This window comes from Neobacillus kokaensis, from assembly GCF_014656545.1.
Classification (GTDB): Bacteria; Bacillota; Bacilli; order Bacillales; family Cytobacillaceae; genus Neobacillus; species Neobacillus kokaensis.
In genome coordinates this window covers 1-57,671 of record NZ_BNDS01000022.1, presented here as the reverse complement: position 1 = coordinate 57,671, position 57,671 = coordinate 1, and the positions used below count along the sequence as shown (strand labels likewise).

The following is a 57,671-nucleotide window of genomic DNA, read 5'->3' as shown; positions in this document are numbered from 1 at the left end:
TAATCGCAAGACCTTTTGATATTAAACCGCCACCGCCCGCGCCAAGCGCTAATGGGATCAACGCCCCAATTGTAGCAATGGCGGTCATCAAGATTGGGCGCAGACGGGTCGCACCTGCTTCTAAAATCGCATCTCGCATCACTAACCCGTCGCGTTCCATATGAATGATCCGGTCGACCAACACAATTGCGTTCGTGACCACGATTCCGATCAACATTAACAGTCCCATCATAACCGAAACGGAAATCGTTTCGCCAGCAATTAATAAGCCAACAAATGAACCAATGACCGTGAACGGCAATGAGAATAGAATCGCAAATGGAGCGAGACCTTCACCAAATGTAACCACAAGGATAAAGTAGACGATGGCAATGGCCGCCAGCATCGCAACCCCAAGCTGAGTAAAGGTTTCTGTCATATCCGCCTGTACCCCGGCAACGCCGACTGTTACCCCTTTAGGCAAATCAAGCTTATCAATTTCCTTTTTCACCTTAGAGGTTACCTTTGAAACATCTTTATCGGTGATTTTCCCAGTAACACTAGCGAAGTACTCCCCTTTGCTTCGTGAAAGGGTATTTAATGTCGTTCCTTTTTTCACTGTGACTAGCTCTGAAAGCGGCATCGGCTTTCCTAGAGCAGTTGGGATCTTCGTTTTCAACATTTCATCAATCGATTTCGGTTTCTGCTTCGTTTGCTCTTGCTGCACAATGACATCTAAAGAAGTACCGTCTTTTTCAATGGTTGTTAAAACATTCTCTTGCTGAGAAGGATTTAACATCATCACAAGCTGCCCCGCCGTTAAACCGTACTTTATCAAGTCATCCTGCTGGACTCGGAGAGTATATTCAACATAAGCGTCCTCGGCACTGGTTGTTACGTCCTTAACGCCCTTCTGTTTCTTCATCACATCTTCTGCCATTTTGACAGATTTATTGAGTTTATTTATATCTTCACTGTAGAACGTGTAGCTGACTTCATTTTCAGCCCCTGACATCGATGAGAAGTTCTGGCTCCTCCACTTGCCGGACTGACCGATATTTTTCACATAGTCTTCAATTTCATCACGTACTTCCTGGAAGTTCTCCATGTCAGGGTCAAAGATCAGGTACATTAATGCACCGGCTCCGCCGCCGCCCATCATGACGGCCGTTTGGTCACCGGCTTCTGTGATGGAGATTTGAACGATATCAATATCTTTACGCTTCAGCATTTTATCTTCGACGACTTTCACATTTTCCATTGTCTCTTGCTTGAGCTCGCCCGCCTTTGGCGTATACGTTAAATACATCACTTTGTCTTCTTCACTGCCCATAAAACTAAAACCAATTAACGGTGTTAACGCTAAGCTTCCGGCTAGTAATAGAATCGAAAGAAGGGATGCAATCACTTTATGGTTCAATACTTTTTCTAAAAACCATTTATACCATTGGGCCAGTTCGCCAGCCTCTTTATGACGTTTTGTCGTCCTGTTACCGTATAATTTTTTTCTAAATAAGAAATGTGACAGTGCCGGCACAATTGTAATAGCGACAAGGAGTGATGCTCCGAGCGCAAAGGCCATTGTTAACGCAAACGGTGCGAACAGCTCGCCTACCATCCCGCCAACAAAGATCAGAGGTGCAAAGACGGCTACCGTTACTAATGTCGAAGAGGCAATCGGCTTGAACATTTCAATCGTCGCTTCCCGAATAAGGGAACGTCCGGTTAATTTTTCTTCTTTTAAATGCAGCCTTCGATATATATTTTCCACAACCACAATCGAGTCATCGATGACACGGCCGATGGCAACCGTAATCGCCCCGAGTGTCATGATGTTCAACGTAATATCCATCCAGTTCAAGATCATTAACGCCATGAAAATTGATACTGGAATCGAGATGATGGAAATGATCATCGATTTAAAATCCCGTAGGAATAAAAGGATGATTAATACCGCAATCAGCCCGCCAAACACAGCCTTTTCAATCATCGTTGCGACGGATTCTTCAATTGGTTTCCCTTGATCTAATGTAATATCAATCACCAGACCGTCAATTTTTGCTTTTTCATCCTTGACTAATTCTTTTACCTTGTTGACAACATCCACCGTGTTCGCTTGCTGCCCTTTTACTATTTGAATGGCAATCGCATCTTTCCCGTTGGTCCGGGAAATGGATTTTACTTTACCGACTAATTTAATGTCGGCTATGTCACTAAGCTTCACAAATGGTGAAGGATTCGCTGCTGTCGGCGTCACCGGGATCAGCATGTTTTTTAATTCCTTCAGCGTCATGAACTTGCCGTCAATTGCAACCGCCTGTTCGCCTTCTTTAAACTCGTACAGCCCTAAGGAAACGGACATGTTACTGGCCTTGATCATGTCCTTTATTTTATCTTCCGTTAAGCCGAGCTTTTCCATTTTTGCTTTGTTATAGGTTAAGTCTACTTCTTCAATATGCTGACCGGTAATTGTAGCAGAAGCAACTCCATCGATTTTTTCAATCTTTGGCAGGATGGTTTCCTCAACCGTTGAGGTTAATTCGACGATATCCTCTTTTGTGCTGCTGACACTTAAAGCGACAACGGGCATCATGTTCATGCTGATAGAGGATGTTGTCGGCTCCTTCGCCCCCTCCGGCAGTTTCACATTTTCTAGCGCCGATTTTAATTCGCGTTTCGCCTCATCCATGTCGATGCCATACTCATATTCCACCTGAATGCTCGACATGTTGGAATACGAATTGGAATAAATCGCCTTGACATGATCAAGCCCTTCAACTGCTTTTTCAATCGGCATCGAGACGTCTTCCATCACTTTTTCTGGAGTGGCGCCTGGATAGACGTCGGTAACCATTAAGTAAGGTATTGAGATATTTGGAATGGTTTCCATATTCATTCTTGTTCCTGAATAAATACCCGATACCGTGATAATGATGGTTAATAGCCAGACCGCTAATTTATTCTTTATAACAAAATTGACAAATCCTTTCACGATGACACCTGCCCTTAATTTGACGAATTCAACTCAACTATTTATACTAATGACCAGTTAGTCATTTGTCAACAAAAGACAATGGGAGCGGATAAAGAAATGTCTAAAAAGCAATTAATTATGGAGACGGCGCTGGAGCTTTTTGCAAAGCAGGGATTTGAAGCTACCTCCGTACAGCAAATTACAGACCATTGCGGGATCTCCAAAGGCGCCTTTTACCTATCGTTTAAATCAAAGGATGAATTGATTTTAGCCTTAATTGATCATTTTATGATGCAGATAACAGCAGATATTGACTACATAGTCAGGAATGCCAAAAACGAGGACCTTTTATTCCAATTTTACTATTCAATTTATCAGTCTTTTTATAAGCATTCTGATTTTGCCAAAGTGCTCATGAAGGAACAATCACATACGTTCAATGAAGAGTTGATTTTGAAAATGCAGCACTATGACAAATTGATTTCGGAAGCGATTCTTTCTATGATTGAACGCTTGTATGGCAATGCGGTCAAGGAAACAAAATATGATTTGATGTATGGCATTAAGGGCTTTATGAATACATACTCCCAGTTATTTGTGTTTTATAATGTTCCATTAGATTTGAAGCGCTTGGCGGAGTCGCTTGTAGAAAAAACAAATCTGCTGGCAAGACATACGACCGTACCATTTGTGACGGAAGACCTGGTGGAAATGATTAAATTCAACCAGCCTGGAGACCTGACGACCGCGAAAGAACAGATTTTACCTTTGATCGAAAGTAAAATGGAAGAAATGAAAGATTCGATTGAAAAAGAATCATTGATGCTGCTAAAGGGCGAACTGCTCGAACCAATGTTTCCGCCGGCGGTCGTTAAAGGTCTAATCGAGAACATCCGCAGACATCCCCATTGTAAATGGGTGTCCTATTTGCTGATAAGGTATTTTGAATTGCACAAAAAATCTTAGACGGCATGGCTATCACTCCTCTAGGCTGACCGTGTATAAACTGCCAAGAGGAGTATATGCCATGAAAAAGACTCCTATATACTAATTTGTATTTATTTTATTTATAGGAGAATTTTTAATCGTTCCAATCCGGCGAATCTTTACTTTAATATTTAACTCTACTGGCAAATCTTTAAAATGTTGTTGTTTCCAATTATTCTTTACTTTTTTCCAGTAATCAGGATTGGAGCGGTGGAGGGCTTCGCCAAAACCGAAGATGTCTGCTTGATAATCATCTTGAGCAACTTTTAGCGCAGCTTGAATCGCCCCTTTGATTTCATTTTCAGTTTTTGTTTCTAAGTCACGAATGGTTTTTGGGTTTGTTAAATCAAGCGTCTTACACTGAACATTTCCCACATTTGCTTCCGCCTCGAATTTAACGAATCCTTTTGGTTTACCTTTTGACAGCTCAGTTTTAATTTTCGACTTTGTCCTGACTATTTCAATGCCAGCCAACCCTTTTTCCGGACAGGGAACCTCAACGATTGTACTTTTCACATTTCCTAATGCATCATTAAGACCTTTGCTTTCTGCTTCATTTAACCAGCCAACCAGCCTGTCTCCTTTAAAAACAGCGATGTCTTGGTACTTTAATTTTGTGTGGGGTATCGTTCGTTGGACATTGTCCAGCACTTCCCCCTCCTCCTCATCGCCAATTAAGGTAATTCCGGTTAATTTGGCATTCATACCATCGCTTATTAACTCTGTAATTAGCTTATCTAATGTAACCGTAACAGTTGGCGCCCAGTTTCTGAGAGATGCCTCAAGGGAATCATAAAGCTGGTTAACGGGAATTTTTTCTAAAGCCGTTAGCACTTTTAAAATATCTCCCCCTTTTGCACCTTTTGCAACAGTTATATAAAAATCTGTTCGTAATTCCTGGTCTCTTGTTAAAGAGTCTAAAGTCTCACCAATTCCTTCTCGGGCTACTTCTTCCCCATATACTAAAAACCGCAGATGGGAAAAATAGAGTTTTCTTGGCGAAACGGTTGTAATCCTTCTAATCGCCTCAAATATGGTTTCCCCTTTCTCTTGAAAAACAACCACTGGAACTTTTCCGCCTCCCCCATCCTTAGCAGCAATCTCCCCTGGATTTACGACTTGAGCTGTTACTATATATTGCTCATCTGCTTTATCAATCCCCATTCCCACCACGATGGCAAGTTCATTGAGTTCTTTCCTGTTCCAGCAGCCCGTAAGAAGAATTACAAGGTATAAAGCAAGGAAGATCAGGAGGAATCGTTTCATTTACTACACCTGTTTCTTTAGATTTCTTTACGTTTTATACTCCCCAAAAACTGGATTCCTTACGCGGATAAAGCACTAAATAGTGAAGATTATTAAAAATGATTTATTCACTGAAAATCCATTCAAATATCACAAATCTACTAGGTTTATTCCCTATATGGAATGGTGAATAATATAGGAGATGATTCAGGATTTCCTTAAAGGAGTAATAAAAGTGCTGGGGATTGCAGGAGTCTTAGTGACAGCGTTAATCATAGTAATAAAGGAAGTACCTTATCTTAAAAGGAAAAAACTTAAAAGAGAAGCATGGGCCTTTTCATTTCTCCTTCTATTTGCGATAGGGCTGGGGATTGCTATAAGCTTACAATTAAATATTCCTAATCCGCGAAATGGACTTACCACTATTTATAAGCCGCTTAGTGAACTGCTAAAATATTGGATTAAGTAATCTAACCTGGCCCCTTTGGATTCTCACTAAACAAAAGGCCTGAGCCTTTGATGGGATGTTGAAATAAGTGAATACCGTTAAAATAAGCGCACGGCAATTTGCATTAATTGTAATCTTCTTTTCAGTGGGTTCAACTATATTGACCATTCCTGGGGGAATGACTCAGGCAGCCAAGCAAGATGCGTGGATCGGTGCTATCTTAGGCACGGGAATCAGTTTTATTTTAGTTTTTTTATACATCACTATCACCAAAATGTTTCCACAATTAACACTTGTCGAGTTGAATGAAAAAATTCTTGGCAAATGGATTGGCAGAATTGTCTCGCTTTGTTTTATCTTCTTTGCATTTTATTCATCTGCATTAATGCTCGCAGATGTTGGAGATTTTTTAACAATCCAAATTTTGCCTGAGACACCGAATGCAGCGCTCCAAATTCTTTTTGCCATCATTGTCATTATGGGAGTTCGTCTTGGACTTGAAACCTTAGCACGTTCAGCAGAGATTCTATTTATTTGTTTTATGGTTCTTTTTATAATACTTGTCATCACATTATTGCCTAAAGTTGAGCTGGAGAACATCCAGCCTATCTTTGAATCGGGCAAACCCATAATAAAGGCAGCCTTTCTGTATATATGTTATTTTTCTTTGCCATTAGTTGTATTATTAATGGTTTTCCCCGCATCGGTTAATCAACCAAAAAAGGCTGAAAAAAATTTTTATATCAGCATTCTTATTAGCGGCACTATTTTACTTTGTTTAATTATTTTAACCATATTAGTTGTAGGTTCTACTCTTAGCGCACACCAATTATATCCCAGCTATGCCTTAGCAAGGATGATTAATCTAGAGAATTTTTTGCAGCGAATAGAAGCAATCATGGCAGCAATGTGGTTTATCACTCTTTATTTTAAAATGGTATTTTATTTCTTTGCAGCAGTTATAGGTCTAGCGCAAACATTGAAATTAAATGATTACCTTCCCTTGACACTGCCCTTAGGAATGATTCTTGTTTTGCTGTCACTACTAGTTAACCCCAATACAGTCGCAGCAGAAACTTTTAATACTGATATATGGCCTTTACTCGTTTCAACATATGGACTAGGTCTTCCTATTCTCCTTCTTGCCGTTCAGTATTCAAAGAAGAACTTCCAACGAAATAAACAACAAAAATAGTGAAGATGCCACTAAAGATGAGGGCAGCTTCACTATTTTCTATTTTCCGGTTTCGGAGACGGAGTATCCTCACGGATCAGATTGTTTTTGCCAATAAGCCGCGGTCGCGAAAACAACGCCCAGCGCGGAAAACGAACAATCGCATCCTTTTGATCATCGAGAATAAATGGGGCAAATGGAGCCATATAGGGGACCCCAAATGAACGTAAGCTGCATAAATGAAGAATCATCGCAATTAATCCGACAATAATGCCAAATAAGCCGAATGAAGCGGCAAGGGCCATGAACGGAAATCGCAGCATTCGAATGGCAATCGCCAATTCATAATTGCTGACAATAAAACTTGAAATCGCTGTGATTGCCACCACAATCACCATGGCTGCAGAGGCAAAACCTGCATCGACTGCAGCTGTTCCAACAACTAATGTTCCCACAATCGATACTGCCTGCCCGATCGCGCGAGGCATTCGAAGACCAGCTTCTCGCAAAATTTCAAAGGTAACCTCCATCGCAAGCGCCTCGATAAAGGCCGGAAATGGTACGCCCTCTCGCTGGGCAGCAAGAGAAATAAGTAATTGCGTTGGCAGCATTTCCTGATGAAAAGTAGTAACTGCCACATATAATGACGGAGCAAGCAAAGCAATAAAAAAACCAAGATACCGTAAAAACCGAAGCAGTGTGGTGATATCTGTCCTATTATAATAATCCTCGGGTGACTGCAAAAATTGCGGAAATACGACGGGGACAGTCATCACAAATGGAGTCCCCTCTATAAGTATCGCTATTCGTCCCTCCAAAAGATCAGCAGTAATCGTATCCGGCCGTTCAGAATGATACATGGTCGGAAAAGGGGTCCACGTCTTATCCTGAATTAACTCTTCTATATAGCCAGATTCTAATATACTGTCAATTTTAATACCATCTAAACGCCGACGGACCTCTTCGACCACTTTATCATTGACGATTCCTTTTATATACATAATAGAAACATTTGTTTTTGTAACCTTGCCTATCTTCTTTGATTCAATCCACAGGTTAGGGTCTTTTATTTTTTTCCGTATTAATGAGGTATTGACACGTAAATTCTCTGTAAATCCCTCACGAGGACCCCTAATCGTAGTTTCCGTCGTAGGCTCCTCAACTGACCGTTCTTTAGCTCCTTTCATCTCAATGGCAAAGCCTTCTACATATCCATCAAATAAAAGAATAACTTTTGCTGTTAAAAGGGAGTCTATTAAAGCTGAAAAGTCCGTAATATCCTGAATATCCCCTACCGTTAAGACCATTTCTTTTAAATACTGTAAGAGAGACAGCCCGGTTGACTCCTGTGCTGCTTCCATATCTGTCGTTCGTAAATTAAGCATTAACGATTCCATAATAAAGTTATGGTTTGCTTGACTATCAATCAAACCATCAATATAAAGGAGACAGCCTTTGACTCTCCCTTCGTTTCCAATCCTGATTTCCCTAATGATAATATCGTCACTATTTCCTAGTGTTTCCCTTACCTTAAACAGGTTCTCATGTAAATTTACAAGAATGGCGTTAGAACCTACGATTGTTTTAGTTTGCTGCTCAGCTTGCCCTCTAGCTTTTCTCTGCAAATCTTCCAACTTGTCTTTGATCGTCTGTTTCTCTTTATTTTTAAAAAAGTTCAACCAGGATCCCTCTTATTCAAGTATGATTTGAGGTTATTATTTCCACTTTAACAGGCTATATCCCTAAAATAATGAATGAGGTTGATTACAAAATAAAAAACAACAAATATATCTTTGATGTATTGAAACAAAGATGACGTTTAAGGAAGAAGGTAAATGTTAAAAATGGGTATAAGGAAAGCATTGTATTAGCAGGAAGGATTTCCACTATATGAAAAAAACAAAGATCGATCAAAAACAAATGTTTTCTCTCATGTTTTTATTCATACTAAGTTCTATTGTAACTACCTTGACGCCAAAAGCTGGGCAAGATGCATGGATATCTATTTTTATTGGAATGTTAGGCAGTCTTATTCTCTATTTCTTTGTTTATACCAAAATTTATAATCACAATCCTACTCTTCCTTTAACAGGAATTTTAGCAAAAGTATTTAGTCCATATATTGGCGTGCCATTATCACTTATTTATGTCAGCTATTTTATTTATATAACCTCTATAGCCACACGTCATTTAGGGGATACCATTACCACCCATATTTTATCGGAAACCCCCATAGCAATAGTTTGTTTAATCATGCTTCTGCTTGTTTCTTATGGCTGCTATTTAGGCATTGAAGTCTTAGGAAGAACAGCAGAAATATTATTAATTTGGATGTTTATTTTTGGTTTAACCGGCAATTTGAGTGTCATAGCTTCGGGAATAATACAATTGAAAAACCTTCAGCCGGTTCTCGAAAATGGCTGGCTGCCGGTCTTAAAAGATGCATTCCCTTTGGCCTTCTCCTTCCCATTTGGAGAAATCTTTCTATTTCTTATGATTCTTCCTCACCTCAATAAACCTGAATTAGCCAGGTGGACAGGTTTGGCTGCTTTATTCCTCAGCGGTTTAAGTCTTAGTTGGACGTTTTTCTTGATTATTTCAGTCATTGGTCCTTTTGGAACAGATACAACAGATATTCCGCTCCTTAGTATGGTTGGAAAAATCAATGTCGCAAATTTTATTCAACGAATCGACTCGATTGTCGTTGGTACGTTTGTGGTAGGCTTCTTTATCAAAATTAGCCTTTATTTTTATGCAGTCGTAATCGGTCTCACCGATATTTTTAAGATAAAAAGCTATCGGCTGATGATTATCCCGGCGGCATCCATTGTCTTTATCTCCACCTTCTTCATGGGTGAATACAAACAAGAATATGGCCGGTTTAGACAGGAAATACTCCCATATATAGTGGAACTGCCGCTGCTGATAGGAATCCCGCTGCTTTTACTGCTTACAATTTGGGTACGAAAAAGTTTAGATAAAAAATGAGAGAGTTAAATATCGATTATCCTTTAAAATCTTTTGGGAAATGAAGGAGGATTTTTTCATGAATGTCTCGCAGCAGCCCTCTTCTATAACAAGTAAATGGATCATGAAGCAATCATGGAAAAACCTGTTATTTGCTCATTGGCCCCTCCCAGTTGAGTCCCTTCGCCCTTTTGTGCCAAAACCGCTGCAGATTGATACATTTGAGCGGTATGCATGGCTTGGCATCATTGTTTTTATGATGGATGGAATTTACCTTCGTGGAGTTCCGGGGCTGCCGTTGTTCGCAAAATTTCCGGAGATCAATGTCCGAACCTATGTCAGATATAATGGCCGTCCTGGCGTTTATTTTCTCTCATTAGATGCTCCGCACTGGGTTACTTATACGGTGGCAAAGAAATGGTACCGGCTGCCTTATTATTATTCACAAATTATGTGTCAGAAAGATCATCTTGGGGGGTATCATTACAACAGCTTACGAAATGACCGGAAAGGCGCTTTTTCTGTTCAGTTCAACGGAAATTTTATGGCTTCACCGGGGGTTTATTTTGCCGGCAAGGAAACTTTTGATTACTGGTTGACCGAGCGATACCGCCTTTTCAGCGTCGATGGCCGGCAGCAAATCTATAGTGCAGAGATTGGCCATCATCCATGGCCACTCCAAAAAGCCGAAGCAGAAATCCAGCAAAACACCATGGCCCTTCCGTTCAACATCCACCTCCCGCAAACACACCCCATCCTCCATTATTCTGAAGGAGTTGAATCTATTATTTCCAATATAAAAAGACTGTGTTGACTAAAAAGTTAATGAGGTTCTTCTGTTTCATTCATGGCTAACCGTCCTCTAATTGAAATTTGTGGAAAACCCTTGGATGTCACCGGGCTTCATTATATAATCTGCGTTCATTGGGAAAAATACCGCTAAATAATGTGAATGGTGATGATAAGTATGCGGCTTTTTTTCTTTCTAATGTGTATAATTATAGGTCCTTCTTCTGTAACGGCTGCCGGTGTGGGGAAATTTGTTATTATAGCACACCGTGGAGCCTCCGGTCAGGCCCCTGAGCATACCATGGCCGCCTATCAACTCGCCTTAGACCAAGGGGCAGACTATTTGGAATTGGATATACATATGACAAAAGACAAACAGCTGATTGCTATTCATGACGACACTGTTGATCGAACAACAAACGGGCAAGGGAAGGTTAATTCACTTACACTTTCAGAAATTAAGCAGCTTGATGCCGGTTCACGATTTAATCAGAATTTCCCTGATAAAGCAAAGCCGTATTACCGCGGACAAACCATTCTAACGTTAGAAGAAGTGATTGGGAAATTCGGTGGATCCGTCAATTATTATATTGAGCTAAAAAAGACACAGCAATATTCGGAAATGGCTGATAAATTACTGAGATTTTTGAATGCCCACCAGCTAATAGGTACTCTTGGAGTACACGGACAGGTAATTATTGAATCCTTTCATGAGGACACCTTAAAATACTTACGTAATAAATCCTCTGAACTTATATTGGTTCAGTTGACAGATAATCCTTGGAATATTGACCTTGCAAAAATTGCCTCCTATGCTGATGGAGTCGGCCCAAACTATACCAAAATAAATCAAAAATTCATTGAAACTGCTCACCAACACGGTCTCCTCGTCCATTGCTGGACTGTCAACAACGAAACCGATATGATAAAGCTAATTAACTGGAACGTAGACGGCATCTTCACAAATTATGTGGATAGAGCGAGAATCATAGGGACGGTTTTTCCGTTTCATTTTCAATGATAAAACACAGGGACTGTTCTTCTGGTTCCTAGCATGAAACATGAGAACCGTCCTCGTGTCTATTAACAAAGGTGAGTGAAACGAATTGGATATTAAGCATTTACAGTATTTTCTAGAGGTGGCGCGGCTGAATAGTTTTTCGCGGGCGGCAGAAGAGCTGTTTATTACGCAGCCGACGATTAGCAAGATGATTAAGAATTTAGAGGAGGAGCTTGGGGTGGTCCTTTTTGACCGTTCGCGGAAGCAGCTGGCCTTGACGGACGCCGGGCGGATTATTTTGGAGCATGCAAAGCTGGTCGACCATGCGATGAAAAATTTAAGTACGGATCTTGATAACCTATTTGGTCTAAAAAAAGGGCATATCCGTATTGGGCTGCCGCCTATCTTTGACGCCAATGATTTTCTTAAAATTGTCGGGAAGTTTCACGAAAAGTATCCCGGCATTACCTTTCAATTGGTCGAAGACGGATCAAAAAAAATCGAGGAGGCCGTGCAAAACAATCTGCTCGATGTAGGAATCGTTGTCCTCCCTACAAAGCTTGAACTGTTTGATTACTTTTCGATCCTGGAGGAAGACTTAAAGCTTATTCTTCCTGACTCACACCCATTAGCAGACCGTGAAGAGGTCAATTTAGTCGAATTGGCCCAAGAATCGTTTATTTTGTTTAATAAAGATTTCGCCTTGAACGATCGGATTATCCTATCCTGCAACACCCTCGGGTTTCAGCCTGTAATTATTTCCGAAAGCTCGCAGCAGAATTTTATTAAAGAAATGGTGTCTTATGAGCTGGGGATTGCACTGCTGCCAGAAAGTATTTCCCACGATCTGCCGGAAAACGTAAAATCAATAAAAGTGGTTAACCCTACGATTTCCTGGCACTTAGCGATCATTTGGAGCAAGGAACAATATCTATCGTATGCTGCCAAAGAGTGGCTTCATTTTATCAAACAAGAGCTTGTCGCAAAATAGAGGCGGCTTTTTCATACGTGAAAAAGCCGCCTTTTTTGTTTGCTCGTTCATTCACAATTCGCATCAATGATAGCATTTACATAGATTTTATCTATACTTTAGATAAAATATAACCATTTTACATTAGTTGTCATTGGGCTTACACTTGTTTCGTACCAAAAAATCCTTTTTTCAATGTGGATATAGGGTTTTTTACGACAATCCAAAACGGAAAGGGAGAGTAATAACATGAACGCAAAAAAAGCAAGTGAAAGTAGGATTGTAAATACAGCACAAGTGTTATCTTGTGATTTAAATAACTATAATACACTTTTTGGCGGCATTTTAATGAAAAAGCTGGATGATGCTGCTACATTATCTGCCCGCAGACATTCCCGGGTAAAGGAATGTGTAACCGCCTCAACGGACTCAATCGACTTTTTATATCCAATTCATCAAACAGATTCTGTTTGTGTTGAATCATTTGTTACCTATACAGGTAAAACCTCAATGGAGATTTTCTGTAAGGTGATTGCAGAAGATATTGGAACAGGTGAACGCCGGGTTGCTGCAACTGCCTTTTTAACATTTGTTGCTCTTGATGAAAATAAAAAGCCAGTTCCAGTGCCAGGTGTGATCCCGGAAACGGAAGAGGAAAAATTCCTCTATGAAACAGCTAAAGAAAGAGCCGAAATCCGCAAATTGAGAAGGAAGAAAAGTAAGGAACTTGCAGCGTATATTTCATTGGAAAAACCTTGGGATAAATAATAGGAGGGTTCATTTATGCTTACTTTATCAAATATTAACGAGCTTACTACTGTGAAGGCTGAACTGAATATCTTTCAACGAAACCATCCAGAGCTTTTTGAAAAATTTATAGATATTATCTATTTGACACGCGCTTTACATTTTAAATATCAATACATGGGATGCCTGTTAATGGATGAAGAACCTGGCGAAAATACACCGGACTTTGTCTATGGCTCTGTCCTTCGCTTATACAAAAAAGAAATCCAGCAGCTAAAAAACAACGCTGACATTCAATCCCTAACAGACATTCTGGCCCAATACAAGCGAAACGGCTACGCCAAACTCAGCCTTCTCGCTCTTGGCCAAAATCCCGAAACTTTAGTTGGACCGACCCTTGTACAATGAGGATGGGGGCGGTTCTTGATGGAATAACATTTAATATAAAGCGAGAGAATCGTCCTGTTACTTCCTTATTGTAAACAAATCTAGGAATATATGTCTAATTTTCTTTAGAATCTCTTAACTCTAGTAATACAGGAATCATAAACTAGCTTCATATTTCTTTTATACACTATCCTTGTTAAAACTATTTAAACAAGGGAGATGGAGAAATGAAGAAAACATTACTAGGAGCGGGTATTGCCTTTACACTATTGCTGAGTCCTTTTCAGCAGGCGTTTGCCGCAGAAACGACTGGGGAATTGAGAAAGTTTGATAATGTTGCCCATCGAGGAGCATCAGGGTATGCACCAGAAAACACCATTGCTGCCTTTGACAAAGCACGTGCTATGAAGGCTGACTACATCGAGATTGATGTCCAGCGCAGTAAAGACGGGAAATTAGTGGTTATTCACGATACTTCGGTCAACAGAACGACAGACGGAACAGGCTATGTAAAGGATTTAACCTATGAACAGCTGCAAAGTTTGGATGCTGGAAGCTTCAAAGGGGAGCAATTTTCTGGTGAAAAAATACCTTCATTTGAAGAAGTGCTCGACAGATACCGCGGCAAAATTGGTATTTTAATAGAATTGAAAGCCCCGGAGCTCTACCCGGGAATTGAAGAAGAGGTTGCTCAAGAATTGCGGGAGCGGAATATGGACAAACCACAAGATAATAAAATTATCATTCAATCATTCAACTTTGAAACGATGAAAAAAATGAATGCCCTGCTTCCGAAAATACCAATGGGCGTCCTAACCTCCTCCAAAGCCCATACAACGGATCAAGCATTGGAAGAATTCGCTACATACGCAGACTATTTTAATCCGAGCTACGGAATCGTCTCAAAAGAATTAGTAGATAAAGTCCATGCCCTTGGTATGAAAATTTCATCCTGGACAGTACGAAGCCACGAAGCTGCACAATTTCTCATTGACATGAAAGTAGACGCCATCATCACGGACTACCCGGATTATGTAGACCCACGAATGGGCGTAAAATAGTAAATTATAAAATGAGGAAAAGGGACAATCCCCCAACTGCTTATAACAATGGGTGACTGTCCCTTTTATATTTTGATAAAAAAGTCTCCCCATTTCTATCCACACAAAAAATATTCACAATTCTTTGTATATAATGCATAACCATATTTGTAAGATTTTAGCTTTCCTATACGATGACGTTGTAATAGTTCTCACCTAAACTTAGTGTGAAGCGGCCTCGTAAACGCTTCAACACTAAGTTTTAAAGGAGGAAATGTATGTCAACTAATAACGTTGATAAAAAGCTGCTTGATCCTGAGTTTGAAACCATTCCTGTTCCACAAGAGTACAGAAAATCATTGGCTTCTGTTGCTGCTGTTTGGTTTGGATTTCCTATGGTTTTAACAAGTGCGGTCATCGGCGGGGTCATAACAGCCATGCTCGGATTCAAAACAGGTGTCACGGCCATACTGGCTGGTAACCTGCTGTTATGTCTAATAGTGGGTGCACTGAGCTACCTGGCGGGGAAAACCGGAGAGAATTTTGCCATAACTGCCCAAAGAACATTTGGGCGAATCGGGTATCTTGCCGTATCAGGATTACTTTCTACCGTAGTGGTAGGCTGGTTTGCTCTAATGGTAGGCTTGACTGGTGATACAATGGCTCGTTCATTTGGGGCGAACTTATTATGGATGACGATATTAGGCGGTGTCCTTTACGTTGCTGCAACTTTTATCGGGATTAAAGCATTAACCTTTTTAGGCTGGATTGCGGCACCATTGTATCTGATATTAGGCATTATTTCTGTAGTTATTTCAATGAAAACGGGCAGCGCTGATTTCTTCAATTACGAACCGGCAGCTGGTGCAGGGATCATGTCATTTGGTGCAGCAGTTACATTGGTATTTGCTACCTTCGCTGATTCTGGTACCATGACGGCAGATTTTACAAGATGGTCGAAAAATGGCCGAGAAGGACTATTAGCAGCCGTCTCCGCTTTTCCATTTGGAAAGTTCATAGCAGAAGTAATTGGTGCCATCATTGTAGCAACTGGCGTCATCCAAAACCCGGCAACAAATGGCGGGGATTTCATGCCTATATTATCGGGGCAGGGTCCGCTGTTAACAACCTTAGCAATCGTGTTTGTGTTTATTAACCTAGGTGTTGGATGTACACATTGTTTATATAATGGTGCAGTTGGCTGGTCACATATGACAGGGAAAAAAATGAGGCCGTTAACAGTCCTGCTAGGGATCATTGGAATTATCGCAGCTGTTTCAGGAATTTGGAGTGCTTTTCAAAGCTGGCTTGAGCTTCTAGGATTAATTGTTCCGCCAATCGCTACCATTATCATTATCGATCAACTGATTCTTCGAAGTTCCAATAACCCGAATGCAAATAGAAATTGGCAACCTCTTGCTTTTATTGCTTGGGGAATGGCTTCAACTGTCGCTTTGCTTGTAAACTTTTATGCACCAGAATTTTCAGTGGCCTTTTCAGGAATTGTTTCTTCTGCTATTTTCTATTATGTTGGTTATCAGTATATTAAACAGGGGCCTGGAGCAAATTCAAAAATGAACCATGCAGGATAATCCTTTTGCTACATAAACAAATGAAAAGCCGACACCCTTATCAGGTAACGGGTTTACTTGTGAGGTGCAAAACGGTAAATCGCAGACCGAATCAAATAGCAAAATCACATAAACTTCACAGCTTAATTCACAGGATATTTCACAGTCAAAAAGGCTTCGAGATGCAAATATCTCTAAGCCTTTTTTAAATTTTTTCACGAAACCACCGGTAAGTTGCACAAGTTTATTAGATACTAAAGCGAGTTTGATAAATAAGCGGAGTAATTCCGCTTAATTAGTAAATATGATTAAAAATAGCTTAAATAGACGGAAAATTTCCGACTATTGACCCTAAAAACGTAAAAATGGGTAATTTTGCTGTGCTTAATCGGAAAATCTCCGCTTATTTGTCTCGAAACAAGCTTCATTCTTCATTTAACCGGAAAACTTCCGCTTATTTTAAATATCACTTGCAACTCAATTATTATCCACATACTAAATCACAAAATTTTTACACACCCTCTTGTGATTTACTATGTGAATGAGGGATACGATAAGCAACACCCCCCCAAAAATATTTATAAATCAATAAAAAACGCACTGTGAAAAATTCAAGTGCGTTTTGTAATGTGTTTTATAATGTTTGCACTGCAAAAGTAAGCCCGTTACTTTTCAGCAAGGTTGGCTTTTCATTTTCTTAACAAGTATAAGCTGCTGCTACATATTTCCTATAACTGATATGTTACGCCGTTACAGCAGAAAAGCTTTTTGCAACCTCTGCTACCTTAGCTAAACCTTCTGCAATAATGGCCTCTGCTTTGTCTGGAGCTGCGTTGTGGCCTTCGATGATGACTTCGTCGATGATTTCCATGCCAAAAACGCCGCCGAATACATTTTTCATATAGGTTGCTGCCATTTCCATCGGTGCAGTCTCTGGTGTAGAGTAAATCCCTCCGCGCGCACTGAGAAAAACCGCTTTTTTGTCAGTCATTAAGCTTACTAACTGGCCGTTCTCATTATATTTGAAGGCGAAACCAGCTGCATATACATAGTCGATAAATGTTTGTAATTTAGCTGGGATTGTTAAATTCCATAAAGGGAAGGCAAATACGACAACATCAGCTGCTTTAAGTGCATCCATTGCTTTTTGCTTTGCCGCAACAATTCGTTGCTCAAGATCTGAAAGCTCTTCGCCTGCTTGCATTTTTCCAAACGCATTGAATAAGTCTTGGCCAAAATACGGCATGTCCTCTGCGAATACATCGTACGTTGTAACATTCACACCTTCTAAATTTTCCATGAAAGTTTCATACATTTTACTAGAAACAGCCTGGGAAGCTGGACGGTTATTTGCTTTTACTACTAATATATTCATTATTTTATAAGCTCCTTTTTTAAAAAATATCTCGAATTCATAATAATTAAAGATATGATAAAAGACAACCGAAACAATCTGGAAAAACCGAAAATAAGAAGTATATCCCCCGTTTATTCCTTTAGTTGGCAATAACTAGGTTAAAAGTCCCGATGGCTTTCTTGCTTGTGCATTCGTTCTTTTCTATTATTGGCTGAGCAAGTGTATACAGCGCCAGTCCTGTATACATCTAGTGTATCAACCCTAAAAAAAAAGAGAGATTTCTCCCTCTTCCTCTTCCACAAATAAATGGTGTCAGGCACCGACTGCATTCTTTCCCGATGATTTCACCTGATACATGGCAGTATCGGCATTTTTTAGTAAAGTAGATGGGGTGTCATCTTGGTTGGACATGGCTAGACCGATGCTGGCTGATATCGTTTGACCATTTACCTTTAATTGCAGCATATTTAGAATATCATTCGCGATTTCCATAGATGCCTGTTGATCTGTTCCGTATAACATCACAATAAACTCATCACCGCCGAGGCGGCCTATAAATGTAGATTCATTCGCAAATGCTTGCAGCTGTGCTGCGACCTGCTGCAAAAGCTGATCTCCCTCTTCGTGGCCATATGTATCATTGACCATTTTAAATCCATCCAAATCAATAAACAGCAGGGATACGGATTCTTTCCGTTCCAAGGAGGCCGACAACCTCTCCATAAAATAATGGCGATTAGGTAAATTCGTTAAGGAATCATACAATGCCAGATGCTCTAATTTTTGATTCAAGGTCTGCAGCTGCTTTTGTTTTTCCGTTAATTTTTCCGATAAAAAACCAACACCAATTGCACACAAAAAAGTTACGAAGGCAACACCGACATGGAGCGATATTTCTTGCTCGTATATAGCCGCCATTCGCAAATACTTTTCAGAAAGGTACCAAAGAAGATGATATACATTCACAACTATTGCTGCTATCAGCCCACCGATAAATCCTAAATAATAGGCAAAAATAAAACAAGGAAATAACAATAAAAACCAAATCATATCATCAATATAAAACATATCCAATCGAGCTAGAAAACCGGGAATGATGGTTAAAAGCAGACATAATCCTACAATCGACTTTGGTATATTTCGAATCGTTCCCCAAGATACACTTAACATGATCCGTTCCTTTCCCCTTTGCGGCAATGTCAATTTGTATTTCAACTAGGCTGATTGTATCACATTATGTCGAATACTTACATATAAACTATTTATTACCATTATGTTACAAAAGTAATAAAGGGCGTTTTTGCTTTCTTTGCCCCAGCGCCTCTGTGTTTACAAGAAATGCCGTTCTTGTTTCAATTCTTGAATTTTTTTGATTCTCTTGCTTCATACTAGCAACGAATACTAATCATACTGAATGGAGTTGTGAAGCTTGGAGCATTTCGCATCAACAAATCGGACAGAAGCAGCATTGAATGAATACAAGATGGGGCTGGGGAATTTTACACACAAAATGCCTGAATTAGGCCGCCAGTATAATGCGTTTACGCAGGAGTGTTTTAAAGAGGGTGCTTTATCCCAAAAAGAAAAACAACTGATTGCCTTAGGGATTAGCGTCGCTTCGCAAAATGAATATTGTATTATTTACCATACAAAAGGGTGCCTTGACCAAGGGGCTACCGAAGAGGAAATTTTAGAGACCATCGGGGTTACGGCTGCTTTTGCCGGCGGCGCAGCCATGAGTCAAGGCGTTACGCTTGTTCAGGAATGCATAACTGATTTAAATCAACTAAAACAATAAAGAGCCCTCCGGCTCTTTTTTGCAAGAAATCACAGGGGAAGTCCCTACGATTTTTAATGCTCTTGGTATAGGTTCTTTAATAATATTCTCCCCTAAAAAAATGTGTCAGCCCCATCCACATTTAGGATGGAAGCTGACACTTATATAGAGAGGGGAGAAACTCTTGCTTATACTTTCCAACGTGTCCACTCCAGGCATACAAATGTCAACGAGTGGTGCCTGACACCAAATCTTATTTGACTTTAATGGATACAGTTTTGCTTTTGTTGCCGGCTTTATCGACGGCATAAATGGTTAGGACTGCACCTTTTTTCTGTGCTTTTATTTTGACGGAGTATTTACCTTTTGAATCGGCAACATCCTTGCCTAAATACGTTTTTCCACGATATACATAGACAGTTGATGCTTTTTCAGTACTTCCTGTAACCTTAGTAGATTTTGAAGTTACTTTATTCACTGACGGTTTGGCTGGTGCTGTCTTATCGATTACTTTCACACTTTTAGCGATGCTTACATTTCCAGCTTTATCTGTCGCCGTAACCTTGATTTCTACTCCAGCACGCTGCTTCGCCATAACAAACTTATAGTGGCCAGTTTTATCAGCAGTCGTGCTCTTTTGGTATTTTCCATTGATATAGAGCTTAATGGTTGCATTTGCTTCAGCTTTTCCTGTAACCGATGTCGATTGATCAGTTACACGATTTATGGCCGGCATTGCAGGCGGTGTGAAATCTGGCATTTTTGTAAATGACGGTAAACCTGAGATATAACCTACACCGCCCGTCTTATTAATACCGATTTCTTTTTCCATTGCAGTTAATAAATCTTCTTTATTAACTGCAGTAATGTCTTTTCCATCTACCTCATCTCCAGGATGCTGGAAGTTACTCATGATATAAGAGAAACCATTTCGGTCATCTGCTGCGAACAACCCGGTAGATTCCGCTCCAGCAGGATTTGATAGAATACGTGATAATTCTTTTGTATCTACGTTATAAGCCCACACATAGTTATTAGTATGCTTGCCGCTATCTTCACCGATAAACAATGTTCTCATTTCTTCAGAGTAGCTAAGATTATCAGGGTTAGCCACTTTGTTCACATTTGCAGTATTTCCATAGGCATCTGGAGCTGCTAGGTCTTCACCCACAAGTAAACCTGACATGGATGCCGCTACATATTTGCTCAGAATACCGCTGCCGTTTTGATCCTTTTGACCGCTCTTTACATCTAATTGATAGGTAACGCCGGACTTAATTTTTGGCAATTGAATATCATCTTGAAGTCCCGATCCAGAGGTATCCTTCTCCATGCCTCCGCTTTGGTCAGAAATCGCGATATACACCTTATGATCCTTTGCGTTATAGGTGACACCTTCCATTTTGTTGAATTCAGTTGTCGCCCCAAGATAGGCTGCATAGCGTCGTGATTCTAAAAACGCAGCTGCTTTTTCCATTCCAGGCTTCAGTTTTAGATATTCTGTTTTGCCATAGGAATACTGCTTAACCGCTTTGAAGCCTTCCTGTGGTACCTCGGAGGTTTCAAAAATATCACTGAATTTAATCCCTTTATCAATGAGCTTTTTAATTTCTTTATCAGTGGCATGTCCTAGTTTAATCCACTCTAACTTACCTGAACCGCCATTCTCCGTTCCAGTTTGAAGGAATTTCGCAGCATATAGCGTACCAGCTGATAATTTCTTCGCTTGATCGGCCACATACATGAACAAACCTGTGTTGCCGCCATCATCACCAAAATAGGCAGTACGGTTATCCGGCATCATTTTTATTAATTCGTGTGAGAAACGCCCCACACTATAATGTTTATCCACTTTTACTTTGCCGTTTTTCTTAACATGGATTTCTGGAATATACCCATAGTAATATGGATTAGCCTTTGATTTATCTCCAAAGTAAAGCTGGGCAAAGCTTTCTGTCCATGTTCTTGCAGATGACTTGGCATCAAATTCAAAACTACGCGCATCGGGCTCATATTCTTCGGACCCTAAATGGGTATTCCACGGAGATAGGGAACCATTACAAGGAATCCAAAGTCCATTCACAGAGGAGAAATCAATCTTCTTAACCTCTTTCGCTTTAAGTTCACCCGTTTTCTTGTCCTGGTCTAACGTTGTTAGGGACATGGATGCAGGCACAATACCGTAAGCAGAGTTACCTGCTGCATCTAATGTTTGATATTCATAGTGTGTCACCATATACAGTTTTCCGTTAATCGGATTTAATAAGCTATTGGAATCCGGTGCATCGGAAACAAACGGTGTCGGTTTTCCAGGAACACTATGATCCATGATTGGGTCACCAAAATAATCAATCGGCGTACCAGCAGGAATCATTTCACCATTGTTAATTGCCACTTTATCTTCTGATCTAAAAAGCTTTTTATAAGTGAGCGGGAATCGTTTCACTTTTCCATTGCTGTATTTTACATCAACAGATGCGCTTGAATACGTATCTACCATTTGCTTAATAGTAGCAGGAGCAGGCATTCCATTAAATGTAACAGAGTCAATCTTTACTTTGCTGCTGCCCGCAGCCGCAGCTGGGGTCAGAGCAGGTATTGTTAACGCCAATGCTAAAGCAAATGCCGTACTTTTTTTACCCATCTTTTTCTTGTTCATGGAAAAGTCTCCTTCAATAAGAGATTGATGTCTTACTAGAAAAAAGTCTTACAGATTTTTTTGATTTCCTTCTGCGTCACGTTCTACTTTCATTTTTGTTACAGGAAGATATCCTTGTTCTGTTAGAAGGTTGTTTTGAACATCATCTGACATAATGAAGTCAAAGAATGCTTGCGCTAATTCATTTGGTTCACCTTTTGTATAGGAATGCTGGTAAGCCCATACTGGGAATTCTCCAGATTGTACCTTTTCAGCAGTTGCTTCTACACCATCGATGGCAAGTGGTGTTACAGTATCATCAGTAAAGTAAGAGAATGCTAGATATCCAATTGCACCGTCTGTCTCGCTAATAATCTTTTTAACTGTGTTGGATGAATCTTCTGTAACTCCTTCCGCAGGTGTTGCACCATCAAGAGCAAACTTATTGAAAATTGCACGGGTACCAGATGAATCAGGACGGTTTACAAGAACGATTTTTTGATCTGCTCCGCCAAGTTCTTTCCAGTTTGTAATTTTTCCAGTGAAAACTTTGATTAGGTCCTCTTTTTTAATATCTGTGATGCCAACTTTTGGGTTAACAGCGGCTGTCATGCCAACTACTGCTACTTTATGGTCTTTAAGCTGGTCCGCTGGAATACCTTCTTTTTCTTCAGCAAAAACGTCAGAGTTACCAATTTGAACAGAGCCTTCTGCAACCTGTGAAAGTCCAGTACCTGATCCGCCTGCATTTACTTGAATATCAACTTTAGGATTTTCTTTCATAAACTCTTCAGCCGCTGCTGCTACTAACGGCTGCATCGCTGAGGAGCCAGATATAATTAATGAACCTGAAAGTTCTTTCTTTTCTTCCGTTTTCGGTGTGGTATTGGTCTTATCGGCTGATTCCTCTGCTTTAGATGTAGAATTTGATCCGCCGCAAGCTGCCATAATTACCATTAATGCTGCTAAAATTGTGAGTAAGCTCAATTTCTTTAAACTTTTCATTTCTTTTTATCCTCCTATGGATTAAGTAGTTCTAACATGACTAAGCATAATCCTGGATTATTAATGGGGTATTAAAGGAATGTAAAGCATTGTGAATACTTTGTAAATTTTTTGTGATATGTGCAGAGGATCTTTCTTAGAATTGCTCATGGATTAGTTATTCCAAGCAAGGGGGAGCACGGGGACGGTTCGACGATTCTTGCGCTTCTTTAGAAAAAGGGCCACTTCGTCGATCCCAAAAAGGACACGCAATGAGTGTTTTCTCATACAATAAAGTAAAACTTTGAAAGAGGTGTAATAATTGTCACATCATATTGTAACAGGTCCTCATCCTGGACAACCTGGCGGAGGCTGTATGGCACAATATAACCACTATACTCTTGGTCATGCGCCACATCACTATCCTACCGGTTCACAGTCTAACCATCAAAGTTACAGCACACCATTTACTCAACAGCCTACATCCTTTTATGGACAGTATGGGGTTCCTAATTGGAGACCACCTTGGCGCTAATTTTCTTGTTAAAAAAAATAGGACCAGCGGAACTCAACTGCACCCTAATTGTTAGACACACCTAACATTTTAAGGTGCGGTTCAAAACCGCCCGGTCCTTTTTTGCCTGGTGAATATCCGATACTTGTACTCTATAGGTCTAACTGCCCGAATAACGGTGGAAATACCTATTTCGGGTAAGTAGAACCAGTCAGCTGCTAGAATTAGGGGATAAAGCACTCTTGCACCAATGTAGGATATTTTCTTACCATAAATTAACACAAAATTCACATATTTGTAATCTTCTTTCAGTAAAATTAAATTATTGCGCATATTGAGGATTCTACAAACAGACATATTATTTTTCAAAAAAAGGCATGGTCGTTCATTTTCTGACATAGGTTGTAGTAAGTGGAATTTTACGTCGAATTCGCACTAAACCTAACGAAAGAGGCTGGTTCATATGAAGAATAAAATAGTTCTGTATCAAGGGAAGAAATACAAAGTCCTTTACCACTACTCCTCAGATTATTGCGAAATCCAAGAAGAAAACTTTAGATTTAATATTCAGCTTGTTCACAAGTCAGAATTGACAATGTTCGAGGAAAAAGTTTAAAGAGAACCGGAAGGATGATAATTTGCCTCTATCCTTCCTCCTCCTCACTCCCATTCTCATCACTTTCTTCCTCTACCGCCTCCTGAAGCTTCTGAATCTCATCGCTCAGCTGTTCAAACGCATGCAGCCTGAATTTTGCACTAGCGATAAGATCGTCAATTATTTGCGTAAAGGTTTCATAATCGACATTGTTTTCGCTGCACTTTCTTATCAGCCGCAAAAAATCATCCTCGTATAAGTGATATCTCTCATTAAACGTTTCTTTATCCATTGTTAAAAAGTACTCTTCATCCACAACAAACTCGTTAAATATTTTCTTCGTCAACCGGGACTTTGTCACTCTTATTTCCTCTTTGTCTGGCTCATTCTCATAATGCTGGGCATCCTCATATTCCGAGCACAGCGTCGAGTAAATCTTCTCAAGCAGCTCAGTCGGTTCTAAATACTTTAATTTCGCCATCGAACCACCTCCGAAACATCATTTGTTTCTCTCATCTTTATTGCCAACTATACAAAGAAATAGAACTACTCTATGAAACACGGGGACGTTCTTCTGTTTTAAGAAATATCACATTATGTAATCATTTTGTTAAACATTTGCATCATTGAATAAACATCAAAAGCAGATACTATTCATTAGTATCTGCTTTTGATGTTTATTATCTATTTTCATTTTAAGAAATAAAGAAGCTCCCATAGCTTCTATGATTGAACTTCAATATAACCGCTTTTCTTTCGTTTTGATAAGATGATAACTGTTACAACCATGATCATGATTGCTGCACCTAAAGATAATACGCTTGATGTTGCACCGGCAATTAAGAAAGCTGCTAGTGCGGAAAATCCATTTAATAAAGCGTATGGAATCTGTGTTTTCACATGATCAATGTGATCAGTGCCGGCCCCGGTTGATGATAGAATCGTTGTATCAGAGATTGGTGAACAGTGGTCTCCGAAGATTCCGCCTGATAGCACTACACCGATGCAGACATAAATTGATGCATCGAGATGCACTGCCATTGGAATCGCTAGCGGCATCATAATGGCAAACGTTCCCCACGATGTCCCTGTTGCAAATGACATACAGGCACCACTTACAAAAAGAATAGCTGGAATCAAGTATCCTGGGATATTCCCATCCATAAGTTCCACTACGTATGCAGCCGTTCCGAGGTTTTTCATCACCGTTCCAAGCGACCAAGCTAGCACAAGGATCGTTGCCACTGTCATCATTCTTTGCATACCTGACAAATAAATATCAAACACTTCACCAAATTTTTTCACCTTATAGATAACCATCATCGCAATCAATACAAGCGCTGCAAATAAGTAAGCAGTTGTTAACGCGACCCGGAAAGCACTACCGTCGATTTTTTTGAATGGAAAACCGAGGGGAATGAGCATCCCAAATAAAGTCACTAGTAACACTAAAAGCGGTACCCAGATTAAGCTTGCCTTACTCTTAGTATTTTGAAGTTCGGCCATATTGTCCGGTTTTCTCATCGGCTTTGAGCTTGGCCAAAAAAGTGCTCCGGTTTGCTGTACCCGTTGTTCAGCTTTGGACATTGGTCCAAACTCAAGCTTCGTTATAGCTACAAGCGGCACCATCAATACGGCTAAAATCGGATAGAACTGGAATGGAATGGCCTGTATAAATGCATCCCAGTCCGTTTCTGTAATCTTTAGACTATCAAACTCCTTTTTTATCAAACCCATAATATAGACGCCCCAGCCGATAAATGGGATCAGGACGGCTACAGGTGATGCTGTTGAGTCAATAATCCAAGCTAACTTTTCCCTTGAAATTTTTGCCTTATCAAAGATTTTCTCAAAAATTGGTCCTACTAAAAGCGGCGTGCCAAGGTCAGAGAAAAAGATGATAATCCCTCCGAACCAAGCTGCCAGCTGTGTTTTCGCCTTTGTATTCAAAAATCTCAATACCTTATCCGCAAACGCTGCAGCCCCGCCTGATTTTTCCATCAGCGCCACAAATCCACCGATAAAAACCAGCAGCACTAGAACCCCCGCGTTATAGCTGTCAGTTAATTGGACAAACAAATAATCACCAATAATCGTTTTCGTCGCGCTTAGCGGCATCCCGCTGGCTAAGATTAACACACCCGAAAACGTCCCTAAAAACAAAGAAATAATAACATTCTTTGTTATAAGTGCCGCTACAATCGCTAAAATAGGCGGAATCAACGACACCCAACCCAAATGCTCCATCATGCTGCCCCCTCAAAAAATAACATGTACATAATTATGCTGCATATCGGATTTTTATTCAACGGTTTTTTTAAATTTTTGGGAACAGAGGTTAATCATGGGGGCGGTTCTGCTGCTTCTTTAGGTACTGGAGTGAACAGAGTAAGTATGGATTTTAACTTTAAGGCTGTTAGATCTTTATTACTAGTAAAAGGCATTGGCCATTAATTTTTGAAATTCATTTGCGATGATCATGGCTAGGAAGCCTTCAGTTAATCTTCTAAAGCAATAAAGGGATTTCCTCTCTGCCATTTTAGGTATAAACTTATAAAGTTATACTTTGATGGGATCACAAGGCAATAAATTCATGGACTTCGAAAAACAGCGTAAAATTGAAAGAAAACAGGAGAACCGCGTTTCATTAAAAGGAGGGAAATCAAATTTGAGAAAAAAGAAGAAATCTGGTGAGGAGAGCGTCCTGCCTGCATTGGGCATGCTTATTCTTGCTTTTGGTGCAGTGCTTTTCTTTGGGTGGTTTGTAATGACGGCTCATATGGATTCCGTGCAGTATCGGGATGTGCTGGAACTGGCGCTGCCGGAACCGTACTATACCTGGATTGAAAAAGTAACAAAGATTTATTGGACCGTAGGAGTTAGTGCCGTAGTCACTATTTTCTTTATTGTTTTTGTGGAAGATAAACTAAAACATAGCGACCAACTCATGTTTATTGCCTACACCACACTCTTATGGTTATTAGGAAGCTCCATGATGATTGGTTTCTTTGTTGCCTTAATTAAACTGCACGCCGTTAATTGGATGCTCATTACTGCCTGTTTGCTAGTAATTTCCTTGATACTAAACAGCACTGCTATATTGTTAAAATTAAAATCCAGCAGCAAAATAATTACTATTTCTTTTTTAGTAATAGAGTCAGTCATCTTTTTAGCGTTATTCTCGGCACAGCCGACAGATGAATTGTACATAATCGTTAAAAGCTCTCATCAATTTTCGAATTTCGAATCAAAACTACTGTTATGGTTAGGAGCTTCCCTAGGATTATTTATTTTCACCCTCCCCTTTTATTGGAAGCTAAGGGAGAGATGGGAAGATTCCACTTCTTCCTAGAAGAAGCAAAAGAACCTGGGCCCCTTCTTCATGGGCACTATCCCCATAAAACCACTCCGGCCAGGCCAGATACCAATATGACCGCAATGGGGTGGATGCGGTATTTAATCAGGGCTAGGAGAGAGAGCCCGCAAATTGAAAGCAATCCTAGAGTATGCCAGGAGAAGCTGCCAATTACGTGATTGGAGAGGGCGAAACGGATTGCTGCGTAGATGATTAATCCAGTAATAATGGGCCTCAAACCATAAAAAGCAGATTTTACTAGTTTCGTTTGATGATAGCGAAAGAAAACACTGGAAACGAGCAGAATAATGAATAGAGTCGGCAGTGTCATTCCCAGTGCAGAGATAACGGCGCCGTTCATTCCTGCCGTTTTGTAGCCAACAATAATGGCGCTGTTCGTAGCAATCGGTCCCGGGGACATGCCGGCAACTGCAATGATTTCGGTGAATTCTTTGGTGGTCATCCAGCCATGTCTTGTGACTTCAAAGTCAATTATCGGGATCATCGCATAGCCACCGCCGAATGACACAAAACCAATTCGTAAAAACGTGCAAAACAAATCCCAGAGCATCTCGCTGCCCCTCCCTTCATTTTTTCCCGAACACCCTATTGGTTTACACTTTTGCCAACGGGTTCCTTTTGAACTTGTCCAGCTTCATTTTTCTCAAGAAGAACGGTCATTCCTAGCAGCTCTTTCACCTTAATTTGAATAATCCCAGTCGCGATTCCTAAACAAATAACTAGGACCGGATTCAAATTCAAGAAAAATAAAACGGCCGCTGTCGCAAATGCCGTGATAAAAGTAGTTTTATCAAAAACAGCTGTTCTGCCAATTTTATAAGCAGCAAAAATAATCAAGGCAACAATCGCAGCACTCATTCCCTGAAGCGCCGCATCGACAATCGGGTTGCCATGCAGATAAAGAAATAAAAGGCTTAAGCCAATTACAATCAAAAAGGTGGGAAGCAAAACCCCAATAAGTGCGGCAACTGCTCCCTGCACACCTGCGATGGTATAGCCGATAAAGGTCGCAGAATTGAGAGCAATCGCCCCTGGAACGGATTGAGCGATGACAAGAACATCTGCCACATCCTGCGGCCTGATCCACCGCTTCTTTATGACAATCTCCCGCTCAATGACAGGAATCATCGCATACCCGCCGCCAAAAGTAATCGGCCCAATTTTTAAGAAAACGAAAAATATCTGTAATATTAAATTCCACTTTTTATTCATCGATTAAACCACCTTTAAAGATCCCAGGACTCTATCTTTACCTGAAAGCTGAACCGGCTCGAAGTCTCATCCGCAGCATTGTTTGTATTTTTTGCCGCTGCCGCATGGACAGGGGTCGTTGCGTTTTGGGTGTTTACCGTTGTAGTAGTGTGCCAGGTTCTGCTGAAATAGTCTGGCTCGAACCCGGTCGCCTAGCTGTTTCATGCGTTCGTCGGCATAGCTGTAGATTCGCTTGTAGCTAGAGCAAAAGTAATCTACATCAGATGTCGCAAGCTCTGGTCCCCATTCCCGATTACGTGGGCAGCCTCCGTGACAAAGCTTTTTCCACTCGCATGTTTTGCAAGGATCAGGCAAATTCGGTTTCATTGCTAAAAATTTATCATATAAAGGATGTGCTAAAATTTCATCAATTGAATCGGTTCCGACATTACCAATCTTCCAATTTGGGTGAATAAAAAAGTCACATGGAAACGCATCGCCATTTTGCTCTAATATAATCGTTTGCGGACAGGACGCACGGTGAATACACGACCCTGGCTCGCGATTAACATATACATTCAGCATTTCATCAAAAAAGCGGATTGATGTCCGCGGTTCTCCGTTATTATACCAATAATCAAATGCCTCACATAGGAAATCGCCATATTCCTTCGGTGTGATGTCATAAACACCCAGCTTGTTAATTTCCTGCGCACGGAAGTCCATACATGGAATAAATTGGACAAATTGAAATCCCTCAGATTCAAAAAAACATATCATCTCAGAAGCTTTTGTCACATTCCCCTTATGAATCACTGATAAAATGTTGAAGTCCACCCGATGACTGCGAAGATAGTTAATTCCCCGCATGACCCGGTCGAAACTGCCCTGGCCGCTCGAGTCTACCCTTTTTGCATCATGAATCTCTCTTGTTCCATCCAGACTGACCCCGATTAAGAAGTTATACTTTTTAAAAAAGGCGGCCCATTTGTCCGTAATTAACGTTCCATTCGTTTGCAAGGAATTGCTGATGATCGTATTTTTGGGTGCATATTTCGCTTGAAGGGCCACTACTTCTTCGAAAAAGTCTAGGCCTGCTAAAAGCGGTTCGCCCCCCTGCCATGCAAAGGTGGCAGCCCCTTTTGAGCGTTCCATGTATTCCTTTATGAATTTTTCCAAAACAACAGAATCAATGTGGTTAATCTTTTTCCCCGGCTTGCCGCCACAGGTGCTGTAATAACAATATTCACAGGCCAAATTACAATCTTCGGAAACCGTCTTCCACATTACGTTGATATTCTGATGCGCAGTCGTCAAACAGCCAGTGCTCATTTGCCATCCTCCTCATTTTGAAAGCCCTGATGGAAAAACCATCAGGGCACAAGACTATCGTTTGAATTCCTTGGCGTGCAATGGCCCGCCTTCTTTCATAACGGTCCAGAGCGGGTCCACATCAATGTCCATCGTCGACATCATGTCATCATGCCACTCATTAAGGAAATAAACGGCCTCTTTACAAATGTCACGGCGCTCTTCAGCAAGATCATGCTGTTCATAAGGATCCTCCTTTAAATTAAACAGCATTTCTTTAGGGAATCCATTATTCCCGTCATGGTAAGTACGAATATAGAGCCAGTCCCCGAATCTGACGCTCCGCTGGCAAACATGGGCACATTGGGATACAACGAGGTATTCCCGTCCCGTGTCGGAACCATTTAAAATACTATCCGCGTAGCTTTGCCCATCCCATAACGGGGCCTTCTCGCCATCTAGCAAACTAGTAAGCGTAGGAGCAAGGTCGAGATGATAATGCAGACCCTCATCCACTGTTCCCTTTAAGCCGTTTGGCCAGCGAATAATCATCGGAATTCGGCATGTTCCTTGATCCGCCGTCCCATGTTCTGAGTAGATTCCTAACTCTCCCATATTTTCCCCGTGATCAGCACTTATCAGGATGGCTGTATCTTCCATCACACCCAGCTCTTCCAACTTCCTTAATACCTGGCCGACATGTTCATCCATATAGCGGATCGCACAATCATAATTGTCAATAATAACCCGCAAATCATTGTATTCTTCAATTTGCTTCCCGTGGCGCGACCATCTGAAATAATGTGTCTTCGCAAGCTCATTCATATGATCGATACTATGCTGTCTTACAAGCTTCTTGTGTTCATCAAACACTTCTTCCGTCAGCCACTCAGGCAGCGGATCGTTTTCGAAAGGATTTCCAAATTCATCTGGTGTTCGGTATGGGGTATGCGGATCCCAGAAATTCAAATGCAGAAACCAATTGTCTGAATCGCCATTGTCCTCTAACCATTTAAGAGCGACCGGCAGCACATGTTCCGCGGATTCACCGCCATTTCTGCCAATATTGAATACTTCATTAAACCCAGCATTAAAGGTCCAGGCAGAATGCCGTTCCGCAAAAGTACTGATAGTCGTCGTTTTATAGCCTAACCTTCTTAGTTTTCCTGGAAGGCTTTGACCAGCCAATCGATCGCTGAAACCGCGGCTCGGACCTTCGCGTCTCATATCCGCTGCCGTTCCTCCGTGACCGACAATACCATTATGAATTCCAAATCTCCCCGACATTAAAGCGGAGCGGGAGGGCAGACATGGTGCGTCTGAACAGTAATAATTCGTAAACGTCACACCCTCTTTGGCAACCTTGTCAATATTCGGTGTTGTGTCCCTGTGGTATCCGTAAGCGCCGATATGATCGGGGCGAAGTGAGTCCAAATCTAAGTAAAGAATTCTCATTAAGTAATCCACCTTCCTTGTATTATTGTAAAAAAGTACAAACTTACAGTTAAGTTACTTGGTACCAGAAACTGGAGCATTCACAATTTTCATGCTGGCTTTTATTAAGATTTTGAAATAAAAATCTAATATCATCCAGGTAAGTTAAAGAAGAAGAAAAGCGCCTTTTTGATTCTAAACCCCGGCGATAACAGAAGGCGTGGCAATTGTATGCCATAGATTGGCACTGATGGCTTTGGATTCTCCGTCCTGTTCCCGACAGTCGAAATAGAGAATGTCCTCTTCCAATTCTTCTAGCTCGCTTATTCTGCCTAACAAGTAATCATCGATCCGGTCAATCGCGGTCTGGATTCGCTGCAGCATTCCGCCCATTCTAAGATCAAATACGTCGAGGCCAAATATTTTATTCTCCTCCAGCCACTGGGCACGATAAACTTTTATGAACTCCTCCGCCCGCTTTTTCATTTCCGGCAAGAGTGAGTAACAATATGCTGACAGAATATCCTGCTTATTGTTGTTATAAGCCTTGCGTATGTTAATTCCGGCTTCACATTTTAATGCTAGTAATCTGCTTAATGCATGCTGTGTCTGGAAGACCTTCTTCCATTTCGGATTTCTAGCAATACACTGTTCAAAAAAAACTGTACAGCGGTCAAAATGGGCAGCATATTCATTAGGAATCACATGTTTGTCAAATAATCCGCATAATACATCCTGATACAATAAATATTTTTGCGGATTAATAGAGTGGACGCTGCCTAACGTGTTATCAGGCACGAGCATTGTCATATCCAAGTTCATGAAATCAACATAATTACCGCCGGTACAGGTGAGAAAGCGTTCCGAAAGATGCCTTATTTCAGAATTCCCTGCATAACACAGCTCCGCCCACAGCTGTAATGTTGGAAGAATGGAATAGATTGAAGCCTCGGCGCCATTATCACCCCACGCTGTGATTAACACCTCTTTAATTCCATTGCGTACGCAGCTATTATGCGCCATTTCACCCACATGACGGCTAAATTGATTGTTTGGCGCAAAGCCCATCCACTTCCAAGCACCACCTGCAAAAATAATCTTGTCACATAGCTGCTTGTGTTTTATTAACATGCCATCATATTTTTCGGGATCGACAGAATAGTAATCCCAATAAACGAGTGAAATATCATCAGGAATCATATCGATAACGTCCTGCCGAATCGGACTGTCGGTATCATAATATGCCCCCCCGCTTGCCAGACGGAAAAACATATCGCTCCACATCATTGGCTTGTAGCCGTACTTTCTAGCGATTTCCATAACGCGGCCAAAATGCTTTAACATCAGTGTGGATCTATCTTGATAACCATGCTTATCAAGATATTTGCCCAGCCCCATCATATGGGCCTCATCCATACCGATATTGATTTTTCTGCTGGATATATGTTCAGACATCGTCCGGAACATAGCATCAATTAATTGATAGGTTTTCTCCTCATCAATTAGTAAGATATCATTACAATCAACAATATCGGAAAAGGCATTCCATTTGAGTGCCGTCCCCAAATGGGCAAGTGTTTGAATACATGGGACAAGCTCGATACCAAACTGGTCGGCATACTGGTCCATTGTCTTTAGCTGTTCCCCGGTGTAACGGCCGCGCATATAGCCAAAATACGGATACTCTTCTATTTCATAAATATCCTCTGTATACAGCTGTACGGTTGAATATCCCATCAACGCAAGATGTTTAATGATTTTTTGAAAGGCTTCAATCTTTAAAACGGCATTTCTGGAGCAGTCAATCATAACACCCAGGCTGTTATAGACGGGGTTTTCTGTTATTTCAAACGGGCCGCCCCCTCTCATTCCTTCCATTAATAGTCCAAGTGCACGGAAGAATTGATGGGATTCTTGATAGGAGATGATACCTTTATTACCATCATATTGAATATGAATACCTGATTCTGTTTTTTCCACCTGAATCGGAATTCCTTTATCAGTTAATTGAAGGTTTACTAGATTTGCAATTTCACTGATACCAGGAATTAGCTGCTTCTCTAAGCCCAATAATTGTATTTCCATACCGGCAGCCCCCTAATGTAAAGGTCTATATTACTTGTAAAATAGAAACCAATAGTTGAAAGATTCATCCAGTAATATGCATCTGTCGTTTCCCCATAATCAAGATTCTACTATTCCTTTAAAGCAACGGATTTAACCATGTTTACCAAACTTTTTAATAATCGTAACAAAGTTCTTAGTATCTAACCATGTAGGGATGATTCTTTCTTTTGTATAATTGATACTTTTTATTCCATAGCATAAGTAATCCCTAAAATGTAAACTTAATTACTTTTACATTTTAGGGATAATCTCTCATTAGTATTTATTTATATTAATCTCGTTGCTTGTTGTTTTTCTCGTATACCCGTACATAGTCCACTACCATTTGGGCAGGAAGATTGGCGTTCTTTACATTACCGCCCCATGTACCTACTTCAGCTGTAATTTGAACAAAGGCAGGTACTCTAGAAACACCACCGGCATCCGTTCTCCAAGTTTCTTTGCCGTCAATATAGAATATATATTCTTTTTCATTCCAATCTAATGCAAATGTATGAAAGCCTTCATAAATTCCTGGAACGACAGGATATGCACCAGCACTTTTGTGATCTTCACCATAGCCATCCCAATGTAGCGCATGTACTACGGTATCGTTATTTTTATAGGCAAACGGAGTTTCCACAATATCGATTTCTGTTCCGTCTCTTCCTTCATCACCAACTGTATGTGCCCCATCTGTCATCAGCCAAAATGCACTCCAGAATCCTTCATCATTTGGCAGCTTTGCACGCATTTCATAATAACCATATGCCTGCTCAAATTTACCTCTTGTTGTGACAGCACCTGAATAATAATTTCCATCTCTTTCACTTATTTGAATAATTAAATTTCCTTTTCCGTCCAAAAAGGCTTCATCATTAGACCAATATCCATCCTTTCTTTTCCATTCAGGAGAGTGTGACCACTTACTAGTATCTAATTCGTCCCCTTCAAAATTATCTAAAAATGAAAGCTCCCAGCCTTTTTTCTCCATTTCTTTAATTTCTTTCTTTTCTCTCTTTCTTTTTTCCTTTTGTTCTTTTATTTCTTCCTTTGTTAACATTTTTATTTCCGCTTTATTAGGACTTGCTGCATAAGAATTCGAACTAATACATCCCATTAACAGTGCAACGGATAAACCACTTACCAAAACTCCCATCAATCTCTTACTGATTTTCTTCTCCATTAGTATCCTCCTCTAAAAAATCGGTAAATTTTTGACGTCAAACCACAAGAGTAAGTACTTACCTATTAATCAACTCCCTTAATGGCATGCTTAACCCGTTTACATTTTCAATCTAAGTGATAAAATTACACTAAGATTCTTTTGTAAGAGTCTTGCCTGGCCGCTTTAGGAGCACTCGCCAAAAGTATCATCCTATGTGCGGCCGATCTATTACAAACTAGTACTTGTTATCTAGTACTATGTTTATAAACCTGTAGTAAGCTGGCAGGCTTGCTATGTGATGAAAATTATGCTAGCTAACCTCGGATTCATACCCAGAAAATGTTAAGGCTGCTCCCCACTTAAGATATAAGCGATAACACTTCCCCAAAGAAAAATAATAATCACCGGAAATGACATTTCTCCCCATCGTATTCCTATTTTGGAAAGCGATTTCAATAAACGGGATTCTTTATAAAAACAGCCTCCTAACAAGATGATTATTGTCAAGAAGCCGTTAATATTTAGGCAAATAGAACTATTCCGCTTGTAAAATTAATATCGAAAACAAAAGTGACGCTAAAGCCTTCTACCGTAACAATTCACTCTTCTTTTAAATTATTTACATTTAGTAAAAGACTAACAATCCTTATAAACACTTAGTTTAAACGCGTTTAAAAACTCTTTACATATATATAGTAGTAAACTTCTATTCATCTAACAATGTAGAGATGATTGTTCTTTTTGTATTTTTGATACTTTTCCGATATTCACTTGGGGATATATTAAAAGCCCTCCGAAACGTGTGGGTGAAATGGGGCGAATCGCAAAACCCACATTTTTGGGCAATGGCTTCAATTGTTTGGTCCGTTGTCTCCAGCAGTCGCTTGGCTTGCAGCATCCTTAATTTTTTTACCATTTTCATCGGTGTCAGACCGTAAATTTCTTTGAAAACACGGCTAAAATATACTGGATTCATGTGATAAATCTGGGCTAATTCATCACGTGTAATATTTTCTCCTAAGTTGTTTTCGATATAATGTAGAACATTGTTAAAACGGTCGGTAATATACGACTCGTTCGGGGTTCGTTTTCCGCCAAACTTTGAGCTTTCCAAAATTTCATAAAGCAAGGAGAATGCTAGAAAACTCGACTGGACCGTTCTGTAATCGTTTGTTTCCTGCAGCCAGATGCTTCTTAGTTCATCAAACTTTTTCTCATACAGAATGGGGTCGCGAATTTTCACTACTTTCCCGAGTGGATACAGGCTAAAGTAATCCACTTCCTCCATTACCTTTAAGTCAATGTTAAAAAGATAGTGAATCCCATCCGTTTTTGAAATAACATTAAACGGCTTATGCGGCCGGTGAATCATCACATCCCCTGACTTCGCCACATACTCTTTCCCTTCAAAGGTAGTTATAACCTCGCCCTTCTTTATGTAAGCAACGGTGTAGCAAGACTGCACATAATCAAAGATCACCCGCGACTTATACTGAATCTTCTTCACATCAAACAACGAAACCTTTAGCTGGTCACTTACACTAAATGTCATTGAAGTCCCTCCTCTTGACCAGATTTCTCGAGAGTGCTTGAGCTGTCCTTGCACTTCCTTCCCTAGACAATAAATTACTGCTTAAAAACGTCATCATTTTCTTTATATAGTAAAAATATAACACAACTAATATCACGATACAGTCTAGCTTTTTAGAAGGATAAAAGAACTTAGCCTAATAAAAATAGAAGCAAGGGAGCCGTCCGTCCCCCTTGCTTCTACATTATTAATCCAAACGTTCAATTCGCAAGTTGTCTAGGATGAAGGTTCCTGCACCGGTGTCTCCGTTTAGTGGAGTACCGTCGCTGAAGATTCCGATGTAGGTTTGCCCATTATCAGAGCCTGTGACAGTAAACTCAGCCGTTTTGGTGTCGGTTGAAGCCGAAAGCTTGTCATTCACACTCAGTCCTTTGACAGCCGTAATGTCTCGAGCATCAATTTCCTGGTCCCCTGAGATAAAGCGATAGGAATTGACTGTCGTTTGATAGTCAAATGAAACCTTATATTTCACGCCTGGATCAAAGTGGAAATGCTGTGGAATCGTGCGATACGTCAGACCCTTGCTGCCAGTATTCACTTTCACCGACCATTTACCTGCAATCACGTCATCGACCAGCTTTTTACCTGCCCAGCCCTTTTGTGTATATGGGGCATGTAATTCAGAAAGGTGAATCCGGTTATCTGCTACTCCTTCCGAATTGCCGATCACAAATGGGTAAATCCCTTGAACGACTAATTCAAAGTCCTGCTGGAATACCTTTGGTGATACTTGATTTTTTAAAGACTTTTGAACGATTCGAATATCATCAAATTTCGTATTTCCTTCACCTGCATCACGGCTAAGAACTAACTCGGCCTTCTTAGAGGCTGCTGTAAAACTTACTTGCATTCTTTGCATTTTGCTATTGTAGCCATCATTGGAAGCATGTGAATCTGCTTTAACATAGTTCTTTTGCAGGCTGCGAAGCGTGTAGTTGCTAACTTCCTTGTCATCCGAGATGGCTACTTTTAATTCTGCCTTAACATCGCTATTATTTTCCACGTACACTTCCGCCACATAATCTTTTCCCGGCTCAAGATCTGTCAACACTCGGGATACAGATGTAGTTTCGGATGGACTGTCAATATTTAAGTAATAATCGCCGCTGCTTAAGTTACGAGCATCATCTGTTTGATTTGTTTTGACAACTGTTACACTGTCCTTATCCCCGGCAACCTTTGTATGAGGATCCTTGACCGTTCCCGAATTAAAACCGGTGTCATAAACATGAGCATCCTTGCTCCAATCGTCAACCTGCAGCCCCTTCTCCTTTTTGTCTGGGACTACAACATAAGGAGTTGCTGCCTCAGCCTTCAATGTTACCTGGTTATTAACAACCCTGACTTTTTTCACATTTTTGCGGCCCTGGTCAGTCAATTTATACACATAAACCTTTTGATTCGGACCAACAAATCCTTCCGGCAATGTCCAGGTTGTGGTGCCGCCTTTTAAATTCCAGTGATACATTTTTTCTGCTTTAGGAGTTGGGTGTTTAAAGTCCTGATCTACCCAAGGAAGTAAATAGGCATGATCATCAAGAACAACATTTCCATTTAGAGTAATCACACGTTCTCTTGAATTGTCTTTTCTTTTGACCACCACCACATCTCCGTTGCTTGGGTCCGCCAGTTTAATCTCTTTTTCCAAGTTGGTTTTCGTTTTGTCACCTTCTACAGTAGTCCAGTTCGTGACATAATACTTTTGCAGAAATTTCGTCGGCACATTGGTATCAAACGTCATCCGGATAAAATTGTCAAAGTTCTTATCAGATGACCAGCCTTCAAAACCGGCTAAATCAAAGCCGCCAAGCAATGGGTGATCAGCTGTTCCGCCTGCTTCCGGCCAATTTAATACCCAAGAATCTTTTTGATGATTGCCAATAAAGCGAAGCACTTCAGAGTTGAGTCCTTTTTGAGTTGGTCCGCCATGTTTTTTGTCTGTAGTCCAGTGCTGCCAAGTTGAATAATTCACAATAGACGTACTATACTCAGTTGCAACTCTCCACCCCCGACTCATTAATTGCTCGGCAACTCGATTGGATTCCCATTGGTCCTGTAACCAAACGTCCAAATAGATAAAATCAAGATCAGGCACCGCAGACTTTAATTTATCTAACCGTTTTGCAGCGTTCCTGAGTACAAATCTTTTAATTTATTAATCGTATAAGACTGATCTAGCCAGCCCCATCCTAGAGAATTGGTACCATCAATTAAATCCTCACTAAACACTTTCGCTTCAGGATATGCTTCTTGGGCATTAATATGGACACCAAACTCCGAATTGTACTTATGACCTTCTTTAATGAGCGTTTGTAAATCCGTAGCACCGCCCATTCGTTCGCCGACATTGTCATAATCAGGATGTGCACTATCATGTCCTTCACTTTGATATCCTTTTAACAGCATAGACTGACCTAACCCATCTGTTGCAAGGGCAACCTTTTTCACATTATCCAATGTTTTCAGGAACGGCTGCTGTGCCTGCGAACCAAAGTTCATGACAACACGTGTTATTACATTATTATTTATATTCTCTGAGCCCAGAATATCCGGCATAATCCCACGGTAAGCAATCGCCCCGTCCTGCCAATCCACCATATCGTCTTTATTCAAATCTTCAGCGATCGCGACTTTAATTGTTGGTTTGGCCTCCTGCGATTTTGGCATAAAGTCTCGGTGATAGTAAAGCAGGCTGGAGCCAATTCCCATAGCCTTCTCACCATTTTCACTTGTAAAACGATTAGCTGTTAGGTTACGGTAGCCGTCAACTTCGGAACTGGACCATACCCCCGCACTTAATTGATCTGTTGAGAGGATCGCCGTGTAGTATCTTGCTGACGTTCCCATGCCTCCCATTGATGAATCAACTCGTACATCGACATCACCTGGTTTCGTCACATCACTGCTGAGGTTAGTTAATTTTGCTTTCGCATTGGTTTGTGATGAATTGACTGAAATAAGGTTTAGATTAGGGAATTCAATCGTTTCAATTTTTGCACTATCAGAATTGGTGATCTCGTCAAACGTGTAAACTACTTTATTCTTCTCAACCTTTAATGACATTTTAAAAACTGCATTAAGGTTTTCAAATGGATCAACTACTTTTAAGGTATACTGGACCTCACTCTTGCTCTGCTTTTTAAAACTTACCTCTGGATAATAAAGAGCGCCGTTTACCTTTAGGCCGTATACTGGGGTTTTTTGTCCATCCATGACCTTGTCGCCGACTCGGTATTCAACAACCCGAGGGAATACTTGGTCAATGGTCACATTCATATAATCAGAGCTGATGTTATTTTCAATTGGTGGTGTATTTGGTGCTTTAGGTGGGATATTTTCCTTAATCTTGATGTTAGAGATGGTAATGTTAGCAGCACCGCGGCTCTTTTCAAATCCTAGTAAGCCGGCTTTGTCGACACCGCCAGTTAGTGTCCAGGAATTTACCTTTTTATCATTAATGTACAAAGTGGCTATATCATCGGTGAATTTGAGGCGTAAATGATAGGTTTTATTTGCTTCTAATGGCACACCTGACGTCATCGCCGTCCAAGTGTTCGCTGGGCCAAAGATTTCGCCAAAATATTGGTTGTTCGTATCCTCTGTTCCCACATATGTGTAAGCGGATGGATCTTGAACACGGTAGATAAGCCCAAAGCGGTTCATGGTACCTGTTCCGGGTGTAATATCCGCTTCAAAGACCCCATTCTTAATCGGTTTCATGTTATTGTAAACTATACGGTTCTTTTGCGTTGAAGTGACCTTGAAAGTGGCTGACCCATCTTGATTATATGTGACGGTGCCATCGCCGGAAATAACTTTCAAATCTCCCTCTTCCAGCCTGTTATCGGTAATGTCCACGGGTTCTCCATCATTCGCTGCTTCTGCGGCTGCCCGTAATGGCTGTGTAAACCCCGGCGATAACAAGGGCAAAAACAAGAGTATTGCCAATAAAATACTGAAGCTCCTTTTAACATTTTTCCTCTTCAACTTCTCTCCTCCTTTAAACATGTTCCTTTCTAGATTACTTTTCTTAGGCCCCTCGAACAATATGGATATTGTCCGAATTTTTAGATATATTGTTTTTAGTGAAATGCATAAAAATACGAACAGTATCTGTCACTGTTCGCATTTTAAGATATTAAGAGAGTAAGAAATTTTCGGTCACCATCACCATCATATATACTTTTAAGAAAAATAATAAACCTTATTTTCCACTCCCAGCCGTCATTCCTTCGATAATCTTATCCGACAGCCATAAATAGAAAATTAAGATTGGGAATACGATAATAACCACTCCCGCAAACAAGCTTACCCAATCGGAGTTATATTGCATTGATTGATAAAATTGATATAAGCCGACGGATAATGTGTACTTTTCATTAACATTCATATATGCTTTTGCAAGTAAAAACTCATTCCATAATCCAACAGCATTTAAAATCATAACGGTAACCAGGCCTGGACGGGCCATTGGAAGCATAACCTTCCAAAAAATCGTATTTTCACCCGCCCCATCTATAATCGCTGCTTCCTCTACATCTGAAGGCAAACTTTGAAAAAAACCTGTCAGAATAAAGATTGTAAATGGCAGCGATAGCGCGATATAAACAATAATCAGGCCTAAAAATGAATTAATTAAGCCCATTTTTATTAACAATAAATAAATCGGAATTAAAACAGCTTGATAAGGAATTCCAATTCCAATAACAAAGGCATTAGTTAAAAACTCCCTGCCAAAAAAGTGGTATCTGGATAAAACGTAAGCGGCAGGTGCACTTACCAAGACGATCCCAAATACACTTAATGAAACCACTATTAAACTATTAAAAAAATAGGAAGCAAGGTCAGACTGTACCCAAGCAGTATAATAATTCCCCCACTGAAGTGAGTCCGGAAGACTCCAAAAGCCTTCAAAAAGTTCACGATTCGTTTTAAGCGAGGCTAATATAATCCATCCTATTATGAATAAAATAAATAACGTCCATACATATAAAAATGTTTTTCCAAGCGCTGACCACACATTACCCCCGTTTGATTTCACTTTATCTTGCTCCTTTCTGTTTCGGCCCCAAAAGCTCTATAATTCATACACTTCACGTTTGAATAACTTTCTGCCAGTAACAACAAATAACAAGACAACCATAACCATGGTTACCGCAATTGCACTTGAATATCCCAACTGATAAATAGGTGTTCGCTGGCCGAATCCCAGAATGAATTGATACATTGCCGTATTCCACATCCTTGTCGGCGGCTCCGCTCCACCAAACGCAAACAAGAAATCAAATAAACGAATAGCGTTGATTCCCCATAAGATAATTGCAATTGACATAACATCCCATATTAAAGGAAGGGTAATATTTGTAAAAATTTTAAACGTGGATGCCCCTTCTACTCGAGCAGCTTCAAAAATGGTGTTAGGAATTTTATCAACCCCAGCCAAGAGAATAATGGCATAAAATCCGGCACTATACCAAATAATTGAAATTATAGCAGACATCATAATGTTATTAGGACCTGTCCAGTTAATAGGGTTAACTCCAATAGACGTTAAAATCGAATTAAAAAAGCCAATGTCAAAGCGGTATAAATAATTCCACACTACTGCCAAAGCAATAGGTGCGATGATTTGCGGAAAAAAGATAATCGCCCGAATCGCCTTTTTTGCTGCTACCCCCTGGCTCATTAGTGCTGTAAATAAAAAACCAATAAGAAAAACAAAAATACCCCCAACAAACAAAATGAGCATCATATTTAAAAATGACTGCCAATATATAGGGTCAACCAATATTTTTCCGTAATTTTTCAACCCGACAAATTTCATATCATCTGTAAAACCGCTCCACTCATGGAAGCTGATCCAGAGCCCGTAGATTGCGGGGCCAACAAAAAAAATGAGATATAAACTAACTGCTGGCAACAAATATGGAATAGTAAGTTTTTTCCTCCCAGTCCTCACATTTTCTCCTCCTTCTTTCAACACGTGGTGTTTTAAAGAAAGCAGGAGAACGCCTGCTCCTCCTGCTTTCCACTATTTTTACTTCTTACTCCAGAAATCCTTCGTTTGTTTCTGCAGTTCATTAATAAACTCTTCAGCCTTCATTTCACCGAATATTAATTTATCATCGAGCGGTAAAAATACAGTTTTCCACCAATCTGGATATTCAGCCTGCAAACCATCGTATTCTTTATGGAAGGAAGAGGCATTGACGACAATCTCTCGAAAATCTGCTAACGCTTCTGGGGCTTCTAAATCTTTTCTAGTACTAATATTTTTAGTATCTTTAACAATGCCTTCTTGGTATTTTTTCTGCATGGCAAAGGCTAAGAAATCTTGTACCGCTTTTTTGTCTGCGCCTTTGGGAGCAACCCATCCAATTAGATAAAGTTCAGCTTGATCTTTACCGCCTTTTCCACCCTCAATTGACGGGAAAGGAAAAGCTTTATAAACGAAATCCTTTGAAGAATACTCAGCGGTTTCACTTGATAACCAGCTGCCAACTAAAACCATCGCTGATTTGCCACTTGCCCAAGCTGTTTGAGCTGCAGGGTACTGACTTCCTTTATACCCATCTGCAAAGAATTTGTTATCCACAAGCTCTTGCACCTTTTTTGCTGCTTCTAGATACCCAGGCTGTCCCCAGGTTTCACCTGTTTTATCTCCGGCAGCCTCTACTAGAGTACCTGGGCCCATCAAACGCTCAACTAACCAGTAATAGTAATAAGCATTATAAAAGTCAATATTCCCATCCTGTGCAAGTGGAGCTAACCCTTTACTCTTAAACGTCTTATTTACCTCAACAAATTCATCCCATGTGGCTGGTGGTTTTACTCCATATTCCTTGAAGAGGTTTTCATTATAGTGGAAACCAGAGCTGATGATTTCATATGGAATAAAATAAGTATCTTCCCCCTGCTGATAAAATGGTAGAACTTCATCAATAAATACATCTTGGAATGGTGTTTCTTCATTTGGTATTTTCATAGAGAGCAGCTCATTTAATGGTTCTGCCAGCTTGTTTTTAATTAACGCCCCTTCAACCTCCGCCCCGGATTGTTCTGTTAGATCAGGTGCATCCCCGCTTAAAGCCGCGTTTCTTACCTTCGACATAACTTCCCGGCCCATCCATTGTACATCGACCTTAACATTCGGATTAGCGTCTTCGTATGCATCAATAATTTTTTGGATGACAACTTGCTGTGGTTCCCCTTTGTTCCACATAGACCAATACTTAATTGTAGTTTTTCCTGATGAAGAGGTACTGCTGCAGGCAGCTAGTAATATAACAGCGGCCAACAGTATTGAAATGATACGGCTAATCTTTTTTCCCACGTAATTTCCCCCTCTTTTTCTAAAAAAATATTTTTACACACTATTCAACAATTAAATATAAACCAACTGGGTTGACGGGCCCACCATATATATATAATGGAAGGAAAAGAGAGATTTCATTTTATGATCCCTCTTCTCCTAAGTACCGGTACGTAAAAATGGGTTACTAGCGGCCCTTTTGGTCTAACTCAGACTTTATCTTCTCAAAGCTTTGTGTGAAATCTGAAACAGCATCATCTACCATTTGCTGCGTTGAATTTGGATTTTCATATACATCTACAATTTTATCTTTTAACCTATTAAATCCTGAAGTCTCTAAACTTTCCTTCGAATAACGCTTTACATCGAAACGCTGAATTTCCTCATAAACTGCCGCCAATTTTGAAAAATCGGATGCCCCTGCCATTTTCTTATATACTTTTATTTCAGCAGCTGATGCAAAGGTATTAGCAGGAGCCCCATAAGTTTCAGTGATGTACAATCGATAGAAATTAGCTTCAACCGGTTTATCAAACTCAATCATTGAACTTCCGCCATTCTTCATTTCTCCGGAATTTATTGTTTTCCAGCTGCCTTCTGCATTTGTATTCGATACCTGCAATTCGTATTTTTTTACATTCCCGTTGCCGTTCCTGCTAACATACTCATAAGCATCAACCGGTGCCGCCTCCGGCATTTCAATGGTGATCCAATGAGGTGTTACCGGTCGCGCTCCATTATACTGCGTATGCCACCAAGTCAATGTCTTTCCGTCTAATACATTCGCTGCCGGTCCTTCATTCGTCCCGGCTTGTTTCTCCTCTGAATCTGCATAGGCTTTGTAACCAGTTCTATCTAATTCCTTATATCCAGGCTTTAAGTTCAGAGATTCATAGGATTTTTTTGCATCATCATATGGTGCTGCTTCATTCTTTATTTCAACCTCTGCAATCTGGAGATTCGTTTCTTTGCTGCCGGCCGTAATTTTGCCGCTCGGCAATGAGAATATATCCTTTACGTATTTAGATGACACAAGTTCTCCATCCAAATACAGCTTAATCATCCCATTTGCTTCTCTAACAGCCTTCACATCATGCAGATTTCCATCGTTTACTTTACCCTGAACTTTTTCAACAGTAGTTGTAGGTTTATATTGATCCGTTCCAAACGTTCCTGTTGCCTTTTCAGCTACAGTCGTTATAGTTGACTTTGAATGGACAACATCGTCCCCAAGCGTATAGTTGAGATAGCCCTTTTCGTCAATAGCAATGGAATAGGCGCCATTTTGGTTTAAAATCAACTGGTTCTTTCCTGTTGTTCTAAACTTAAACGAGATGGAAAAGTCGTCTGTTCCAACCAGTGGAATTTGTTTCTTAAATTTATATTCTTCATTTTCAATGCTATACAAGTCTACATTTGCCGTTTCAAAATGAACAGTCTTCAAGTTTTGTCCATTCTCCACATCCGTTTTCTCAAACAGCTTTGCTGCATAACCATTTGGATACCCATGGAATTTCTTCTTGATCGCAGCCGGAGTGCCCCAAATGTTCTCAATATGAATGTCGATTTGATTTTCCTTCCCAATTCTTTTATCAGCAGTAAGCTCAACGGTTCGATAATCTTCTAAAATAGCGGCTTCTGCCTGCTTCCCGTTAACTGTAATGTTTGGATTCTGAATTCGCTGGTCAAATTTTACCCTCACCGTATTTTCTGCAGTATTTTTTACAGAAATAACTTTTGCTAGTCCATGCTTTTTGCTGGTAAACTGGTAAATTCTTGACTCATGGGGAGCCAATGTCACAGTTAATTCATCCCCATAGCTGATACTCTTCTCATTGGTTTCATCAACCCTTGGCAATAGCTGCGCCATTTTGGCATTTTCTATTTCAGTTGGAACACCTACTGTATTATCTAATTTCAGGGTATAGCTCTGTTCTTTATTGCTTGCATTTCTAAATGAAACAATCCCTTCGCCGCCGTTCCAAGCAGAATAGCCATAAACGCCGCCTTGATCAGGCCTTTTCCCGAACAGCTTGGCTTTTTCAAGCGTTTTCGCATTGCTTTCAGCCCACTCTAAGACATCAGCTGTTATTCTCCACTTTGCATCATTCATCATACTAGGTGAAAAATACAATTCCCAGAATGCTGTTCCTCTCGTGGCATTAATCATCAAGTAATTTCTAAAATCGTCATCTGTAAATTTGATGCCGGCAGAAACTCCGTAAATGGGATCATGATTATACACATTTTTTAATGGGAACTGCAGATCATTTTTCTTAAAAATGTTAAAGTACACATTGTCTCTATATGACATCATCTGTTCTGCCTGTGTTCCTCCAAAAGCGTTTAAAAAACCATTATCGCCGGAGTCTTGAATCCATATTGTATTTCCCCACTGCAGCAGCCACGGACTTGGATTTACATAGCAGGTCAGATTTAAAAATAAACTTCTGCCTTTTTCTTCCCTTTCCTTTCTCATTGCTTCAAAGGTGTCAATCCACGTTTCCCATAGGCCTGAAGTAAAATACATATTGTGGTCACCGCCAACCATATGGTTGTTGTCTGGGTCGGTGGAAGGCCTCAAAGCAAATCCATCCAGCTTCCAATATTCAATATCAAATCTATTTTGATAATCCAGGAACAGCTTTGTTAGATTGTTGACATATGTTTTTGAACCTACATCCACACTTTTCCAATAATCATTCGTAACATGTCCTGTTCCATTCTTTTCGAGGAATTCGGCAAACCCGCCAAAGTAATTGTATCCGCCTTGTGGGCCAAGCCAAAGGCCGAACGTCGAGCCAAACTTGTTTGCCATATCACTGGCTGTATATAATTCATTAGGGAATTTGTTATTGAATTCCCAGAAACCGGTTCGATTTTTATATGGCGATCCAGTTGCCTGGCCGCTTGAATTAACCGTTTCATAAGCATTCCAGCCATCATCCACAACATAGGAGTCCAAAGGCTCCACGCCATTTTTGCTTAACTCTTTTTCAGTACCATAAAATGAGCTGGCAATACTTGCATCTGTAATATCCATCATATTGTCATACCAGGAATTGTACTGCTTTCTGAATTCCGTCTTTGTTGCGATGTCATTAATATAGGCAAAGAAATCCGTTTGAACGACATCTTTATCGGTAGCCGCTGCAGCACCCATGACACTATTCCAGGTCGTAAAGCTTCCATCTTTACCAAGCTGATGGTCTTCTTCCAGCTTTTTAAAATCCTTTCCCGAATAATACCTGACCTGCATCGTATTATTTACAACATCAGTATCAGACGCAGGGAATTCCGATCCAAAGAACAAACCATTTGCATAAATCGGCTGTCCTAGAACCAGTTCATATTTGCCAATCCACATGGAGGAAATATCCTTTAAAGGCGGGTGATGAAAAAGACCTTCCACTTGATCGGGCAATACGAATTGATCCACATCGATATAATCGATTGCAATATCTTTATTTGACGATTTGATTTCCAAGTTGCTCCTTAGGTAAGGCGCGCTATTCTCCACAAAAACATTGTACTTAATGGTCCAAACCGAATTATATTTTTCATAATCGTCAAACACAAATTGGACTTTTTTCCCCGTTTTGTATTCCGCTTCCTTTACTTGTTTAATAGTCAAATCACTTGCATTGATAAATCTTTTTTCCGTATTTCCGCCTGGATTGGATTTTAATGTATCCTCAAACAAGTAAATTTCCGCTCCAGTAAACGAAATATCATTAGACAGTCCACCACTTAATTGAACAATCTTAACGTATCTGGCTGTTTTAGCCTCTAGTAAATTCCCATAGACCATATCTCCCACATTGTAGAGATTGCCTGCTTTATGCAAATTGTAGTCTTTGGTTGAGAATTCTCCGGTTCCGGCATCTATCCATTTCTTACCGTCATTGCTCACCTTAATTTCGTATTTTCCTAATGTTCCATTGATTCCATATGCTTGTTCTTGGTATCCTGGTCTTTTTTGATAACCAAACGAACCAATTGTCTTTTCTTCCTTTAAGTCAATAACTAATTCATAAGGCCATGCCTTATTTCCATTCCAAAAATCCACATACGTGCTGTCATTGCCATCCAGCATGGCAGCACCATCTACAGATTTACCAATAGAATCATAAACGGCTGCAGTCCACTTCGTTCTATCAATCTGAATTTTTGGCTTTTGATTATCAGGAATTTCCGTATTCGAAGACTCAGTTACTAAATTGATAGAAAAATCCTCCGATCCTTCTTTAGGAACGAAGTCCTTTCCGATCCTTTGGTTCATGATGACCTTTGTTTTCAACTTTGAATGGGATACATCGATAACCCGTTTGATAGCGTCATTTCCAATTTCTACTTTGTCCTTATCTATGTTTATAAAGCTTGGTTCTGCCGCTAAGGCTTTGGTTGGATTTGGACTGCTTACGGTCGGAAGCATAATGTTAACCATAAGGGCAGCAGAGAAGAACATGGACAGTATTTTTTTCACCGTTTCCCCTCCAATTAAAATAAGGTATGAAAAAAATTGGGCAGTGGGGTTGAAGGAACAACCCCATCACCAAAAAGATCATAATAGATTCATATTTTTACATTAATCTACGTATGCAGGATTCTTTATAAAAACTTCTATCTCAGCAACAGATAACATCAGCGGTCCGCTATGAGATTCCTCGAAATTAATTGAACATTTTGTAAGCTTGGTTCCGGCCGGTATAGCAGCCTCGGCAAGATTAAAGGTTACAGATGGATCATCAACTTTAACAGTTTTCGAGCCCAATTCATACTCTTTTCCGGATTCGGTATATACTTTGGCACTTAGCTTTTTAATTTTTCCGTTTGTATATTGCGGGCGGTTATAGACAATAAATTTCGTCAATTCTTGTGGTTTTGTAAAGTTAATATCTACGTTTAACGGCAGCGAAATACCATCTTCTTCAGTAATCAACCATTTCAGTTCTGCCAGGGAATTCTCACTTATGTCACCATCAATCAGCTTAGCAAAGGCTGCTGCACCGCCTTGCATCTTCTCACCCGGACCAGTAGCCGTCATATCTTTATTCGTTAATTTCAGCTCTTTCGGCTCCTCCGGCTGTTCAGCTTCCCCCGGTTCTTCACCAGGCTTTAGTACGCTGCCAATTCTATCAATCGTATGGAAGGCTGTATTAACCAGCAAGGATCTGGTGATAGGCATATCGAAAGTTACATCCTTCTTTGCCTTAAGTTTTACTGCGGCCAATGTCATCGTACCATCTAATGTTTTCTCATTCCCTTTGTTGGAAAATGCAGCCATAATTCGTTGCTCTGCCTTTCCAATCCCGGCAAGTGCTGAATAATTTAAAATTTTGGCAGTTTCAGTGGTTGGAGAAACTATATTTTCGCCCTGCTTTACTACCTCATATTTGTTTGGATCAAGCTTCAGTTCCAAGTTGAAGGCATTGATATCTTTTAACCCGGCCCCAACAATTTCTACTGTAAACTCCTCTCCCGCTTTCAACTCCTGCTTGCTCGGTCTGATATCCAACCTTCCAGCACCCGGTCTGCCCGTTGCCTGAAGCGGCTGCTGTCCCAATTGGGAAGCTACATACATTAAATCGTAGGCATCAATAACACCATTGAAATTAATATCAACCTTTGATACCTGTCCCCAAGCTGTATCAGTTTGATCCACACCCATATAGCTGGCAAAGAAAAGCAGGTCCTCTTCATCAATTTTTCCGTTAGGGATATTCTCGCCTACAACCGTTCCTTCTGTTTTATCCTTTTTGTATGGTCTGAATTCTTGCGCGCTTCCAAAACCGCCAACGGAGTTTGTAATGGTCAGCTTAATATACCTTGCGTATACATTTTCCGGAAATGGAATGACCTTCGTATCCTTGCTTCGGACAAACGTTCCATCTTTAATGATATTTTTATAGGTTTTACCATCAAGACTGACATCTAAATTGTATTTTAAGATGGTACCATTTCCTGCATCCGGTCGTGGAACATACTCCAGCTTATCTAATTCATAAGCCAGCTTCATATCAATCTCAAAGGTATGCGGCAATTTATTACCTGCATCTCCCCATGCTGTATGCCACAATGTTTCATCCTTTCCATCGACAGCTAAAGCTGCTTCCTGCCCCGGCTGTTGACTATTTGCTTTTGCTGTCATATTCTTCGGAACATTTCTGTAACGGTCAAGCTTCGTTCTGATTTTGACCTCATCACTCCAGCCGGATGAGCCTTTTGTATTGGCTGCTCTAATTTGGTAGGAATACTCTGTATCAGACTTTAATCCTGAGTGAATGAAGAATGGTGTTTGCTCGCTGTCACTTGACTTAAACACATTTGTATGAACAACCCCGTTAATCATTAAGTCATACGTTACATTCTCGCCATCAGCCTTCTCCCAATTCAATGTAATGTCTTGGTCGGTAATGTTCGTTTCATCAGCATGAAGTCCGGATGGAATAGCAGGAACTGCCTCATCGACTACTTCTTTCTTTTGCGTATTGTCAAAGCCATTTACTGAAAAACTGACAGTATGTTTAGTGATATCTGTTTTTCCAACCTTAATGTATAACTTTGGTGATGTAATAATTTCTTTCTTTTCAAATGATGAACCTTTTGTAGCATATTTGTTCAGATTTGGGTGTTCATTAAAGAAGTACACGTTTTCCGAGTTTTGATAATCCTCTTCACTTTTTGCCTTCCTTAATTTAACATTTTTATTATCAACTTTAGCCTTTACATTCTTTGGGATGGCACGTGTATTGACAATCACTTCTGTTCCCCTGTCTTTAACCATTCCTTTAAAGCCCTTTCCTTTAGCGGGATGGACGGTTATATCAACTTTGTTTCCAATAATCTCAGAAGTGACCTTTGTTCTTGTACTTTTTCCTTCCTTATAATCGACCGTTTTACCATCATCTTCATAAAGGGTAAACTCTGACTTTCCTGATGGATAAACATCAAATATTCTATTTTCGGAACCGTCCAATTCATTGATGGAATTGTTTTCTTGCACCATTGGAATGATTGCGCCGGCCTTAACAAATACGGGAGTTTTCCATAGCGGCGCGTTAAAGTTATGAAGTACCGAACCTCCCTGATATTGATCTCCTGTAAAATAATCAATCCAAACTTGATTTTGATCCGGCAGATAAATATCGTTCCTCACTTCAGCAGTATTAGAGCTTCCATCATATATTGGCGCCACTAAAAGACTTGGTCCCCACATATATTGATACTGTGTTTCAGTCCCATAAGTATACGGATCATTGGGATATTCCAACATCATCCCTCTTACCATCGGCATAGAGGTTCTGGATGATTCCTCGGCAATTGTGTAGTTATAAGGCATCATTTGTGCCTTTAATTTCAGGTACATTCGATTAATCGACGCATATGGTTCACCATAATTCCACGGATTTTTAGATTTGCTGTAATCAGTGCCTCCTGATGCCCAGCCGTCCATATCGATTTGAATAGGTGTGAATGCCTTCCATTGAAAGTCGCGTGTCTGAATTTTCGGTTCTCCGCCAAATATACCGTCCATATCTGAGCCGACATTTGGATTTCCGGATAAGCCGGCGCCAATGTAAGTAGGGATATGCATCCTAATATACTCCCAATTACCGCCATATTGGTCACCTGACCATAATGTTGAATAACGCTGAGTACCTGCCCATCCATCTACAGTGATAACGAATGGACGTGCACCACCAGAATATTTTTCTATTCCTTCTGCTGCTTGACGAGTTGCATTTAATGCCATGGAATATCCTTGCCCAACCCATGCAACATCCGTCTTGATAGCTCTTACACCAGCCTTCACTTCTCCTTCAAGGTCTCTGCGTAATGGACTGTCTTCCGGTAAATTAGGATCAGGATAGAGATTGCTTTGTGTCCATAAACCTACCTCGACTTTTTGATCATTGGTTTTATCAACAAATTGCTTTAAATTATCCAATCCGCCATACCCGCATCCATAGCCGTCATTTGGTAAAAACCATCCTAACGGCATATCTTTCTCAACATGTTGATTTACGTTATTTAGCCCATTCGTCAAGAGTGTCCGCTGGTCCTTGTGGCCATTATGGGTTCCATTAAAACAGTCAGCATGCCCTAAATAGAAACCGTATTCTGGCATAAGCGCTGGTTTCCCAGTTAATTCTGTATATTCGTTAATGATTTTTGGAATAGAATCATCAACAAAATAATAAGCATCAAATCTGTCTTCATTGTGCGTAAAGGTTGCGGTATTCTTAAAATCATAAAGGCCCGGCTTAAAGGTATTTCGCATAACTCCGTAGCCTTCTGTACTTAAATAAAATGGGACTGGACTTGATGCTGCTCCTGCATCCCAGCCTCCCCCGATCGCAATTTTTATGGAATTATTCTTATGTGCATAAAATCCATTCTGCTGGCCGCCTCCATAAAAATATTCATCTTCGTTTGTATCAAGGGTTTGAACTGTACCTTGGCTTGAATGTTTAAGTGGTTCGCTTTCCTTCCAAAGCAACTTTGATCTTTTTTTATCGTACAGGCTCATTTTTGAATCAGCTTTATCTACTCTTAATTCCAAGGCATCCGTCGAGATTAGATAGTTATTATCGTTTTCCTTGACCTTAACGGTAATTTCTCCATATTGCTTTTTGTAATCGCTAACATTTTTGTCGATAATTTTCGTTTCATGGTCAGGTTTGTTGGGAGTGGGATACTCTTCAAAAATTCCCTTTGGATCTAAATGCATCCGAAGAACATTATTTTTTAAAAAGTTTATTTTTATTTTTTCTCCTGTTTCTAAGCTAAGGAATACATCATTTCCCTCGTTTCCAATACTTGTTACTTTTCCTATAGTTTTATAGGTTTGATTGGTAGAAATAGTAGTAATCGAGTTTTCCTTTTGAGCTGCAGCGGCAGATGCCATTGGAGGAAGCGTGGTAAATAACATCCCCACAGATAAGCACAAGCCTGCCAGCTTGTTTAGCCCAGGTCTTCGTCTTAGCATATTAAACCTCCTTTTAGGTTTTTCATTCATTGATTTTTCTAGGGTGAGAAATGAGATTGAAATACTAGTAGATTTGCAAAAAAATCACATTAAGTATATTAAGTAGTAGGTAAATAAACGTTGTTGAATGGTGAGGTGTTATTGCTGATATCTAGATGTTGGCAGTGATGCTTTTTAATGCTGTTGCTATTGCAATGATGCTGCGGATTTTAATTATTAATAAAAATCACTCCTTCCTAAATTGTAATTTTAGGAATTTTCTAACATTTTAAATTTACCATAAGTTGGGTTGATGGGTCAACCCGTTAATTAATACTGTAATCTCAAAAAAAGATTACACGAACGTTTTATCGAACGGTTATCCATAAAAGGAAGCAAGAGAACCGTCAGTTCCCTTACTTCCACATTATTAATCCAAACGTTCAATCCGGAGGTTGTCTAGGATGAAGGTTCCTCCGCCGGTGTCTGCGTCGAGAGTAGTACCGTCACTAAAGATTCCAATGTAGGTTTGCCCATTATCAGAGCCTGTGACAGTAAACTCAGCTTTTTTAGTGTCGGTTGAAGCCGAAAGCTTGTCATTTACACTTAGTCCTTTGGCAGCCGAAATGTCTCGAACATCAATTTCCTGATCCCCTGAGATAAAGCGATAGGAATTGGCTGTTGTTTGATAGTCAAATGAAACCTTATATGTCACGCCTGGATCAAAGTGGAAATGCTGTGGTATTGTGCGATACGTCAGACCCTTGCTGCCAGTATTCACTTTCACCGACCATTTGCCTGAAATCACGTCATCTACCAGCTTTTTGCCTGCCCAGCCCTTTTGTGTATATGGAGCATGTAATTCAGAAAGGTGTACCCGGTTATCTGTTACTCCTTCTGAATTGCCGATCACAAATGGGTAAATCCCTTGTACAACTGATTCAAAGTCCTGCTGGAATACTTTTGGTGATACTTGATTTTTTAAAGATTTTTGAATGATTCGAATATCATCAAATTTTGTATTCCCTTCACCAGCATCACGGCTAAGAATTAACTCTGCCTTCTTAGAGGCTGCTGTAAAGCTTACCTGCATCCGCTGCATTTTACTATTGTAGCCATTATTCGTAGCATGGGAGTCAGCGCTGATAAAGTTCTTTTGCAGGCTTCTTAATGTGTAATTGCTTACCTCATTTTCCTCGTCAACTACTGCTATTCCTGCCTTCACATCACTGTTGTTTTCCACATACACTTCTGCCACATACTCTTTTCCCGGTTCAAGATCTGTCAATACACGGGAAACAGATGTAGTTTCGGATGGACTGTCAATATTTAAGTAATAATCGCCGCTGCTTAAATGGCGGGCATTACCCGTTTGATCCGTTCTGACCACACTAACACTGTCCTTATCCCCGGCAACCTTTGTATGAGGATCCTTAACAGTTCCCGAATTAAAACCGGTGTCATAAACATGAGCATCCTTACTCCAATCATCGACCTGCAGTCCCTTTTCTTTTTTACCCGGTATGACAATGTAAGGTGTAGCTGCATCAGCATTTAAAGTAATTTGATTATTAATGACTTTTACTTTCTCTGCATCTTTACGGCCTTGATCAGTCAATTTATACACATAAACCTTTTGATTCGGACCAACAAATCCTTCCGGCAATGTCCAGGTTGTGGTGCCGCCTTTCAAATTCCAGTGATACATTTTTTCTGCTTTAGGAGTTGGGTGTTTAAAGTCCTGATCTACCCAAGGAAGTAAATAGGCATGATCATCAAGAACAACATTTCCATTTAGAGTAATCACACGTTCTCTTGAATTGTCTTTTCTTTTGACCACCACCACATCTCCGTTGCTTGGGTCCGCCAGTTTAATCTCTTTTTCCAAGTTGGTTTTCGTTTTGTCACCTTCTCCAGTAGTCCAGTTCGTGACATAATACTTTTGTAGGAATTTCGTCGGCACATTGTTATCAAACGTCATCCGGATAAAATTGTCAAAGTTCTTATCAGATGACCAGCCTTCAAAGCCGGCCAGCTCAAATCCGCCAAGTAATGGATGATCTGCTGTTCCGCCTGCTTCGGGCCAATTCAACACCCAAGAATCTTTTTGGTGATTGCTGATAAAGCGAAGCACTTCAGAATTGATTCCCTTACTGGCCGGGCCGCCGTAGTTCTTATCTGTAGCCCAGTGCTGCCATGTGGAGTAATTCGCTACTGATGTACCAAACTCTGTTGTGACCCGCCAGCCGCGGTCATGGAATTGCTCCGAAATTCGGTCGGATTCCCATTGATCCTGATACCATACGTCCAAATAAACAAAGTCTAGCCCCGGTGCCGCTGCCTTTAATTCATCCAGCCTTTTGGCACGTGTTCCTGAGTACAAATCCTTCAGTTTATTAATCGTATAAGATTGGTCTAACCAGCCCCATCCTTTTGAATTCGGCCCATCAATAAAATCTTCATTAAACGCTTTTGCTTCAGGGTACGTTTCTTGTGCATTGATATGAACGCCGAATTCGGCATTATACTTATGACCTTCTTTAATCAATGTTTTTAAATCTGCTGAGCCGCCGATCCGTTCACCGACATCGCCGTAGTCCGGATGTGCACTGTCATGTCCTTCATTGCCGTATCCCTTTAACAGTACGGATTGTCCTAAACCATCGGTTGCAAGAGCAACCTTTTTGACATTATCCAATGTTTTCAGGAACGGCTGCTGTGCCTGCGAACCAAAATTCATGACAATCCGTGTTCCAACCAGATTGTTTACATTTTCCGAGCCTGGAATGTCCTGCATGATTTCGCGGTAAGCAATCGCACCATCCTGCCAGTCCACTTGATCGTCTTTATTTACATCCTCAGCGATTGCGATTTTAATCGTCGGTTTGGATTGCGGGTTCGGCATAAATTCTCTGTGGTAATATAGTAAGCTTGAACCAATCCCAAGAGCTTTCGTGCCGTCTTCATACTGGTACCGGTTAGCCGTTAAATTTCTGTAGCCATTGACCTCTGAACTAGACCATACTCCAGCAATCAATTGGTCTGTTGATAAAAATCCTGTATAGTAACTTGCGGATGAACCAATCCCGCCCATGGAAGAATCGATTCGTACATCCACATCCCCCGGTTTCGTCACATCACTGCTGAGGTTTGTTAATTTTGCTTTCGCATTGGTTTGTGATGAATTAACGGAGATCAGGTTTAAATTAGCAAATTCAACCGTTTCAATTTTTGCACTATCAGAATTGGTAATCTCGTCAAATTTGTAGACTACTTTATTCTTTTGAACCTTCAATGACACTTTAAATACTGCATTAAGGTTTTCAAATGGATCGACTACTTTTAAGGTATACTGGGCTTCACCTTTGTTCAGCTTTTTAAAGCTTACCTCCGGATAATAAAGAGCACCGTTTACCTTTAGACCGTATACTGGTGTTTTTTGTCCGTCCATGACCTTGTCGCCGACCCGGTATTCAATAACCCGAGGAAATACTTGGTCAATCTTTACATTCATATAATCCGAGCTTAATGTATCTTCTACTGGTGGTGTATTTGGTGCTTTAGGTGGGATATTTTCCTTAATCTTGATGTTAGAGATGGTAATGTTAGCAGCACCACGGCTTTTTTCAAATCCGAGTAAACCGGCTTTGTCCACACCGCCGGATAATGCCCAGGAATTTACCTTTTTATCATTAATGTACAAGGTGGCTAAATCATCGGTGAATTTGAGGCGTAAATGATAAGTTTTATTTGCTTCTAATGGCACATCTGACGTCATGCCCGTCCAAGTGTTCGCTGGGCCAAAGATTTCGCCAAAATATTGGTTGTTCGTATCCCCTGTTCCCACATATGTGTAAGCGGATGGATCTTGAACACGGTAGATAAGCCCAAAGCGGTTCATGGTACCTGTTCCTGGCGTTATATCCGCTTCAAAAACCCCATTCTTAATCGGTTTCATGTTATTGTAGACTATACGGTTCTTTTGCGTTGAAGTGACCTTGAAAGTGGCTGAACCATCTTGATTATAAGTAACCGTTCCATCACCCGAGATCACTTTAAAATCTCCTGGTTCCAATTGATTATCGGTAATATCGACAGGTTCCCCATTATCAGGCTGTGTACCGCCGTCATCAGGATTGGTTCCACCATTCCCCGGCTCTGTACCGCCATCTTCAGGAGCATCTCCTAATTCAAACAGGACTTGGCTGTTTTTTCCGCCATATGCACCAAGCTTGACGGCTTCCTTCCCTGTCTTCAGGTTATTGACTTCCTCAGATAAAGTAACAGGTCCAAATAAGTCCTCTCCATCTAAGCTAACATTTAGTGTATTCTCTTTATAAACGATTTTAATAGCATGTTTGCTTCCGGCTTTTGGAAGCTCTTTGTTTGGCCTATTTTTCAGCCAGTCGCCGCTGCCTTTATATTTGTACTCATAAAACCATCCGATGGCATCATAACCAACAAATACAAAGTTATTAGCATCAATATAATGCGGGAAAAAACCAAATCTAGTATCTTCCCCATTCAGTTCTGGAATAAAGGTATATTCCATCGTTCCTGAGTCTTTAGCTGCTGCTCCTTTTTCTTGAAAAATAGCAGCCTTTGCACCATTGTCATTCCCTGTGCCTGCTCCAAGCTTTGCATAGGCCTTCCCATCCTTGACTACAACTTCATTGACTTCATTTCCTCCGGATGAGATCGTCACCCACGGATTGGTCACTTCGGCTGTTGCGTGTAATGGCGGGGTAAAACCGGTCAAAAGCAGCGGCACAATCAGCACAAGTGCAGTCAGAATACTAAAAACTCTTTTGTATTCCCTAATGTTCAATTTCTTTCCTCCTTTAAAAAACTATTTTCATAGAAGGCAGAAAATATCACCTTCCACTTGTAATCTAGCTTACTTGCTTGAGAGCGCTTCCTCAATCAGGATATTGTCAAAGTTTTTAGAAATATTGTTATTTATATAGGAAAATAGTTGGAAATCACTAAAAACACTGATTTTTTCGGTTGATAAAAAGAGGCTGGGACAAAACCCCTCTCTGAGATGAAAAAGCCGGTGAAATTTTAC

General features: G+C 40.4%; 37 protein-coding genes and 1 pseudogene (1 of these 38 running past the window's edge). 15 read left to right on the top strand and 23 right to left on the bottom strand.

Annotated elements, in window-relative coordinates; all coding sequences use genetic code 11:
* A protein-coding gene (locus IE222_RS19795) for an efflux RND transporter permease subunit (RefSeq protein WP_191275836.1) crosses the window boundary here: on the bottom strand, positions 1–2,971 show its 5' portion. Its footprint begins 116 nt before the window's first position; 2,971 of the gene's 3,087 nt are visible here — the first part of the coding sequence; the start codon lies at positions 2,969–2,971; its stop codon lies beyond the left edge, outside the window.
* A 99-nt stretch (positions 2,972–3,070) separates the two neighbouring features.
* Here IE222_RS19795 and IE222_RS19790 point away from each other — a divergent pair, with 99 nt between their 5' ends.
* Complete coding sequence (locus IE222_RS19790; protein ID WP_191275834.1) at positions 3,071–3,919, top strand: TetR/AcrR family transcriptional regulator; 849 nt, start codon at positions 3,071–3,073, stop codon at positions 3,917–3,919.
* 81 nt (positions 3,920–4,000) lie between these two features.
* Here IE222_RS19790 and IE222_RS19785 read toward each other — a convergent pair whose 3' ends face one another.
* Positions 4,001–5,206, bottom strand: a complete 1,206-nt coding sequence (locus IE222_RS19785) for a Ger(x)C family spore germination protein (RefSeq protein ID WP_191275833.1) — start codon at positions 5,204–5,206, stop codon at positions 4,001–4,003.
* A 214-nt stretch (positions 5,207–5,420) separates the two neighbouring features.
* Here IE222_RS19785 and IE222_RS19780 point away from each other — a divergent pair, with 214 nt between their 5' ends.
* Entirely contained in the window at positions 5,421–5,654 is a 234-nt protein-coding gene (locus IE222_RS19780; protein WP_191275832.1) for a hypothetical protein, read from the top strand.
* 67 nt (positions 5,655–5,721) lie between these two features.
* Positions 5,722–6,828, top strand: a complete 1,107-nt coding sequence (locus IE222_RS19775; RefSeq protein ID WP_191275831.1) for a GerAB/ArcD/ProY family transporter — start codon at positions 5,722–5,724, stop codon at positions 6,826–6,828.
* 32 nt (positions 6,829–6,860) lie between these two features.
* Here IE222_RS19775 and IE222_RS19770 read toward each other — a convergent pair whose 3' ends face one another.
* The gene (locus tag IE222_RS19770) at positions 6,861–8,486 is read right to left on the bottom strand and encodes a spore germination protein (protein ID WP_370465072.1); all 1,626 of its coding nucleotides are present in this window, start codon (positions 8,484–8,486) and stop codon (positions 6,861–6,863) included.
* Between the two features lie 211 nt (positions 8,487–8,697).
* Between IE222_RS19770 and IE222_RS19765 the strand changes: the two genes are divergently transcribed.
* From IE222_RS19765 to IE222_RS19730, 8 genes are all read left to right on the top strand, one after another.
* Positions 8,698–9,795 carry a GerAB/ArcD/ProY family transporter gene (locus IE222_RS19765; protein ID WP_191275830.1) on the top strand — a complete coding sequence of 366 codons (1,098 nt, stop codon included), beginning with the start codon at positions 8,698–8,700 and terminating at the stop codon, positions 9,793–9,795.
* Positions 9,796–9,853: 58 nt separating this feature from the next.
* A complete protein-coding gene (locus IE222_RS19760; RefSeq protein ID WP_191275829.1) occupies positions 9,854–10,588 on the top strand; it encodes a YqjF family protein in 735 nt (244 codons plus the stop codon).
* Between the two features lie 153 nt (positions 10,589–10,741).
* Entirely contained in the window at positions 10,742–11,584 is an 843-nt protein-coding gene (locus tag IE222_RS19755; protein ID WP_223282825.1) for a glycerophosphodiester phosphodiesterase, read from the top strand.
* Between the two features lie 85 nt (positions 11,585–11,669).
* A complete protein-coding gene (gene cidR, locus IE222_RS19750; RefSeq protein WP_191275827.1) occupies positions 11,670–12,554 on the top strand; it encodes a cidABC operon transcriptional activator CidR in 885 nt (294 codons plus the stop codon).
* 228 nt (positions 12,555–12,782) lie between these two features.
* Positions 12,783–13,301, top strand: coding sequence for an acyl-CoA thioesterase (locus IE222_RS19745; RefSeq protein WP_191275826.1), 519 nt, complete (start codon positions 12,783–12,785; stop codon positions 13,299–13,301).
* 15 nt (positions 13,302–13,316) lie between these two features.
* Entirely contained in the window at positions 13,317–13,688 is a 372-nt protein-coding gene (locus tag IE222_RS19740) for a hypothetical protein (RefSeq protein ID WP_191275825.1), read from the top strand.
* Between the two features lie 206 nt (positions 13,689–13,894).
* On the top strand, positions 13,895–14,728 hold the full coding sequence (locus IE222_RS19735) for a glycerophosphodiester phosphodiesterase (protein ID WP_191275823.1): 834 nt from the start codon (positions 13,895–13,897) through the stop codon (positions 14,726–14,728).
* 257 nt (positions 14,729–14,985) lie between these two features.
* A complete protein-coding gene (locus tag IE222_RS19730) occupies positions 14,986–16,299 on the top strand; it encodes a cytosine permease (protein WP_191275821.1) in 1,314 nt (437 codons plus the stop codon).
* Positions 16,300–17,020: 721 nt separating this feature from the next.
* Here the strand turns inward: IE222_RS19730 and IE222_RS19725 are convergent.
* Together IE222_RS19725 and IE222_RS19720 are read right to left on the bottom strand one after the other, a co-directional pair.
* A complete protein-coding gene (locus IE222_RS19725; protein WP_191275819.1) occupies positions 17,021–17,653 on the bottom strand; it encodes an FMN-dependent NADH-azoreductase in 633 nt (210 codons plus the stop codon).
* Positions 17,654–17,947: 294 nt separating this feature from the next.
* Entirely contained in the window at positions 17,948–18,805 is an 858-nt protein-coding gene (locus IE222_RS19720) for a GGDEF domain-containing protein (RefSeq protein ID WP_191275817.1), read from the bottom strand.
* A gap of 313 nt (positions 18,806–19,118) precedes the next feature.
* Between IE222_RS19720 and IE222_RS19715 the strand changes: the two genes are divergently transcribed.
* Entirely contained in the window at positions 19,119–19,433 is a 315-nt protein-coding gene (locus tag IE222_RS19715; protein WP_191275861.1) for a carboxymuconolactone decarboxylase family protein, read from the top strand.
* Between the two features lie 232 nt (positions 19,434–19,665).
* Here IE222_RS19715 and IE222_RS19710 read toward each other — a convergent pair whose 3' ends face one another.
* Both IE222_RS19710 and IE222_RS19705 read right to left on the bottom strand, forming a co-directional pair.
* Positions 19,666–22,071 carry an Ig-like domain-containing protein gene (locus IE222_RS19710; RefSeq protein WP_191275815.1) on the bottom strand — a complete coding sequence of 802 codons (2,406 nt, stop codon included), beginning with the start codon at positions 22,069–22,071 and terminating at the stop codon, positions 19,666–19,668.
* Positions 22,072–22,119: 48 nt separating this feature from the next.
* Positions 22,120–23,055, bottom strand: coding sequence for a phosphate ABC transporter substrate-binding protein (locus IE222_RS19705; protein WP_191275813.1), 936 nt, complete (start codon positions 23,053–23,055; stop codon positions 22,120–22,122).
* 301 nt (positions 23,056–23,356) lie between these two features.
* On the opposite strand from IE222_RS19705, the gene IE222_RS19700 reads away from it, so the two are divergent.
* Positions 23,357–23,569, top strand: coding sequence for a hypothetical protein (locus IE222_RS19700; protein ID WP_191275811.1), 213 nt, complete (start codon positions 23,357–23,359; stop codon positions 23,567–23,569).
* Between the two features lie 442 nt (positions 23,570–24,011).
* On the top strand, positions 24,012–24,164 hold the full coding sequence (locus IE222_RS19695; protein ID WP_191275809.1) for a hypothetical protein: 153 nt from the start codon (positions 24,012–24,014) through the stop codon (positions 24,162–24,164).
* Between the two features lie 28 nt (positions 24,165–24,192).
* Here the strand turns inward: IE222_RS19695 and IE222_RS19690 are convergent, their stop codons facing one another.
* Positions 24,193–24,624, bottom strand: a complete 432-nt coding sequence (locus tag IE222_RS19690) for a hypothetical protein (RefSeq protein ID WP_191275807.1) — start codon at positions 24,622–24,624, stop codon at positions 24,193–24,195.
* Between the two features lie 242 nt (positions 24,625–24,866).
* Positions 24,867–26,393 carry a Na+/H+ antiporter NhaC family protein gene (locus IE222_RS19685; RefSeq protein WP_223282824.1) on the bottom strand — a complete coding sequence of 509 codons (1,527 nt, stop codon included), beginning with the start codon at positions 26,391–26,393 and terminating at the stop codon, positions 24,867–24,869.
* A gap of 418 nt (positions 26,394–26,811) precedes the next feature.
* Here IE222_RS19685 and IE222_RS19675 point away from each other — a divergent pair, with 418 nt between their 5' ends.
* Positions 26,812–27,495 carry a hypothetical protein gene (locus IE222_RS19675; RefSeq protein ID WP_191275802.1) on the top strand — a complete coding sequence of 228 codons (684 nt, stop codon included), beginning with the start codon at positions 26,812–26,814 and terminating at the stop codon, positions 27,493–27,495.
* A gap of 37 nt (positions 27,496–27,532) precedes the next feature.
* Here the strand turns inward: IE222_RS19675 and IE222_RS19670 are convergent, their stop codons facing one another.
* The 14 genes and pseudogenes from IE222_RS19670 to IE222_RS19605 form a co-directional block, all read right to left on the bottom strand.
* Complete coding sequence (locus IE222_RS19670) at positions 27,533–28,069, bottom strand: chromate transporter (RefSeq protein ID WP_191275800.1); 537 nt, start codon at positions 28,067–28,069, stop codon at positions 27,533–27,535.
* Positions 28,070–28,104: 35 nt separating this feature from the next.
* Complete coding sequence (locus IE222_RS19665) at positions 28,105–28,731, bottom strand: chromate transporter (protein WP_191275798.1); 627 nt, start codon at positions 28,729–28,731, stop codon at positions 28,105–28,107.
* A gap of 66 nt (positions 28,732–28,797) precedes the next feature.
* The gene (locus IE222_RS19660; protein WP_191275796.1) at positions 28,798–30,042 is read right to left on the bottom strand and encodes an anaerobic sulfatase maturase; all 1,245 of its coding nucleotides are present in this window, start codon (positions 30,040–30,042) and stop codon (positions 28,798–28,800) included.
* A 54-nt stretch (positions 30,043–30,096) separates the two neighbouring features.
* Positions 30,097–31,476 (bottom strand): sulfatase family protein, encoded by a 1,380-nt coding sequence (locus IE222_RS19655; RefSeq protein WP_191275794.1) that lies wholly within the window; start codon positions 31,474–31,476, stop codon positions 30,097–30,099.
* A 174-nt stretch (positions 31,477–31,650) separates the two neighbouring features.
* Positions 31,651–33,540 carry a beta-N-acetylhexosaminidase gene (locus tag IE222_RS19650; protein ID WP_191275792.1) on the bottom strand — a complete coding sequence of 630 codons (1,890 nt, stop codon included), beginning with the start codon at positions 33,538–33,540 and terminating at the stop codon, positions 31,651–31,653.
* Between the two features lie 313 nt (positions 33,541–33,853).
* The gene (locus tag IE222_RS19645) at positions 33,854–34,747 is read right to left on the bottom strand and encodes a glycoside hydrolase family 16 protein (protein ID WP_191275791.1); all 894 of its coding nucleotides are present in this window, start codon (positions 34,745–34,747) and stop codon (positions 33,854–33,856) included.
* A 688-nt stretch (positions 34,748–35,435) separates the two neighbouring features.
* Complete coding sequence (locus IE222_RS19640; RefSeq protein WP_191275789.1) at positions 35,436–36,281, bottom strand: helix-turn-helix domain-containing protein; 846 nt, start codon at positions 36,279–36,281, stop codon at positions 35,436–35,438.
* 226 nt (positions 36,282–36,507) lie between these two features.
* Positions 36,508–40,178, bottom strand: a pseudogene (locus IE222_RS19635) (endo-alpha-N-acetylgalactosaminidase family protein); the annotation flags it as partial.
* A gap of 346 nt (positions 40,179–40,524) precedes the next feature.
* Complete coding sequence (locus IE222_RS19630; protein WP_191275787.1) at positions 40,525–41,361, bottom strand: carbohydrate ABC transporter permease; 837 nt, start codon at positions 41,359–41,361, stop codon at positions 40,525–40,527.
* A 36-nt stretch (positions 41,362–41,397) separates the two neighbouring features.
* Positions 41,398–42,279 (bottom strand): carbohydrate ABC transporter permease, encoded by an 882-nt coding sequence (locus tag IE222_RS19625; RefSeq protein WP_191275786.1) that lies wholly within the window; start codon positions 42,277–42,279, stop codon positions 41,398–41,400.
* 78 nt (positions 42,280–42,357) lie between these two features.
* A complete protein-coding gene (locus IE222_RS19620) occupies positions 42,358–43,653 on the bottom strand; it encodes an ABC transporter substrate-binding protein (RefSeq protein WP_191275784.1) in 1,296 nt (431 codons plus the stop codon).
* A 166-nt stretch (positions 43,654–43,819) separates the two neighbouring features.
* A complete protein-coding gene (locus IE222_RS19615) occupies positions 43,820–48,118 on the bottom strand; it encodes a discoidin domain-containing protein (RefSeq protein ID WP_191275783.1) in 4,299 nt (1,432 codons plus the stop codon).
* 102 nt (positions 48,119–48,220) lie between these two features.
* Positions 48,221–52,624, bottom strand: a complete 4,404-nt coding sequence (locus IE222_RS19610) for a discoidin domain-containing protein (RefSeq protein ID WP_191275781.1) — start codon at positions 52,622–52,624, stop codon at positions 48,221–48,223.
* A 409-nt stretch (positions 52,625–53,033) separates the two neighbouring features.
* Positions 53,034–57,431 (bottom strand): endo-alpha-N-acetylgalactosaminidase family protein, encoded by a 4,398-nt coding sequence (locus IE222_RS19605; protein WP_191275779.1) that lies wholly within the window; start codon positions 57,429–57,431, stop codon positions 53,034–53,036.
* Between the last annotated feature and the right edge of the window lie 240 nt (positions 57,432–57,671).

Coding starts and splice junctions, on each gene's coding strand:
- IE222_RS19705 (WP_191275813.1), bottom strand. CDS start 23,055: ATGAAAAGTTTAAAGAAATTGAGCTTACTCACAATTTTAGCAGCATTA.
- IE222_RS19665 (WP_191275798.1), bottom strand. CDS start 28,731: ATGAATAAAAAGTGGAATTTAATATTACAGATATTTTTCGTTTTCTTA.
- IE222_RS19740 (WP_191275825.1), top strand. CDS start 13,317: ATGCTTACTTTATCAAATATTAACGAGCTTACTACTGTGAAGGCTGAA.
- IE222_RS19790 (WP_191275834.1), top strand. CDS start 3,071: ATGTCTAAAAAGCAATTAATTATGGAGACGGCGCTGGAGCTTTTTGCA.
- IE222_RS19685 (WP_223282824.1), bottom strand. CDS start 26,393: ATGATGGAGCATTTGGGTTGGGTGTCGTTGATTCCGCCTATTTTAGCG.
- IE222_RS19765 (WP_191275830.1), top strand. CDS start 8,698: ATGAAAAAAACAAAGATCGATCAAAAACAAATGTTTTCTCTCATGTTT.
- IE222_RS19715 (WP_191275861.1), top strand. CDS start 19,119: ATGGGGCTGGGGAATTTTACACACAAAATGCCTGAATTAGGCCGCCAG.
- IE222_RS19785 (WP_191275833.1), bottom strand. CDS start 5,206: ATGAAACGATTCCTCCTGATCTTCCTTGCTTTATACCTTGTAATTCTT.
- IE222_RS19755 (WP_223282825.1), top strand. CDS start 10,742: ATGCGGCTTTTTTTCTTTCTAATGTGTATAATTATAGGTCCTTCTTCT.
- IE222_RS19670 (WP_191275800.1), bottom strand. CDS start 28,069: ATGCTCTGGGATTTGTTTTGCACGTTTTTACGAATTGGTTTTGTGTCA.
- IE222_RS19610 (WP_191275781.1), bottom strand. CDS start 52,624: ATGCTAAGACGAAGACCTGGGCTAAACAAGCTGGCAGGCTTGTGCTTA.
- IE222_RS19735 (WP_191275823.1), top strand. CDS start 13,895: ATGAAGAAAACATTACTAGGAGCGGGTATTGCCTTTACACTATTGCTG.
- IE222_RS19650 (WP_191275792.1), bottom strand. CDS start 33,540: ATGGAAATACAATTATTGGGCTTAGAGAAGCAGCTAATTCCTGGTATC.
- IE222_RS19760 (WP_191275829.1), top strand. CDS start 9,854: ATGAATGTCTCGCAGCAGCCCTCTTCTATAACAAGTAAATGGATCATG.
- IE222_RS19720 (WP_191275817.1), bottom strand. CDS start 18,805: ATGTTAAGTGTATCTTGGGGAACGATTCGAAATATACCAAAGTCGATT.
- IE222_RS19695 (WP_191275809.1), top strand. CDS start 24,012: ATGAAGAATAAAATAGTTCTGTATCAAGGGAAGAAATACAAAGTCCTT.
- IE222_RS19690 (WP_191275807.1), bottom strand. CDS start 24,624: ATGGCGAAATTAAAGTATTTAGAACCGACTGAGCTGCTTGAGAAGATT.
- IE222_RS19725 (WP_191275819.1), bottom strand. CDS start 17,653: ATGAATATATTAGTAGTAAAAGCAAATAACCGTCCAGCTTCCCAGGCT.
- IE222_RS19655 (WP_191275794.1), bottom strand. CDS start 31,476: ATGAGAATTCTTTACTTAGATTTGGACTCACTTCGCCCCGATCATATC.
- IE222_RS19745 (WP_191275826.1), top strand. CDS start 12,783: ATGAACGCAAAAAAAGCAAGTGAAAGTAGGATTGTAAATACAGCACAA.
- IE222_RS19730 (WP_191275821.1), top strand. CDS start 14,986: ATGTCAACTAATAACGTTGATAAAAAGCTGCTTGATCCTGAGTTTGAA.
- IE222_RS19645 (WP_191275791.1), bottom strand. CDS start 34,747: ATGGAGAAGAAAATCAGTAAGAGATTGATGGGAGTTTTGGTAAGTGGT.
- IE222_RS19640 (WP_191275789.1), bottom strand. CDS start 36,281: ATGACATTTAGTGTAAGTGACCAGCTAAAGGTTTCGTTGTTTGATGTG.
- IE222_RS19660 (WP_191275796.1), bottom strand. CDS start 30,042: ATGAGCACTGGCTGTTTGACGACTGCGCATCAGAATATCAACGTAATG.
- IE222_RS19710 (WP_191275815.1), bottom strand. CDS start 22,071: ATGAACAAGAAAAAGATGGGTAAAAAAAGTACGGCATTTGCTTTAGCA.